This window comes from Flagellimonas meridianipacifica (genome assembly GCF_003001695.1).
Taxonomy (GTDB): Bacteria; Bacteroidota; Bacteroidia; order Flavobacteriales; family Flavobacteriaceae; genus Flagellimonas; species Flagellimonas meridianipacifica.
In genome coordinates this window covers 1,729,536-1,787,206 of sequence record NZ_PVYX01000002.1, presented here as the reverse complement: position 1 = coordinate 1,787,206, position 57,671 = coordinate 1,729,536, and the positions used below count along the sequence as shown (strand labels likewise).

At 35.0% G+C, this 57,671-nt stretch carries 52 protein-coding genes (1 of these 52 only partly in view); 11 read left to right on the top strand and 41 right to left on the bottom strand.

Annotated features, from left to right (window positions below):
- From CLV81_RS18210 to CLV81_RS18200, 3 genes are all read right to left on the bottom strand, one after another.
- On the bottom strand, positions 1 to 473 hold the 5' portion of the coding sequence (locus CLV81_RS18210) for a sugar transferase (RefSeq protein ID WP_106147056.1). The gene continues 133 nt to the left of window position 1, outside the view; 473 of the gene's 606 nt are visible here — the first part of the coding sequence; its start codon is at positions 471 to 473; its stop codon lies off the left edge, out of view.
- Between the two features lie 279 nt (positions 474 to 752).
- Complete coding sequence (locus tag CLV81_RS18205; protein ID WP_106147054.1) at positions 753 to 1,964, bottom strand: glycosyltransferase family 4 protein; 1,212 nt, start codon at positions 1,962 to 1,964, stop codon at positions 753 to 755.
- 81 nt (positions 1,965 to 2,045) lie between these two features.
- A complete protein-coding gene (locus CLV81_RS18200) occupies positions 2,046 to 3,059 on the bottom strand; it encodes a glycosyltransferase family 4 protein (protein ID WP_417935437.1) in 1,014 nt (337 codons plus the stop codon).
- 412 nt (positions 3,060 to 3,471) lie between these two features.
- Here CLV81_RS18200 and CLV81_RS18195 point away from each other — a divergent pair, with 412 nt between their 5' ends.
- The 6 genes from CLV81_RS18195 (at position 3,472) to CLV81_RS18170 (ending at position 10,735) form a co-directional block, all read left to right on the top strand.
- Positions 3,472 to 4,545 carry an O-antigen ligase family protein gene (locus tag CLV81_RS18195; RefSeq protein ID WP_158259156.1) on the top strand — a complete coding sequence of 358 codons (1,074 nt, stop codon included), beginning with the start codon at positions 3,472 to 3,474 and terminating at the stop codon, positions 4,543 to 4,545.
- Positions 4,542 to 5,669, top strand: coding sequence for a glycosyltransferase (locus CLV81_RS18190; RefSeq protein WP_106147048.1), 1,128 nt, complete (start codon positions 4,542 to 4,544; stop codon positions 5,667 to 5,669). The genes CLV81_RS18195 and CLV81_RS18190 overlap by 4 nt, the downstream gene beginning before the upstream one ends.
- Before the next feature lie 122 nt (positions 5,670 to 5,791).
- Positions 5,792 to 6,649, top strand: a complete 858-nt coding sequence (locus tag CLV81_RS18185; protein WP_106147047.1) for a sulfotransferase domain-containing protein — start codon at positions 5,792 to 5,794, stop codon at positions 6,647 to 6,649.
- Positions 6,646 to 8,103 carry a lipopolysaccharide biosynthesis protein gene (locus CLV81_RS18180; RefSeq protein ID WP_106147045.1) on the top strand — a complete coding sequence of 486 codons (1,458 nt, stop codon included), beginning with the start codon at positions 6,646 to 6,648 and terminating at the stop codon, positions 8,101 to 8,103. The genes CLV81_RS18185 and CLV81_RS18180 overlap by 4 nt, the downstream gene beginning before the upstream one ends.
- Positions 8,104 to 8,174: 71 nt before the next feature.
- A complete protein-coding gene (locus CLV81_RS18175) occupies positions 8,175 to 9,131 on the top strand; it encodes a sulfotransferase domain-containing protein (RefSeq protein ID WP_106147043.1) in 957 nt (318 codons plus the stop codon).
- Between the two features lie 638 nt (positions 9,132 to 9,769).
- Positions 9,770 to 10,735 (top strand): heparin lyase I family protein, encoded by a 966-nt coding sequence (locus tag CLV81_RS18170; RefSeq protein ID WP_158259155.1) that lies wholly within the window; start codon positions 9,770 to 9,772, stop codon positions 10,733 to 10,735.
- Positions 10,736 to 10,806: 71 nt separating this feature from the next.
- Here CLV81_RS18170 and CLV81_RS18165 read toward each other — a convergent pair whose 3' ends face one another.
- From CLV81_RS18165 to CLV81_RS18135, 7 genes are all read right to left on the bottom strand, one after another.
- Positions 10,807 to 12,135 (bottom strand): UDP-glucose dehydrogenase family protein, encoded by a 1,329-nt coding sequence (locus tag CLV81_RS18165; protein WP_106147039.1) that lies wholly within the window; start codon positions 12,133 to 12,135, stop codon positions 10,807 to 10,809.
- Positions 12,136 to 12,332: 197 nt separating this feature from the next.
- Entirely contained in the window at positions 12,333 to 13,592 is a 1,260-nt protein-coding gene (locus tag CLV81_RS18160) for a sulfate adenylyltransferase subunit 1 (RefSeq protein ID WP_106147038.1), read from the bottom strand.
- A 9-nt stretch (positions 13,593 to 13,601) separates the two neighbouring features.
- Positions 13,602 to 14,507: a sulfate adenylyltransferase subunit CysD gene (cysD, locus tag CLV81_RS18155; protein WP_106147036.1), complete on the bottom strand. Its 906-nt coding sequence runs from the start codon at positions 14,505 to 14,507 to the stop codon at positions 13,602 to 13,604.
- The gene (gene cysC, locus CLV81_RS18150) at positions 14,504 to 15,100 is read right to left on the bottom strand and encodes an adenylyl-sulfate kinase (RefSeq protein WP_106147034.1); all 597 of its coding nucleotides are present in this window, start codon (positions 15,098 to 15,100) and stop codon (positions 14,504 to 14,506) included. The genes cysD (CLV81_RS18155) and cysC (CLV81_RS18150) overlap by 4 nt, the downstream gene beginning before the upstream one ends.
- The gene (locus CLV81_RS18145; protein ID WP_106147709.1) at positions 15,085 to 15,513 is read right to left on the bottom strand and encodes a DUF2061 domain-containing protein; all 429 of its coding nucleotides are present in this window, start codon (positions 15,511 to 15,513) and stop codon (positions 15,085 to 15,087) included. The genes cysC (CLV81_RS18150) and CLV81_RS18145 overlap by 16 nt, the downstream gene beginning before the upstream one ends.
- Before the next feature lie 24 nt (positions 15,514 to 15,537).
- On the bottom strand, positions 15,538 to 16,344 hold the full coding sequence (cysQ, locus tag CLV81_RS18140; RefSeq protein WP_106147032.1) for a 3'(2'),5'-bisphosphate nucleotidase CysQ: 807 nt from the start codon (positions 16,342 to 16,344) through the stop codon (positions 15,538 to 15,540).
- 356 nt (positions 16,345 to 16,700) lie between these two features.
- Positions 16,701 to 17,729 (bottom strand): NAD-dependent epimerase, encoded by a 1,029-nt coding sequence (locus tag CLV81_RS18135; protein ID WP_106147030.1) that lies wholly within the window; start codon positions 17,727 to 17,729, stop codon positions 16,701 to 16,703.
- Between the two features lie 422 nt (positions 17,730 to 18,151).
- Here CLV81_RS18135 and CLV81_RS18130 point away from each other — a divergent pair, with 422 nt between their 5' ends.
- From CLV81_RS18130 to CLV81_RS18115, 4 genes are read left to right on the top strand one after another with little or no spacing between them, the layout of a single operon-like run.
- Positions 18,152 to 19,240, top strand: coding sequence for a DegT/DnrJ/EryC1/StrS family aminotransferase (locus CLV81_RS18130; RefSeq protein WP_281258021.1), 1,089 nt, complete (start codon positions 18,152 to 18,154; stop codon positions 19,238 to 19,240).
- Positions 19,237 to 21,186 carry a polysaccharide biosynthesis protein gene (locus tag CLV81_RS18125; protein WP_106147028.1) on the top strand — a complete coding sequence of 650 codons (1,950 nt, stop codon included), beginning with the start codon at positions 19,237 to 19,239 and terminating at the stop codon, positions 21,184 to 21,186. The genes CLV81_RS18130 and CLV81_RS18125 overlap by 4 nt, the downstream gene beginning before the upstream one ends.
- A 31-nt stretch (positions 21,187 to 21,217) precedes the next feature.
- The gene (locus CLV81_RS18120) at positions 21,218 to 21,994 is read left to right on the top strand and encodes a polysaccharide biosynthesis/export family protein (protein ID WP_106147026.1); all 777 of its coding nucleotides are present in this window, start codon (positions 21,218 to 21,220) and stop codon (positions 21,992 to 21,994) included.
- Positions 21,995 to 22,024: 30 nt separating this feature from the next.
- Positions 22,025 to 24,403: a GumC family protein gene (locus CLV81_RS18115; protein WP_106147024.1), complete on the top strand. Its 2,379-nt coding sequence runs from the start codon at positions 22,025 to 22,027 to the stop codon at positions 24,401 to 24,403.
- On the opposite strand, the gene CLV81_RS18110 is transcribed toward CLV81_RS18115, so the two are convergent.
- The 31 genes from CLV81_RS18110 to CLV81_RS17950 form a co-directional block, all read right to left on the bottom strand.
- Positions 24,395 to 25,147, bottom strand: a complete 753-nt coding sequence (locus tag CLV81_RS18110; protein ID WP_106147022.1) for a tyrosine-protein phosphatase — start codon at positions 25,145 to 25,147, stop codon at positions 24,395 to 24,397. The two genes, CLV81_RS18115 and CLV81_RS18110, sit on opposite strands and share 9 nt — an antisense overlap.
- Positions 25,148 to 25,268: 121 nt before the next feature.
- Positions 25,269 to 26,459 (bottom strand): GNAT family N-acetyltransferase, encoded by a 1,191-nt coding sequence (locus tag CLV81_RS18105; RefSeq protein ID WP_106147020.1) that lies wholly within the window; start codon positions 26,457 to 26,459, stop codon positions 25,269 to 25,271.
- Entirely contained in the window at positions 26,456 to 27,652 is a 1,197-nt protein-coding gene (locus CLV81_RS18100; RefSeq protein WP_106147018.1) for a GNAT family N-acetyltransferase, read from the bottom strand. The genes CLV81_RS18105 and CLV81_RS18100 overlap by 4 nt, the downstream gene beginning before the upstream one ends.
- Complete coding sequence (locus CLV81_RS18095; protein WP_106147017.1) at positions 27,649 to 28,809, bottom strand: GNAT family N-acetyltransferase; 1,161 nt, start codon at positions 28,807 to 28,809, stop codon at positions 27,649 to 27,651. Before CLV81_RS18095 ends, CLV81_RS18100 begins: the two co-directional genes overlap by 4 nt.
- 12 nt (positions 28,810 to 28,821) lie before the next feature.
- Positions 28,822 to 30,021 (bottom strand): GNAT family N-acetyltransferase, encoded by a 1,200-nt coding sequence (locus CLV81_RS18090; protein WP_106147015.1) that lies wholly within the window; start codon positions 30,019 to 30,021, stop codon positions 28,822 to 28,824.
- 50 nt (positions 30,022 to 30,071) lie between these two features.
- Positions 30,072 to 31,022 (bottom strand): GNAT family N-acetyltransferase, encoded by a 951-nt coding sequence (locus CLV81_RS18085; protein ID WP_106147013.1) that lies wholly within the window; start codon positions 31,020 to 31,022, stop codon positions 30,072 to 30,074.
- Entirely contained in the window at positions 31,023 to 31,889 is an 867-nt protein-coding gene (locus CLV81_RS18080) for a GNAT family N-acetyltransferase (protein ID WP_158259154.1), read from the bottom strand.
- Between the two features lie 204 nt (positions 31,890 to 32,093).
- The gene (locus CLV81_RS18075) at positions 32,094 to 33,026 is read right to left on the bottom strand and encodes a hypothetical protein (RefSeq protein ID WP_106147009.1); all 933 of its coding nucleotides are present in this window, start codon (positions 33,024 to 33,026) and stop codon (positions 32,094 to 32,096) included.
- A 9-nt stretch (positions 33,027 to 33,035) separates the two neighbouring features.
- Positions 33,036 to 34,478: an MBOAT family O-acyltransferase gene (locus tag CLV81_RS18070; RefSeq protein WP_106147007.1), complete on the bottom strand. Its 1,443-nt coding sequence runs from the start codon at positions 34,476 to 34,478 to the stop codon at positions 33,036 to 33,038.
- A 280-nt stretch (positions 34,479 to 34,758) separates the two neighbouring features.
- Entirely contained in the window at positions 34,759 to 35,118 is a 360-nt protein-coding gene (locus CLV81_RS18065; RefSeq protein ID WP_106147005.1) for a helix-turn-helix domain-containing protein, read from the bottom strand.
- Positions 35,119 to 35,123: 5 nt separating this feature from the next.
- A complete protein-coding gene (locus CLV81_RS18060; protein ID WP_106147003.1) occupies positions 35,124 to 35,420 on the bottom strand; it encodes a type II toxin-antitoxin system HigB family toxin in 297 nt (98 codons plus the stop codon).
- A 247-nt stretch (positions 35,421 to 35,667) separates the two neighbouring features.
- Positions 35,668 to 37,968, bottom strand: coding sequence for an antiviral reverse transcriptase Drt3b (drt3b, locus tag CLV81_RS18055; RefSeq protein WP_106147001.1), 2,301 nt, complete (start codon positions 37,966 to 37,968; stop codon positions 35,668 to 35,670).
- Positions 37,965 to 39,449 carry an antiviral reverse transcriptase Drt3a gene (gene drt3a / locus CLV81_RS18050; RefSeq protein ID WP_106146999.1) on the bottom strand — a complete coding sequence of 495 codons (1,485 nt, stop codon included), beginning with the start codon at positions 39,447 to 39,449 and terminating at the stop codon, positions 37,965 to 37,967. The genes drt3b and drt3a overlap by 4 nt, the downstream gene beginning before the upstream one ends.
- A 386-nt stretch (positions 39,450 to 39,835) precedes the next feature.
- On the bottom strand, positions 39,836 to 40,291 hold the full coding sequence (locus tag CLV81_RS18045) for a DUF6730 family protein (protein ID WP_106146997.1): 456 nt from the start codon (positions 40,289 to 40,291) through the stop codon (positions 39,836 to 39,838).
- Positions 40,292 to 40,295: 4 nt separating this feature from the next.
- Entirely contained in the window at positions 40,296 to 41,168 is an 873-nt protein-coding gene (locus CLV81_RS18040) for a relaxase/mobilization nuclease domain-containing protein (RefSeq protein ID WP_245912080.1), read from the bottom strand.
- Positions 41,169 to 41,173: 5 nt separating this feature from the next.
- Complete coding sequence (gene mbpA, locus CLV81_RS18035; RefSeq protein ID WP_106146993.1) at positions 41,174 to 41,470, bottom strand: mobilization protein MbpA; 297 nt, start codon at positions 41,468 to 41,470, stop codon at positions 41,174 to 41,176.
- Positions 41,471 to 41,600: 130 nt separating this feature from the next.
- A complete protein-coding gene (locus CLV81_RS18030) occupies positions 41,601 to 41,888 on the bottom strand; it encodes a helix-turn-helix domain-containing protein (protein WP_106146992.1) in 288 nt (95 codons plus the stop codon).
- A gap of 145 nt (positions 41,889 to 42,033) precedes the next feature.
- Positions 42,034 to 42,750 (bottom strand): hypothetical protein, encoded by a 717-nt coding sequence (locus CLV81_RS18025; RefSeq protein ID WP_146129939.1) that lies wholly within the window; start codon positions 42,748 to 42,750, stop codon positions 42,034 to 42,036.
- A gap of 286 nt (positions 42,751 to 43,036) precedes the next feature.
- Positions 43,037 to 44,602 (bottom strand): vitamin K epoxide reductase family protein, encoded by a 1,566-nt coding sequence (locus tag CLV81_RS18020; protein WP_106146989.1) that lies wholly within the window; start codon positions 44,600 to 44,602, stop codon positions 43,037 to 43,039.
- Between the two features lie 217 nt (positions 44,603 to 44,819).
- Positions 44,820 to 45,389, bottom strand: coding sequence for a DUF6624 domain-containing protein (locus CLV81_RS18015; RefSeq protein ID WP_146129938.1), 570 nt, complete (start codon positions 45,387 to 45,389; stop codon positions 44,820 to 44,822).
- 369 nt (positions 45,390 to 45,758) lie between these two features.
- Positions 45,759 to 46,760, bottom strand: a complete 1,002-nt coding sequence (gene gwsS, locus CLV81_RS18010) for a grasp-with-spasm system SPASM domain peptide maturase (protein ID WP_106146985.1) — start codon at positions 46,758 to 46,760, stop codon at positions 45,759 to 45,761.
- Positions 46,761 to 46,928: 168 nt separating this feature from the next.
- Positions 46,929 to 47,915 carry a grasp-with-spasm system ATP-grasp peptide maturase gene (gene gwsG, locus CLV81_RS18000; RefSeq protein WP_106146981.1) on the bottom strand — a complete coding sequence of 329 codons (987 nt, stop codon included), beginning with the start codon at positions 47,913 to 47,915 and terminating at the stop codon, positions 46,929 to 46,931.
- Between the two features lie 57 nt (positions 47,916 to 47,972).
- On the bottom strand, positions 47,973 to 48,164 hold the full coding sequence (locus CLV81_RS17995) for a hypothetical protein (RefSeq protein ID WP_106146979.1): 192 nt from the start codon (positions 48,162 to 48,164) through the stop codon (positions 47,973 to 47,975).
- Positions 48,165 to 48,188: 24 nt separating this feature from the next.
- Positions 48,189 to 48,383: a hypothetical protein gene (locus CLV81_RS17990; RefSeq protein ID WP_106146977.1), complete on the bottom strand. Its 195-nt coding sequence runs from the start codon at positions 48,381 to 48,383 to the stop codon at positions 48,189 to 48,191.
- A 795-nt stretch (positions 48,384 to 49,178) separates the two neighbouring features.
- Positions 49,179 to 49,865, bottom strand: a complete 687-nt coding sequence (locus tag CLV81_RS17980) for a glycosyltransferase family 2 protein (RefSeq protein ID WP_106146974.1) — start codon at positions 49,863 to 49,865, stop codon at positions 49,179 to 49,181.
- 6 nt (positions 49,866 to 49,871) lie between these two features.
- A complete protein-coding gene (locus CLV81_RS17975) occupies positions 49,872 to 50,732 on the bottom strand; it encodes a hypothetical protein (protein ID WP_106146973.1) in 861 nt (286 codons plus the stop codon).
- Positions 50,733 to 50,747: 15 nt separating this feature from the next.
- Positions 50,748 to 51,824, bottom strand: a complete 1,077-nt coding sequence (locus tag CLV81_RS17970; RefSeq protein WP_106146971.1) for a glycosyltransferase family A protein — start codon at positions 51,822 to 51,824, stop codon at positions 50,748 to 50,750.
- Positions 51,821 to 52,348 (bottom strand): adenylyl-sulfate kinase, encoded by a 528-nt coding sequence (gene cysC, locus CLV81_RS17965; RefSeq protein WP_106146970.1) that lies wholly within the window; start codon positions 52,346 to 52,348, stop codon positions 51,821 to 51,823. The genes CLV81_RS17970 and cysC (CLV81_RS17965) overlap by 4 nt, the downstream gene beginning before the upstream one ends.
- A gap of 11 nt (positions 52,349 to 52,359) precedes the next feature.
- Positions 52,360 to 52,962 (bottom strand): sulfotransferase family 2 domain-containing protein, encoded by a 603-nt coding sequence (locus tag CLV81_RS17960; RefSeq protein WP_106146968.1) that lies wholly within the window; start codon positions 52,960 to 52,962, stop codon positions 52,360 to 52,362.
- Positions 52,955 to 54,265 (bottom strand): HlyD family secretion protein, encoded by a 1,311-nt coding sequence (locus CLV81_RS17955; RefSeq protein ID WP_106146967.1) that lies wholly within the window; start codon positions 54,263 to 54,265, stop codon positions 52,955 to 52,957. Before CLV81_RS17955 ends, CLV81_RS17960 begins: the two co-directional genes overlap by 8 nt.
- Positions 54,249 to 56,459 (bottom strand): peptidase domain-containing ABC transporter, encoded by a 2,211-nt coding sequence (locus CLV81_RS17950; protein ID WP_106146965.1) that lies wholly within the window; start codon positions 56,457 to 56,459, stop codon positions 54,249 to 54,251. Before CLV81_RS17950 ends, CLV81_RS17955 begins: the two co-directional genes overlap by 17 nt.
- Before the next feature lie 301 nt (positions 56,460 to 56,760).
- On the opposite strand from CLV81_RS17950, the gene cysD (CLV81_RS17945) reads away from it, so the two are divergent.
- Positions 56,761 to 57,666 carry a sulfate adenylyltransferase subunit CysD gene (gene cysD / locus CLV81_RS17945; protein ID WP_106146964.1) on the top strand — a complete coding sequence of 302 codons (906 nt, stop codon included), beginning with the start codon at positions 56,761 to 56,763 and terminating at the stop codon, positions 57,664 to 57,666.
- The last annotated feature ends 5 nt before the right edge of the window (positions 57,667 to 57,671 follow it).

The window sequence follows — 57,671 nt, the reverse complement described above, 5'->3', positions numbered from 1 at the left end:
ACGTCTAGTTCAAATCTCTTTTCCCAACTAATTGCATTTCGCCCATTTATCTGGGCCCAACCCGTAATGCCCGGTTTAACTGTATGTCTTTGCCTTTGAAAATCATTGTATAGCTCCAAATAGTGTTCCCATAGCGGTCTTGGTCCAACAATGGACATATCCCCCATAAGAACATTAAAAAGTTGTGGAAGTTCATCGAGGGAAGTGCTTCGTACTATAGCTCCTACCTTGGTAATCCTATGCCCATCAGGAAGGTATAATTCCTCCTCATTTTTTGGGTCTCTCATGGTTTTGAACTTGTAAAGGGTAAATATCTTTTCGTTTTTACCCGGCCTTCTATGCAGAAAAAAAGGCTTACCTCTATTTGCAATTGCCAAGAAAATGGTAGTAGCCAAAATTAAGGGGGATAAAAGTACTATCAGAACTAACGCAAATAAAAAGTCAAAAGTTCTTTTGATAAGGCTTTGATACATTTTTGTGTTCTTTAACGGCTGTAAAATTATGTCAAGCTATGGGTATTCAAAAAAATATAGTTCTACTACCTATATCTTGGATAAGATTGTTAATTGCGATACTGATTAGGTTTTATAATTAAAGGATTTACGTCAACCCAAAGTTATGTTTAAAGTTAAAAAACCATTAGGTATGGATGTGCTACTTTTCTTATACTCTTATCAACAAAGAAGCTAACATATTGACTTATATAATAATAGAAGATTTTTAATGCCATAAGGTTTTCTACTATCTGTTTTCTAGTTTTTAGTTGAAATTTGGTTTGAAATTGAATCAATTACATCTACAAATTCACTACACAAAATCGACTTATCGTATTTGGTCTCTGCCAATTTTCTTGAGTTTAATCCCATTTTTTCCGTAAGCTTCGGATTTGCTTTGAGATGTAAGATTTGGTTTGCCAATTCTTCTGGTTTTTTTGGGTCAACAAATACTCCGCATTCATTTTCCTCAACCATTTCTTTGGTCCATCCAGGTGAATTTACGATTATCGGTTTGCCGGCTGATAGCGAATCAAAAAGCTTATTTGGGGAATTCGTGGCCAAAATGGGCAAATCTGCAAATGTGACAAGCGCCACATCGCATAAGTTTACGATTTCAGAAAGCTGCTCTAAATTAAAACCACCCAAAAAACGTGCATTGTTTATACCGAGCGTTTTGCATTTTTCCTTTAAAACAGCTTCGGTCGCGCCACCTCCCATAAATACGAACTCAATATCTTCATGTTCTTTCAAATGTTTGATGCCCTCGATAATATAATCCATACCGTTGGCTATTCCCATGGCACCAAAATAAACGGTCTTGAATGAATCCAGTTTTAACCCAAGTTTTTTAGTCAGTTCCTCATTTTTTTCACGAGACCAAAAGACATCAATTTTGGACATATTTGGAATCATGGATACTTTGTTTTCAGGAGTTCCAACCTTTATGACCCCCTCTTTCATTCCTGGAGACAAAGCAACTATATGAATTGCGTTTTTATAGATTGTCTTTTCAAACCATAAAGCCAGTTTAATTGCCAGTTTATTATTGAGACCACCCATTTGTATCGGAACCTCGGGCCAGAGATCTCGTACTTCAAAAAGGAAAGGCACTTTTTTAAGTTTTTTGACCACTAAGGCAGGAAAACCTATGGTTAGCGGAGTAGAAGTGGCAAGCACCAAATCTATATTTTTTTCTTTTAGGGCTATCCTTGCCGATTTTAGCATAAAGCTTACAAAAGACTTCAGCCTGTTCAGTATACTCATGGACTGGCTATAGGGTACCTTCACATAAATGACATCAATACCATCTACGTTCATCCTTTTTACTTTGGTGTCTATTTTTGTACTGGTGGTCAACATGGTTACTTGATGACCATTTTTTATCAGTTCTTGGCTAATCCAATAAGACCTTGTTCCCGCCGTGTCTCTTGGCGTCAGGAAATACTGGTGTATGTAAAGTATTCTCATACTAAATATCTAATATTGTTTTTAAAGTGTTTCAAAAGAACGAGCAAATATATTTCTAAGCACGCTTATATAATTCTTTGGTCAACTAAATTCTGTATTTTGAGTAATCTGTTTGTACATCTCATGATACCTATCACTGATAAATGACCATGAAAAAAGGTTGAAATCAATTTTTTCTAAATCAATTGTACTGTAATCTTCAACTAATAACAAGATGCTTTCCATTAAGGTTTTAACTTTGGGATTTGGCGCTCTTTGTCCAACTTTTGATTGGAACATTCCATCTACCGATTCGTTTTTTAAATACATAATAGGAAGACCTTGAGATAGTGCCTCAAGGTAGACCAGGCCAAAAGTTTCTGATTTTGATGGTAGAGAAAAAATATGATTTTCGCGATAAACGTTCATTAACTCATCCTTGTTCGAAATTTTTCCCAGGTATGAAATGAAGTCTCCATTTTTTTTGGATAGTTCCTTAATCTTTTCCTCAAAGGCACCGCCAGAACCTACAATGGTCAGTTTGAAATTATGCCCCATTTTATTCAGGGAAACAACTGCGTTGCACAAGTTCAACGCATTCTTTCTTTGGGTAAGCTTTCCAACATATAAGATTTTATTAGGTGCTAAATCTTTTTTGTTAAGTCTGTCCTTCAGCCAAAAATCTTCTATACCGTTGAAAATGATACTAGATTTTTCTGAAAATTGTTTTTCATATTTATGGATGACCGGGTGCCTAAAAAAGCTCTTTTTTAGAATTGGCGTTATGAATATTATTTTTTTGGATTCCCTCAATATTTCCAATGCCAAACCAATCAAATCCTTACGATACCTTAGAAAACCAGCTATATCGGTGGCCCGGACAGCGATGATGTAAGGTATGCCATACTCTTTTTTGATTTTTAAAGCTACCGCTCCATCACTGAATAAGGTGGTAGCATGGACAATATCGAATTTTGATAAGGAAACCTTTTTGTCCAGATCATTGTATAAATAACTTATTTTTTTTCTAAACAGTACCCTATGATACTTCTTAAGCGGTTTTGATTGAATAACATCAAGATTCGGAATATCAAGTTCTACAAATTTTGTTGGCATCGCATAAGACCTGGTAGGGCAATAAACTGTTTGGTGAAAAGGATATTTAGAAAGGTCTTTATATAGATTTCTATGAACAGCACTTCCATAGAAATCGTTACAGATATGAAGACAATGCATACTGTGGCTAGTTGTGTATTGATTGCCAAATTTAGTTCGCTTATTTGAATAAGAGTAGCAGTCATCTTTTAAATCTTCAATTATTCGATAAAAACAGTATTTTGACCATTAAGTTGACTGCCTTACATATTTTTTAATTTATTTTACCCCCGATTTTTAACTCTGGTATCGATTAATGATAAGGCTCATAAGCACCATAAACGACTACTGTCTATACCTGCTTGTATTTTCTGTAACTTTTGAATATTGGGATCCCTTTAAGTTAGTTGGGTCCTACTCGGTTACATTTTTTATGACAATGTTCTATTTTGCTACTTGGGTGCCATTGATTTCAAAGAATTTCAGTTTTCATCCTCTCAAAAAGTTTGTTATTCCTCTGCTGTTATTGATTGTTGTTGGCTTTGTTTTTTCTGCGCTCAATTCACAATATGTGGATGAAATGAGGTTTGCATTTCATCAGAGGGCACTTCTTTTGATTGTCTTAATGACCTTTATAGCGTCTCATATCTACAATAAACCAAAGATTTTACCTTTTGTCCTGAACTCCTACATTGCAAGTATTTTGTTACTTTTTTTGTTGGTTACTCTAGGTCAGGGTGTAACCTATATACATGGTAGGATTTATCTGTTTGGGGAAAACCCAAATGTATTGGGAGTAAAAGCAGTTTTAGCCTTTCTGATAGCCATGTCCAAACTTATTAGCAACTTTTCTTTTAAAAGGATGGCTATTATTGTCCCAATTTGCCTACCATTTATTAGCTTGACCGTTTTATCAGGCTCTCGTGGTGCTTTTATTTCCATGTTCTTGGGTTTGGGTGTACTGCTTTTTTTTAGGAAAACCGGGGTTGTAAACAAATGGGCAATTTTTATTATTGGAGTTTTCGCCTCTAGTTTTCTAATATCTTACTTATTGGAGACCAACCCTGTAATAGCATCGCGGTTGTTGGAAACGGTTGAAAAAGGTGATACTGGAAGAAATGTTCTATGGGATGCAGCTTTTAATATTATTGCTGACCATACTATAATAGGCACCGGATTTGCTGGAGTTATTCCCATGATGTATGCCTATTCTGGCATCCCTAAAAATCCTCACAATATTTTTCTTTACTTGTTTATTTCATGCGGTCTTCCAGGAATACTCTTGTTTATCACCTTTTTGGTTCGTTTGGCCAAGTCACTTTTAAGGCACTACAGAGTATATGGAAATTCGTTAAACCTTGTACTATTTGTTATTGTCATTTTTAATATGTCCAAACAAGGTGGGAGTATAGGAAAAATATTGTTCTGGTTGTTTTTTGCCATTTTGATAGGATCAACTGCCCACGTATTACCAAACTATAATAAACAAAAAAGACTTACCGAATGAACATACTGGTTATATCAAATAATTATCCCTCTTCAAAATACCCTTCGAGAGGTGTTTTTGTTTATAATCTTATACAGCATTTTTGCGGGCTTGGACATAAGGTAACCGTAATCTCCCCTGAAACCTTTTCAATGACAGGGCTGTTTAAAAAAAAGAAGTCTTACGGGGTTGAAAAATGTACAGTCTATCGTCCAAAATTTCTGTCTTTATCCAGTATTCAATTAGGATCTTTCAATACATACCGAATTGCTGAACTTGGTCAGATAAAGGGGATAAGAAAGATTATTGATAAAAACAACTTGGAATTTGATTTGGTGTACACTCATTTCATGATGAATGGCATTATTGCGGCCAATGCGGTTAACAAATACAAGAAACCTATCTTTTGCGCAATAGGGGAAAGCGACCTATTAAGTTTTGCAAAGAGATATTCAGAAACTTATTTTAAAGAAAGTATAGGCCGATTGAAAGGATTCATAGCGGTTTCCAATAAATTAAAAGGTCAACTAATTGATTTCGGTGTTTCAGAGAACAAAATCTTTATGAAACCCAATGCTGTAGATTTAACCAAGTTCTATAAAAGGAACAAAGAAGAGATGAGGAACAAGTACAACCTTCCTACGAATCTCAAACTTATTGCCTTTGTTGGTAGGTTTATGGAGCATAAAGGACCTTTACGCGTATTGGAAGCAGCTAAAGATTTAAAGGATGTGGGCATTCTGTTTATTGGAAGCGGACCTCAAGAGCCTCAAGGTCCATCCGTGGTATTCAAAGGGAGTGTTCCTTCTTTTCAAATTCCCGAACTGCTTTCTTCGGCAGATCTATTTGTTCTACCAACCCAAAAGGAGGGTTCCTGTAACGCAATTGCAGAAGCTATAGCATGTGGATTACCTATAGTATCATCTGATATTCCTGAAGTAAGAGATCAATGTGACCCTTCATTTTCCATTTTGGTAGACCCCATGGATGTAGAAGCTCTGAAACATGCAATTGGTTCAATCATTGAGGACGAACAAAGAAGTGAAGAAATGTCTAAAAAAGCATTGGAAACATCAAAGGACTTTGAAATAGGGGAGAGGGCCTCCAGTATACTTGGTTTCATCTCAAAAACTATAAAATCATAAGAGGAATGAGTAAAGGCGTCACTTATGGTAACCCTATACAGATGCATTTTCAATTTTCTAACTGTCTAGTTTTTAAGTCTTTGTGACTCAAATGAAACTTCTTAGGGTAAACAATCAAAAAAATGGAAGACAAAAAGACTATCATATATATAATGTCCAATCAAAGGTCTGGATCTACTTTGATTGAAAACATTCTTTCCAAATCTCCCCAAATAGTTTCGATTGGGGAATCTTTTCTTTTGGGAGGTTATATTCATAAAACTGGGCCAGGTAGCAGTTGTAACTGGACTTGCTCTTGTGGTGACAGTTTGGATGATTGTACATTTTGGAACAGTGTATACCAAAGGTTAAATATTTCCAACGCAAGGGAAATCAAAAACACTAAGATTGTCTATCCAAAGGGAAAAGATATCGATTACCAGAAGGAACAAAATGAAGATGTAAGGTCATTGATGAATCTGATTTACAAAGCTTTCTTTGATATAACTGATTGTGATGTTTTGGTGGATTCGTCCAAAGAAGCTTTTTATGGAGTTTCTCTTTATCAGAATTCCCCTTATACGTTTAAGTTCATCTATTTGAAGAGAGATTTAAGGGCGGTCACTCTTTCTAAACACAAGTGGCGAAAAAAATATAATAAGAAAAACATTGGGTTGATAAAGTTGATATTGGCCAACTATAGGCATCGATTACAATGTAAGTTGATGTTAAGAAAAGTAGATAAAGAGGATGTATTTAATCTTTCCTACGAAGAATTTTTCAAGGACCCTCAACTTGTTTTAAATCAAATGTCAGATTTTTTTGGGTTCAAGACTTTTGATATGCCAGAGTTTATGGAGCTGAGCAACGATCATACCATAGCTGGAACACCAAACCGTTTCAAAAAGCGTAGAATACAATATGATGACCAGTGGGAAAATGATTCAAAAAAGCGGCCCTTTTTTAATGCTTTGGGTTTTATGCTTAATAAACTGGGATGAGCTTAAGCGGTAAAATCAAAAATGCCGGAAAATGGCAAGCGCTGTCAGTTGTCTCCATGAACCTTATTCAACTGGTTTACTTCGCTATTATGACCAGGCTTTTATTTAAAGAAGATTATGGATTAATGGCCGTGGTTAATGGTATAATAGGGATTGGTAATATTTTTATACAAGGTGGCATGGGGTCCGCACTAATACAACGCAAGAATATTACACATAAGCACATCAATGGGGCACTTCAAACAAGCCTTTTGATTGGATTTTCCTTGTATGCACTTTTTTACTTTTTTTCACCTTATGTTGCTTCCATCTACAATGATGTTAGACTAGATGCTTTAATAAAAGTGGCATCATTGAATCTTATACTTCTTTCCCTAAACAACATTTCACTCAATCTGCTTTTTAAAAATTATTCCTTTAAAAATGCATCTTTGGTCAATATCGTTTCCAATATATTGGGTTACAGCTTGGGCGTTTATTTGGCCTTGCAAGATTTTGGGGTCTGGTCTCTGGTTATTGCCACCCTGGTGGGTTCGTTTTTCAGTACTATTGCCTTGTTTTATTTTGCACCAATAAAGATCAGTTTGAAGATTCATTTTAAAGAGGCGAGTGAGCTATTTGGTTTTGGTTCTGGTATGATTTTATTGTCCCTAAGTAACTTTTTGTCCAATAGGGGCTTAAATCTTGTTTTTGGAAAAATCTTTACACAAGATGTTCTTGGGATATATGAAAGGACTTCAAGTTTAAGGACCCTGCCCAGCAGGTTCATTTCCAATATTATTAACAAGGTCATGTTTCCCGTGATGTCAGAAATCCAAGACGAAGACAAAAGATTGATAGAGGTTTATAAATTTGGACTTGGCTTGGTCAATTCCATAATGCTGCCTACCACAGTTTTTTTAGTTTTTTTCTCACCGGAAATAGTTCAAATATTGATGGGTCCTAAATGGACTGACGTGGTTGTACCACTGCAAATAATGTTTCTTGTACTGATATTCAATAATTCAGGCTCAATGACAGATTCTGTTATTCGAGCTAAGGGACTTGTTTATAAAAATGTAAGTCGCAAGTATATTTTTACAGTGATTATTATTATTCTATCTGGTGTTTTAGGCTATTTTTTTGGAATCAATGGTGCAGCTGTAGGTATAGTCATAAGCAACTTTATAAACTATCTGATGATGATTTTTTTAGTAAAGAAAATTTTTAAAGGATCAATCAGAGAATACTTTTATCAACCCTTAATGGCAGGGATACAACTTGGGTTTTATCTTGCCATTTTAATATTAGCATACAAATCCATATTCGGACTATGGGGAGAAACCAACATACTATTGTTTATTGTATTTGTTTTGGGATTGCTTGCCATAGCTATGGCCTTGTTAAAGTTTAAACCCTCATTTTTTGGGATTTATTTGGAAAGGGCTATTAAAAATGGGTTAAAAAGAAGTTGAATGAAAAAACATTCTTAAAATATTTTGAACTGTCAAGTAAGATATAATAATCGTAGAACGTTAGTTAAATTATGAAAACTGAAACACCAATCAATTTTTGGGGAATTGGAGCCCAAAAAGCAGGAACTTCATGGTTATATTATAATTTGTCAAAAACACCAGGCTTTGCCATACCTCCCGTAAAAGAATTTCATTATTTTGATAGAGACGTATCATATCCTTCTCCCAATTACCTTTCAATTACAAAAGCTAAAGACAGAATTGGTGATATGTCCTATTTGTTCAAAGGGGTTAAGTCCGTTTCTGCGGCAGTACTTCGTGGACAAATGAAAAAAGCAAGGTTTTACACGAAATGGCATTTTCTTGATTATAATGATGAGTGGTACAAGTCATTATTTGATATATATGAGGGAGTAAAAGGAGAGATAACTCCGGCATATTCCATGCTGTCCAAGGAAGATGTTTCCAGAATGTATGCTGTGGCGCCTGAGGCAAAACTGATTTTTATGCTTAGGAACCCCGTAGATCGGGCTTGGTCAAATTTCAGACATGTTAAAAAACGTATCAAAGGGTTTTCACTGGATGACGTAGAAGAGAAAGAAATAATAGCTTTTATGCAAAGTGAAGGTCAAGAACTACGTTCCAATTACGCTCGTACTATTGAGAATTTCACCAGTGTTTTCCCCAAAGAACAACTATTGATAGGTTTTTATGATGCCATTATCGATAATCCAAAACGGCTTTTGGATGAAGTCATCCAATTTATTGACCCTAGCACGGAGTCGAGCATAAATGAGAAGCAGTCAGAGGATGATAAGGATTCATCAATCAAGAAAGTAGTGAATAAATCTATTGAATTGGATTGTCCTCCTAAGGTTTTGGAGATATTGAAAGAAAAATACCATGATATGATTTTTGACTTAGCAAATCAATATGGAGGGTATTTTAACAAATGGTACATTGAAACCTATGGGAAACCTTCCAATAATCATGAAGATAGATTGTTTCCGACAATTCATATCGATTAATGGCTCTTGTACACGTCATTTATTGATTTTGTTAGGGTATTCCATAAAGACAGTAAATTGCAGACTTCCTTTTAATAGGAATGCCCTAGACTGAATAAGACAGATTTCCAATTTTTTCTAGCTAACTTGATAATTCAGGGGCCTAACTCCACTGAACCAAATAGTTAGCTCTCAGAATACCGTTCGCTTGTCTTTTGCGAACTTTTCATTCCTAAATCCACATAGCTCCTTACCTTAGATAGAGCACTGCCCTTCCACTTCTTTCAAAAGTAGTTTTTCCGGTTGTTATTAATCCACGAGGGTTAAAATATGAAACCTTGAATATGAAATTGGACTAACTCTTTCATTCCAAGCCAATTGTAGTTCGTATTGCATTGACGAATACCCCCCCTGAATTCTTAAAGACTGTTAAAGAAACGAGCATTACATCGAATAAAAAGTCGATGAACATCCAACGGTAGTTTTTAAAACGTATCATCAATGTTTTAAAAATGCCCCGTTAATGCATTTCATCGAAAAAAAATAAATTTTCGTCGAAGTATTTGAGTAAATAAATAATTTTATAAACCAAAATCTAGAGAGATTTAAAATCTTAACCTATATTCACTATGAATTATTGCACCTACACCCCCCTAAAGATGCTAGTAGTATTCATTGTCTTAGCGATGACTTTATCTTGTTCGCAAGAAACCGATGTTTTTGATGAGGTTGTTCTTGCGGATGTGGAGAATGAAGATACAAACGTAGAAGAAAACACCGATGATGGAGATACATCTTCGGAAGAAGAAGATTCTAACCAAGAAGATGACCAAACCGACGATTCATCAGATACCACAAATGATGGACAACAGGATTCTAGTTCTATAATATGGAACACTAATTTTGAGACTGTCCAGTGGTCCTCAAAAGGTAGTGCGGCCAATGGTATGTGGGAAACTGAAGGTGACACACAAGTTAGAAGAGTAGACGATGCTAGATTTAGTAAACAAGCCATTTGGTTAGGTGATTTTAATAATGGTAGCACCAGAAATGAGATCAAGGCAAATAGACTACTTGATTGGGGCGAGCATTGGATTGGTTTTTCCATGAAGGTCACAGAAGCACTTCCTTCGGCAAGAACATACATTCAATTTCGTAATACACGGAAATCAGGCGGAGTTGGTAAAGGCGTGATAAATCCGGTTACCCTAAGACAAAGGAACAGACCTGGTCAAATGTATTTTCAGACATCGACTAATGAGAGCAATGTTGATAAAATATATGAAACAGGCGCTTCTACCGGGACACAAAGTACCGTTTTTGATTATGAACTTGATGAGTATATTGATTTCGTCATCCACTGGGTATTAGATCCTGAGGATGGCTACTTGGAAATTTGGGTTAATGGCGAGAAGATAGTAGATGAAAGAGGTACCACAACCTATCGATATGCCCATGTGGACGGGGAACCCTATGATGGTGATGTCGGTGTACAAATGGGCTTGTATTGGGGTAAGAACAACTCCCCACAAGGAAATGCATTTTATGACGAATTTAAAGTATGGAAAGGTGCCGGAGGAACTTATGAGGATGTTTCCCCTGGTGGACTTAGCCCTAAGAACTAAAAATATTCATATCAAAAAAAAATCCACCAAAACCTTGGTGGATTTTTTATTTGGATTCCTTTGGGGAAAATCTATTTTTTCCCAATCTGAAAGTACTCAAAACCATATTCTTCCATAATCTCATCGTTATATTGGTTTCGGCCGTCAAAAATAATCGGTTGATTGAGTTGTTGTTTTAACTCCTCAAAATCAGGTGATCGAAATTCTTTCCATTCGGTGAGCAAAATCATGGCATCAGAGCCATTGAGTGTCTCATACTTCGAATTACAATACGTAACGTTTGGAACATCTTTTAGGTAAAAATGTTTGGCTTCGTCCATGGCTTTCGGATCATAGGCTTTAATGCTGGCACCTCGTTCAACCAAATCTTTTATAATGTAAATGGCTGGGGCTTCTCGCATATCATCTGTTTGAGGTTTAAAAGCCAATCCCCAAACTGCAAAGGTCTTCCCTTTAAGATCTTCTCCGAACCGACTAACTACTTTATTGGCAATAACAAATTTCTGATCGTTGTTGACATCTTCCACGGAACCTATAATTCGAGCAGCATAACCATGTTCTTGTGCTGTTTTTTTAAGGGCTTTGACATCTTTTGGGAAACATGATCCACCATAACCACTTCCAGGATAAATAAAGCTATATCCGATTCTGCTATCCGAACCAATGCCAATCCGTACTTTATTTACATCAGCGCCAACCAATTCGCAAATATTGGCTATTTCATTCATAAATGAAATTTTGGTCGCTAACATAGCATTCGCTACGTATTTAGTCATTTCCGCTGAACGCACATCCATAGTAATCAATCTGTCTGTGCTACTTCTAAAGAATGGACTGTATAAATTGCGCATTTTTCTGGTTGCTGCTTCATCATCTGCACCCACTACAACGCGATCAGGTTTCATGAAGTCTGAGATGGCATCCCCTTCTTTTAAGAACTCCGGATTGGAAACCACATGAAAATCGATATCCAACTTTCTTTCGTCAAGTTGTTGCTTTATGGTTTCTCTTACCTTGTCTGCAGTACCTACCGGAACCGTCGATTTGTCAACAACGATAAGAGAATGTTGCATGTGCTGTCCAATTTCTTTGGCCACTTGCAGCACGTACTTCAGGTCTGCAGACCCATCTTCTCCCATAGGAGTACCTACAGCAATAAAAGCAATATCACATTTTTCTAGATTTTTGCTGAGTTGTGTGCTAAAGTGCAAAGTTTTGTTGGCGACATTTCTTTTTACCATGGGTTCAAGCCCGGGTTCATATATAGGAATTATGCCGTTTTTTAGGTTATCTATTTTCTTTTCATCTACATCAATGCAGGTTACAGTATTGCCCATTTCGGCAAAGCAGGTGCCGCTCACAAGGCCTACGTATCCAGTGCCAATTATTGTAAGATTCATTTTAAAATTGTTTTCATGGTTAAATAAATCATATAGTAAAACATAAATTCACTATTTGTTTTGTATTAAAAGAGATATTAGTGACACCATTTTTGGGATGAAATGACTGGAGGTTAAAGTAAGAGAATGTTATTCCCTTTAGAGTAGCCATATATATGGCAAAACGACTAGTCAAGTACCCAAACATGACTATGGCATTAGCCATAAATCATGCCTGCTGCAACAGTTTCATTGGTGCTTTCATCAATTAAAATCAAATTACCTGTACTCCTGTTTTCGCGATAGGAATCAATCATTAAAGGTCTTGTAGTCCTTATCCGTACTTTACAAATATCATTCATTGATATTTCCTTATCCTCCATATTTCTGCCAAGAGTTTCGATATCTATTTTATAGATTACTTCTTTTATCATTGCAGTTTGCTCATTGGTTGTATGCCTTATGGTATATCTAGCTCTTGGTTTGGCTGGAGAGTTATTCATCCAACATAGCATTACCTCCAAATCTTGGACGGGTTCTGGCTTGTTATTGGACCGAACAATCATGTCCCCTCGACCAACATCAATGTCGTCTTCTAAGGTCATGGAAATTGACATTGGTGCATACGCTTCCTCCAACTCACCTTTAGGTCCCTCTACGGTCTTAACTTTCGAAGTAAACCCTGATGGCATTACAGTAACGTCATCCCCAGGTCTGAATATTCCACTGGCAATTCTACCAGCATATCCACGATAATCAATGAACCCTTCTCGTTGCGGTCTTAGCACGGTTTGTACAGGAAAACGAGCATCCACACTATTAAAATCACTACTAATATGAATAGTTTCTAAAGTATGCAATAGTGGGGCTCCTCCATACCATGGCATATTTTCCGACCTGTTTACTACATTATCTCCCAAGAGTGCACTTATAGGAATAAAGCGTACATCTTTTACCAACAACTTTGATGAAAAATCTTGGTATTGTTTTACAATAGAATCATATATATCCTCTTGAAAATCAACCAAATCCATTTTGTTGATACAAATAACCAAATGTGGTATTTGCAATAAAGAGGCTATAAATGAGTGTCTTTTGGTCTGTTCGATAACACCGTGTCTCGCATCGATTAGGATAATAGCCGCATTTGCAGTAGAGGCACCGGTTACCATATTTCTGGTATACTGTATATGTCCAGGTGTATCCGCAATGATAAACTTCCTTTTCGGCGTGGTGAAATAACGATAGGCCACATCTATTGTTATGCCCTGTTCCCTCTCATCTCTTAAACCATCGGTAAAAAGTGCCAAATCCACACTTTCATGTCCTTTCTTAAGACTTGTATTTTCTATAGCCTCAAGCTGATCTTCAAAAATAGACTTAGAGTCATAGAGAAGTCTGCCAATAAGCGTGCTTTTACCGTCATCTACGCTTCCCGCAGTGGTAAATCTTAATAGTTGATTATTGTTTATTTCCATTTGATTTTTTTAAAAATAACCTTGCCTTTTTCTATCTTCCATTGCGCTTTCCGAACGTTTGTCGTCTGTTCTGTTTCCTCTTTCGGTCTGTCGCATACCAGAAACTTCTTCAGCGATTTTTTCCAACGTATCGGCATCGGACTCAATACCTCCGGTAATAGTGATATCTCCAAGGGTTCTGAACCTGACTTTCTTTTTTACAATTTCTTCACCATCTTCCAATTTCAAAAATTCAGAATTCGGAATCCAAGAATTACTTCTCCAAACCACCTCCCTTTCATGGGCAAAATAAAGAGAGGGTAACGCTATATTTTCTCGTTTGATATAGTTCCAGACGTCCATTTCCGTCCAGTTGCTTATTGGAAAGGCTCTAAAATGTTCTCCTTCAAAATGCTTGCCGTTAAAGAGATTCCATAACTCTGGGCGTTGATTTTTGGGATCCCATTGTCCAAAATCATCACGATGGGAGAAGAAGCGCTCTTTGGCCCTGGCTTTTTCTTCATCACGTCTACCACCACCTATTGCACAATCTACTTTGTGAGCTTCAATTGCATCCAGTAGCGTAGTAATTTGCAATGAATTGCGGGTGGCACTTTTCCCTTTTTCTTCCGCTACTCTTCCTTGGTCAATGGATTCCTGTACCGAACCCACTATAAGGTTCACTCCAAATTCTTTTATAGTATCATCCCTAAATTGTATAGTCTCTGGGAAATTATGACCAGTATCCACATGCATCAAAGGGAAAGGTATTTTGGCTGGGAAAAATGCTTTTTTAGCTAAATGTGTAACGAGAATGGAATCCTTACCTCCTGAAAAAAGAATGACAGGATTTTGAAATTGTGCCCAAACTTCGCGCAACACAAAGATTGCCTCAGATTCCAGTTCGTCTAGATAATTTAAATAGTATTTGCTCATTTTTTGAGTCTTATTTGATTTTTGATTGTATCGTAAATAATATCAACGGATTCTTGTATGCTGTTTTCATTGGAGACCTCAACATCCGGATTAATTGGGGACTCATAAGGTGCGGAAACACCTGTCATGTTTTTAATCTCTCCACTACGTGCTTTTGCATAAAGCCCTTTAACATCTCTTTGCTCACAAACTTCAAGGCTTGTGTTTACAAACACTTCTATATAATTGGTTTCACCAACTGTTTTTTTTATGAAGTCCCGGTCTTTTTTATAAGGAGCAATAAATGCGGCGAGCACAATAATTCCTGCATCTACAAAAAGTTTTGAAACTTCCCCAATTCGCCTTAAATTTTCCGATCGGTCTTCAGGTTCAAAGGATAGGTTGCTATTAATACCTTGACGTACATTGTCTCCATCCAGAACATAGGTTCTAAGGCCGTTTTTGTGAAGTTTTTCCTCAAGTGCATTGGCTAGGGTTGATTTACCCGATCCTGATAATCCCGTAAAAAAAATCAAAAAGGAATGGTGTCCGTTCATTTTTCTACGATCATCAACACCAATTTTGTACGAATGGGCGATTATATTCTTTTCCATGTTTTTGATCTAACGATTTTATCCAAACCGAAATTAATGCGGTACCAAGCTCTTTCGTGGCAATAATACAACACCATTTTAGTAATTATTTCAAAACTTCCAATTTTTAGACCTATTAAAGGTTCCCCCGATATTATCCAAGAAATAATAATTGTATCCAAAGTTCCAATGAAACGCCATGAGAACGTTTTGTAGAGGTGTCTTTTTTTGCTTTCCGGTATTTTTATGCGTACCCAAACCCGTTCATGTAAGTAATACAAAACCATTTTTGTTAAAACCTCAGAAAAACCAATTTTGAGCCCAGTAGAGGGGTTTCCAGTAATAATCCAAGAGAGAACTACGGTATCGAATGTACCAACTAACCTCCAGGTTATTGTTTTGGCGATATGTCTTTTATGGGATATCTTACCCATAAAATGAGAAATTCTACCCACGATTTATGAACTTACCAAAAAATAGGGATTCAACAGATTTTCTTTATTGTATGGCAATTCTTCGTTTGTCAGCTGTGAAACAACTTTTAATCCCACAGCATTGCAAATGGCATGACCTGCAGCGGTGTCCCATTCCATTGTTGGTGCAAATCGTGGATACACATCTGCTTTGCCCTCTGCGACCAAACAGAATTTAAGCGAACTGCCTTTGGAGACAATCTCGACGCTGTCAAAATCATTTTCAATAGATGAAATATAGTCAAGAGTATCTTGATTCATATGAGAACGACTGCCCACAACGCGAACCAATTCTTTTTTAGTTTCATTTTTCGTTATTCTATCTTCATCAGCATAGAGATCATTGGCTAACAGATGTTCTTCATTCAGTACAGTTTTAAATGCCATCATTCTGCTGACATCTGCATAGTACAACTCCCTGGTTACCGGCACATATATAACTCCAAGAATGGGTCTACCTTTTTGACACAAGGCTATATTCACCGTGAATTCTCCGTTCCTTTTGATAAACTCTTTTGTCCCATCCAAGGGATCAACTATCCAACAGCTATCCCATTTTTTTCTATCAACATAATCAAGGTTTTTATTCTCTTCACTAATAATAGGGATTCTTGTTTTGATTAAGTGTTCGTTGATAATTGTATTGGCAGCCGTGTCCGCTTCGGTCAAAGGAGAATTATTATCCTTTATTTCAAGATTGAAGTTAGGTTTGCTGTAAACCTCCATTATTGCCAAACCTCCTAAAATAGCAGCATTTATGGCTATTTCCAACGATTCTGAAAGTGATTGCATAGGTTTATATTTCAGCGGGTAAAGATTGCAAATAAGTTAAGCAATAACAATTTTTAATTATTATTTACGATGTAAGCCAAAAAAAACCCGATAACGAATAATCATAAGAGAATCAAGGGTATTTATGGGCTATTATTGAAAAGGGGTTTTAAAGATGTTCAGAGACCTATTTTTCTGGTCTAAATAATATCGATAATATGCTCTTAAACGGTTGGTGTCATATTTTATCAAAACCTCGAACCACCCTTTGGTGCAAAAAACAAGGGAAGACTCTAACCTAATTAACCAGCAATGACATTGACCATAAGGTTATGCTAACTCAGCTTTACCTAAGGTCTTTTTCTCTTATTGTAAGATTAGATATTATAATATTTAGTATACCAATCAATAAATTTTTTGACACCTACGTCTATAGAAGTGTTTGGTCTATAGCCATAGTCTTTTATAAGGTCGTCCACATTGGCCCAAGTTTTAGAAACGTCCCCAGGTTGCATGGGCAGCATATCTTTTTTTGCAGTTATCCCCAAAGCCTTTTCAATGGCACTAATAAAGGTCATTAACTTCTCAGATTTGTTATTCCCTATATTGTATACCTTATACAACTCCTTATCGGATTCTCTTTGTTGCGTATCCTTTTCCAGAACTCGAACAACTCCTTCTACAATATCATCAATGTAAGTAAAGTCCCGTTCCATTATTCCATTATTAAAGACCTTAATAGGTTTTCCCTTTACCATAGCATCCGTAAAAAGGAACATCGCCATATCTGGTCTTCCCCATGGCCCGTAGACCGTAAAAAATCGAAGACCGGTTGTAAGAAATCCGTACAAATGACTATAAGTATGGGCCATAAGTTCGTTACTTTTCTTTGTTGCAGCATACAAACTTATGGGATGGTCAACATTATCCGAGGTTTTAAATGGAATGGTTTTGTTGAGTCCATATACACTGGAACTGCTGGCATATGCCAAATGATGTACCGCAAATTGGCGACAGCATTCCAATATGTTTAAAAATCCTACAATGTTGCTGTCGATGTAGGCTTCGGGATTTTGTAGACTATAACGTACGCCTGCTTGGGCCGCCAAATGACAAACACTATCAAATTTTTCGGTTTCAAATAGTTTTGGCAATGCATCTCGGTCTTCCACGTTCATCCTTATGAACTTAAAATTGGATGAATGTGTGGTACTTTCGGAGATGGAATTAAACTTTTCAGCCTGATCTTTCTCAATCCCCAACTCAGTTAAGCGGTCATATTTGAGAGCAACATCATAATAACTATTTATGTTGTCAAGACCTACTACTTGATGTTTTTGATTTATTAGCTTAACCACTGTGTGAAAACCAATAAATCCGGCCGCTCCTGTAACTAATACTTTCATTTATTGTGAATTTGATTTTGGTAGTCGATTCTATTTATAATAAGATATTGGACGCCAATGACTTCCTGTATTGCTAGCCTATTGTTTACGATAATATTCCATTCTAACTGTTAGATTCTTTCTTACCGACAAACTTAGAACGAAATAACGATAATAAGTACGCCTTTGTTTTATTAAATGCGAGTATGATGAAAAAACATTGGCATTCAATCGATTTTTTTTACATGTTTGGCGAAATATCAAGAGTATATTCTCCTAAATGAATGTTTAGTACTAATTTTCGCTTATGTTAAACAAAATTCCCTTGTGTAATATGGGATTTTCGTGCATCAAATTTTGAAACCCTAATTTTACCCTAAAGAACGATAACATTGAGCTTAAAAACTGAAATACCATCCAAAGTTTGGCTTTCATCACCTCATATGGGGGGAGGAGAGATTGCCTTTGTAAACGAAGCGTTTGATACTAATTGGGTGGCACCACTTGGGCCAAACGTTACAGGTTTTGAAGGTGACCTTGAGGGTTACCTAGGAAATGATATGAATGTTGCGGTTTTGAGTTCAGGTACCGCAGCGATTCATTTGGGACTTAAACTTTTAGGCGTAGGCCAAGGCGATGAGGTACTTTGTCAGAGCTTTACTTTTGCAGCTTCAGCTAACCCAATAACTTATTTGGGCGCTTCGCCTATATTTATTGACAGTGAAGCCACTACATGGAATATCTCACCCGAACTTCTCGAGAAAGCAATAAATCAGAGATTATCTGAAGGAAAAAAGCCCAAAGCTATCATCACTGTACACTTGTACGGGATGCCATACAAGGTTAAAGAAATACATGCTATCGCGAGGCATTATGATATTCCTGTTTTGGAAGATAGTGCAGAAGCTTTGGGAAGCACCTTTAACAATAGACCTTGTGGCACCTTCGGTGACATAGCTATATTATCATTTAATGGAAACAAGATAATTACTACTTCAGGTGGAGGGGCTTTGGTATCACCCAGAAAGGAAATTAGGGACAAAGCGATATTCTTGGCCACGCAAGCACGGGATAATGCGCCACATTATCAGCATTCAGAGATTGGACATAACTATCGCATGAGCAATGTATTGGCAGGTATAGGTAGAGGGCAGATGCAGGTCTTGGACGAAAGAATACATGCCAGACGTAGAAATTATGATTACTATGTTAAAAGCCTTCAATCCATCGATGGCATATCATTTCTTGCTGAGCCCGAAGGAATGTTCAGTAACAGATGGTTAAGTTGCATACTTACCCCATCATTTACTATACGTGAAAAAATACGTTTAGCTTTGGATGAAGAGAATATCGAATCCAGACCTTTATGGAAGCCTATGCACATGCAACCCGTTTTTCAGAAAGGAATGCATTTTACTAACGGTACTTCTGAAGACCTATTTAATAGGGGCTTATGTTTGCCCAGTGGTTCGAATCTCTTGCAAGAAGATTTGGAACGAATAGTGGAAATTATCAAAACAGTTCTTTTATGATACAAAATTATCTTACAAATACTGTTGAAAGATATGCATCCAAATGGTTGGTTTTGGCCATTGATGTGTTTATCGTTGCGTTTTCTTTTGTTTTGTCCTATTTCATTCGTTTTAATCTCACCTTCGATTTTGATGTGGACAAGTTTTTTATGCAGTTGCCGTTGGTATCGCTTATCGCGCTGATTTCATTTCTGGTTATTGGGTCTTACAAAGGTGTGGTTAGACATACAGGTATCCGAGATGTTTATAACATTTTCAATGCAGTTTGTTTGGCGAGTATATTGACCATTTTTCTGGTTTTGGCAAATAGAGAGCTTCAGTTCGTGGATAATTTCACAATCCCACTTTCTATTATCATAATCAATAGCCTTATCGCCTTTATTGTTTTGGTAAGCTCAAGATATGTTTTCAAAACACTTTTCCGAAGTTTCCTAAGTGAAGATGGATTTAATACCTATAAAAATGTATTGATATATGGAGCTGGAGATTCGGGAATTTTAGCCTATGGTGCATTGACCAATCATTCAAAAAGCAATGTCAAGGTAGTAGGTTATATAGATAACGATAAAAAGAAAATAGGTAAGTTAATAAATGGTGTTAGGGTTTTTCCTCCAGAGACGTTGAGTTTTGATTTTATCTCTAAAAAGAGAGTCGCAGAAGTGATTTTCTGTATTCAGAGTATAGATCATAAGAAATTGAATGAGCTGGTCGAAGGTTTGGTGGATTTCCCCGTATCTGTGAAAATTGTTCCTCCGGTAGAGGACTGGATTAATGGTGAATTGAAGGCATCTCAAATTAAAAAGGTACAGATTGAAGATTTATTAAACCGGAAACCTATTGCCATTACAAATTCTAGAATAAGCAAGGAGATTAAGGACAAAGTTGTTTTTGTCACTGGTGGTGCGGGATCCATAGGAAGCGAAATCGTAAGGCAAGTCTGTGAATATGACTATCGCTCCCTTATCGTTCTTGACCAGGCCGAATCCGCACTCTATGATTTGCAACAAGAACTAAAACAAAAGGGGCATCATAATTTTATTCCTATTGTAGGTGATGTGAGGGATAAAAACAGGATGAATGTCATTTTTGAAGAGCATAAACCCGACTTAATATTTCATGCGGCTGCATACAAACATGTACCCCTTATGGAGTACAATTCATATGAGGCCATTAAAATAAACATCGCTGGAACCAAGAATATCGTTGATTTAGCCGTACAGCACAATACTGAAAAATTTGTATTGGTATCAACAGATAAAGCAGTAAACCCGACAAACGTTATGGGGGCTAGCAAAAGGATAGCTGAAATCTACGTGAGTTGTATGCAAAAAGAAAACAAGACCAAATTTATAACAACACGATTTGGTAATGTTTTAGGTTCCAACGGTTCTGTTATTCCACTATTCAGAAAACAAATTGAAAATGGTGGACCAATTACCCTTACCCATAAGGAGATTACAAGATATTTTATGACAATTCCAGAAGCATCCCAACTGGTATTGGAAGCAGGTGCCATGGGTAAAGGAGGCGAAATCTTTATTTTTGATATGGGTGAGTCAGTAAAGATTTACGATTTGGCTAAAAATATGATAAAACTTTCAGGACTGAGCTATCCAGAAGATATTGATATTAAAATAACAGGATTACGGCCTGGGGAAAAGCTTTATGAAGAGTTATTGGCCAATGGAGAAAATACCTTGCCAACTTATCATGAGAAGATTAAGATTAGCAAAACAAGGGAGTTGGATTCAGTGGATCTGAGGTCTAAGATAGATGAACTCTGTATCAGCAATATGTTTTTTAGAGCCAACACTGTAGCCCTTATGAAAAGTATTGTTCCTGAATACATTTCAAAGAATTCCAAACTTTGTGAATTGGACAAAGACAAAGACAAAGAAGAAAAGACTAATTTTGATGATTCTCTGACTACAATAGTCCAAAATTGACAAAACTATTAACAATAATCTAACTGAAATTATGTTTAAATTGGAAAGTAACCAAATCCCTATTTATGCCCTTTGTTTTGTGTTTTTAATACTTTCTTCGTGTGCTTCAAGAAAGGATGTGGTTTATTTTCAAGATACCAGTGGTTTTGAAACCTTGGTACGGGATGATGCCTTCACCTCCAGATTTAAGGTAGACGATTTGGTTTCCATCCATATTTCTTCTTTGAATCCTGAAGCTAGTGCTCCATTCAATTTATATAGGGGTGCTTCCGAAAATGGCTTTCAGCCAGAACAAGTGGATTATTTGGTCGATCAATCGGGAGAAATAGACTTTCCTGTAATTGGTAAGCTGAAAATAGAGGGATTGACCCCAGGCGAACTTAGAGAACTTCTTAGAGAACGCTTGTTTGAATACTTGAAAGATCCTATAATAAATATACGTTTAAGCAATTTTACAATTACCGTTTTGGGCGCTGTCAATCGACCTGGAACGTATCCCGTTAACGGTGAACAGGTAACAATATTGGAGGCTTTGGGTCTGGCAGGAGACATGACTATTAGGGGTAGAAGGGATAATGTGTTGGTGATTCGTGATTTTAAAGGAACCAAAGTATACAATCGAATTAATTTAACTACCAAGAACGTAGTTAAGTCACCGGTGTATTATTTGACTCAAAACGACGTCGTATATGTGGAACCAAATAAATCGGGAATCAAAGAAACTTCAATAGACGCTCGTGCGCAATTGTATGTATCCATCATATCTGTTCTTATTACTGCTACCGCAATCTTGATTACAAGAAGTTAGAAAAGACAATTATTTTATTTTCAAAATATTATGGATTCACAAGAATTCTCAAAGAGTGGTTTGGACACTAAGGCCTTGTTAAAACCCTATTTAAAAAACTGGAAGTGGTTTGCCGTTAGTATAATCGCAGCTTTGATTTTAGGTTTTTTACTTATAAGGTATTCAACACCAGAATATGCTATACAATCTAAAATTCAGGTATTGGAAGACCAAGCACCAAGTTCAGAATTGGCAGCCCTACAAGACATAAATATTTTAGGCGGGCGTGGTAATCAAATTACGGATGAAATTGAAACACTTGGGTCCAGGACGAATTTTCTAGAGGTTATCAAGGAGTTAGGACTGAACAAGAAAATAATTGAGCTGGGTAATTTAAAGAATACGGAGCAGTACATAAATCCTTCGCTAAATTTAATTGTACCTGCGGACTCTATAATTTACAATGCGGATATTGATTTTCTAATAACGCCGAAAAACTCTACCACTTTTGAATTTGCACTGGAGGAGGATAATTTTGTTAAAGTGTATACTTACGGTACAACGTTTGAAACTCCGGTAGGAGATGTAGTTATAACACCCAATGTTGCAAAACCAGAAAATTTGGTAGGTCGCAAGTATCTGATGAGCATAAGGCCATTGGCTGCGGTTGCCGAAAACTACCAAAAGAAAGTTCTTATAACTGCTACTAATGAACTAACTTCTAGAATTATAGGTATTTCATTGAACGATGCCATAATACAAAGAGGAAAAGACGTTTTAAACGGATTGGTTTCTCGTTACAACGAGAATGCAATCAGGGATAAAAAGACAATTGCCGACCGTACTTCTAGCTTTATTAATGACAGAATAGCGGATATCTACGGCGACTTGTCCAGCGTGGATCAAAGTGCTGAAGATTTTAAGGCGGGTAGAGGTATTGCTGATATAGGTACACAAACCAGCGTTAATCTCAATATTGGTGCCGCTAGCCAACAAGAGCTTCAAAATGCTTCTGTGCAACTGGATATCGCATCATCCATGAAAGATCTTATGGATAGCCAAGAAGGTTATGAAGTACTCCCTGCGAATGTTGGTTTAGCAGATCCAACCATCGCAAGCACTACAGCTAGATATAATGAATTAGCATTGGAACGAAAGCGCCTATTGGAAAGTTCTAATGAGAAAAACCCAATCATTGTGAACTTGGACCAACAGTTGGATGGTTTGAAGAGAAGTATGAAATCGAGCTTGAATACCGTAACGAACAACCTTTCACTTCAAGTAAATAGCTTAAGTAGTCAATTATCAAAAATAAATTCAAGAATCTACTCGGCACCAAAAAATGAACGTGCTTTGAGGGATATTACCCGACAACAACAGACAACCGAATCTCTGTATTTATATTTGTTGCAAAAACGCGAGGAATCACAGATTGCTTTTGCCTCTGCCACACCAAAATCAAATGTAATTGACAGGGCTTATTTGGCAAGTAAGGACCCAGTTTCTCCCAAGAAAATATTGGTTTTCTTGGCTTCTTTCATCCTTGGTTCATTAATTCCATTTGGAATCATATACGTAAAGGACTTGATGGACAATAAGATTCATAGCAAAGCCGATTTAGAAGCCCTTATCAATAGTGAAGTTCCTATTTTGGGAGACTTGCCTAGGTTATCCAAAAAAGACCGCCAATTAGTGCACAATGATGATCGCTCCGTTTTGAGCGAATCTTTGCGTATTCTGAGGACCAATCTTGATTATTTAATAAAGTCCGACAAGAATTCGAACAAAGTCATATACATAACCTCCAGTACCTCCGGGGAAGGAAAGACCTTTTTATCTTCAAATTTAGCTATGATTTTCGCCAATACAGGTAAAAAAGTATTGTTGGTGGGTGCTGACATTAGAAATCCTAAACTGTACGATTTCTTTACGGACACTAGCGACAACATTGATAACATGGAAAGAAAGAAAGATATCAAGGAATTGGGGTTAACCGAATACTTATACGATGATTCCTTATCTTTTTCAGATGTTGTCAACTCCATGCTGGTGTATTCCAATACCATTGATGTAGTGTATTCAGGAAAAATCCCTCCCAACCCAGCAGAGCTTTTAATGAGTGAACGGTTAAAGGAATTATTAAAAACAGCTTCGGAGAAATATGACTATGTTATAGTTGATACTGCCCCATTGATGGTTGTTACCGATACACTTTTAATCAGTGAATACGCCAATCAAATAGTTTACGTGACAAGAGCGGGAGCAACCGAAAAAAATGTAATTGAGTATCCATTGAAACTTAAAAAGGAAGGAAAGCTGAAAGGTCTTTCATTTGTTGTGAACGATGTTAAGGAATCTGATTTGGGATATGGTGGAAAGTATGGCTACGGCTATGGCAAAACTCAAAAAAAATGGTGGAAACTAGTCTAATACAGAAGAAAAATGAGTTTTGGTATTCTCCAGTAGTCCACGTATAGTATTCATCATTTTTACAGGGACTTTTAGCTCTTTTATCTGTTTTATTTGATTCACATTGTGCGCATCTGAAGCTACAAAATCAATCATACCCTCTTCCAAAAGTTTATAAGCAGTTTTTTGGACCTGGTCACCGTAATACGGACTTAGTGATAAAAGATTTAATTGAAAGAGAATACCGTTATTCTTATATGCCTTATAATCTTGCAATCGCTGATGAAGGTATATATACCTTTCTGGGTGGGCCAGTATGGGGAAGAATCTACTGGAAGTAATCTTTTTGATGGACGTATCAAAATTTATGGATGCTTGCAGGTAAGACATCTCCACAAGTAGATAATCCTTAGCAAGTGGCACCACCATTCCATTCTTAAGGAGGGTTTCAAAATTATCATCTATCATGTGTTCGGCTGCATAATCTATAGACACACGAGAAAATTCTTGGTTAACCAAACCAGTCTTTAATTTATTAAAAGCATCTTTTACGGTACTGGGCGTATTTTCATAATAATTGTTCATAATATGTGGGGTACAGATAAAATCATTAACCCCAAATTCTGAAAACTCTCTAATCAGACGTATAGATTCTTCAACAGTTTTCGCGCCATCGTCAATACCTGGTAAAATATGGTTATGAATGTCCACAAAACCATCTAAATGGTCAACTAAGAATTCTTTTTTAATGAAAATTTGAAACATATTTCAATTGTTTACAAAATGATATCAAAACCTCTGACAGTATCATGTAGTTTTAAAATGGACCTTCTTTGCATTAGTCAAAGATAGGAAGACTGTATGAGCCGATTTTTAGGTAGGAGGATTATTTGGCCATATTATAAAAGCTTACCTGTTGCATTTGCTTTCTTCCTAAGAATAGATAGGAGTTTCCATCCGTTTTAGATTGCATAACACCTATCTGGCTATAATGCTCTACCGAAGTGTATAAAAAATCGTTAATAGGCTTTCGAAGAAACCAATATGTATCGTTTTGCCAATCGACTTCAATATAGTCTTGAATTGATTCAACAGGAGAAATTGGGCCAACCTCTAGCTCTAATGGGGAGGTATTGTTTTCTTTACTAAGTCTTTTGGTAATTTTCAGTTTTAGAATTTCAAGCTTATCATTGATTCCTTTTGATTTCAGATACTCTTTTAATTTGATTTTATACCATTCAAAAAGTGTTAAAACAGAATTCTTTTTTTCAGCTGGAAAAACAATATGGTGCTGAAATTGATAAATCTGATTACTCCACCGCCTTTTATAATCCATTCCGCCAACACCCATCTCAAATATCTTATACCCGTTTTGAAGACACCACTCCAACTGCTTATAAATCTCAATATGACCAAGACCAAACTTTGCATAATCAATGTCATAGGAAGAGACGGAACTAAAAAGGATTTTATCAAAATGATAATTCAATGATATTTCAATGGGTTCTTCATTGGCATATATTACAAACAATGAGGCTTCTTGATTATGTATAAGTCTTAAAGACTCTTCCTTAATGCTTTGCCAGTAAACGTTTTCCTTGTGAACCTCATTTCTTTGCTGAAACCTTTTTTCTATCATTTTTTGAAGTGAATCCATTATGGATTCATACACATCCCTTTCCAATGTGCCATAATGGAATGCATAGCGTATGTCAAAACAGGCTTCCAAACGCTTTACGTAACGGCGCACAATACTTCTGTACTTTGATTTAAATTGTTGCTCCAGATAATCATCAACAGTATTACAATTGCTAAGGTTTAAAGAATAGCCCCAGTTATGTTGTGGTATGATTTTGCTTCCAAAATCAGGGTGTAACTTCAGATTTAGGTATTCCGGTACCAAACGGTAGGAACCTACGTCTCTTTTTAGATAGGAAACCAATTTAAAATCTTGATTAAACTCTATGGGCTTTTCCTCCAAATAACGCAATTCCTGATATGCACTTGGCACCTCACGCTTTCTGAAAAGCATCAATAAAAAACCAAGATGAATATTATGGGCCATTGTATCTTTCATGAATTGGTTTGGAGCTTATAGGTTTGAATATGGTTTGTAATGTAATAGCACGAATTGTTTTTTTCGTTAAGCTGATAAACCATCACTGTTTCTTTGGGCACTTTTACCTTATGTAAAAATGAATTGAAGGATTTTCGTAAAAAAGTCGGACAGTCTTCATCCATTCTTATCGGGCTGAGATTTGCCTCTTTGGGCATTATATTGGAATTCTCATCAACTACCCAGGTATTTTTATCCTTATCTGCAACTTTTGAATGCCCCAAACGATATTTGAATTTTGCATACATACCATAAAGATGTTGGGCCTTCAAACTTTTTAAAAGAAGAATCAACCGATACCTCATTACTGGAACTATTGCTTTTAGATGTGCTACTACATATGATATAAACGAAGACTTAGCATAATAAATGTGCTCCATGTACATATAATCATGGTTGACCCATCGTTGCTTGTGCCAAAAGTTACCCCGGCCCATATCAAACAGTTTTTTGTTATTGTCATAGCACCACCGTATATGCTCCATGACGTTGATATGCCCTAGGTTGAACATTGAATAGTCAATATCGTAACAACTGTTCCAATGGAAAACGACATCTTGAATCACATAGTTTAGGGTTATGGCTATTGGTCTTTTTTCGTCGTAGATGACAAAAAGAAACGCTCTTTTTGCCATAATCATTTCATATGCAGTACGCTCATAGAGGTTTAAAAAGGGAATCTCAAAATTATCCTCCCTTTTTTCCTTGAACCTGCGTTCTGTGAATTCTCTTAGCTTTTTAAAAAGATAATGATATTCATCTTTGGGTACGTCTCCAAAAAATATCTTGTAACTGGGCGAGATACAAAGATCAAGGCGTTTTTTGTAGCGCCTTAGCTGAGAATGGCGCGCTCTACCTACCCAATTGTTCAAATAGTCCTCTATATTCCCATATTCTGATAGGTTGACCAAAAACCCTTTATATAGGGGAAATTTTATGCTGAGGTATTTTTGATTTAAAACAGAAGAATTCAATAGTAGGTAATCCGGGATATCGTATATCCCAAACGTACCTTTTTTTTGGGAAGCTTCATTTTCAGGATTGTCAAAAAATGTATTGTTTATCAAAACATTTTGGATAGAGGAAAAAGTCTCTTTCAAACGATTTGAATCAAAAAGAATGTCAATGAAAAAATGAAGTTTTTTGAAGCTCATTTTACAACTACGGTTTGGCTGTGTTTTTTACCCTTGATAAAGTATTTATTCGACGATGATTGAACCTTGAAAAGGGTTGTATCTACCAGAGATTCTCTTTTAAGGAACAAAAAATTGTAAACAGCTTCCCTAAGCACGAGAGGATTTTTTTCATTGTTTATGTCCACATCAATTAGTTTCTCCTCTGGTGCTTTGTCATGGTACAGTATTTCCACAGTATATGCTTTTGGCTTTTTTACAAAAACCCCTCTGAACCTTTTTCTAATATGCTTGTATAAAATTTCCAATCCTGTAGATTTTAAAATAGAAATGGAACTGTACACAAATTTGTGTCTTAAAAAGCTAAAAACGCCTCTTATAACACTTTTAATATTGGACCTACAATAAATAAAATGATTTTCATTTTGATAAGTATCGGTATACCATTTCTTCTTATAGTCAGCGTATCCCTTAAGTAAATCGTACTGTTTGAAACCATGCAAGAACAACCATTTTATGTTTTCTGACATATCTATCCAACCGATATGAAATTTTGAATACGCTATATTGTAGCCGCTCAGAATATAGAAGGCCCACTTTTCTTTGAACATGTTCAACCGAATACTGATGGGGGTATTACCACTGTAAATGACGAATAGACTTGCAGTTTTGGCCAATATCATTCCATATACAATATGCTCAAAGCCTTCGAGGTGTGGCAGTTCATAATTCTTTTCATTTTTTTGTTCAAAACGCTTCTCGAGCATTTGCCTAAGGGCATTAAAAAGCTTCGTATACTCTTCAGCCTCTATGGCACCATAGTAGGCGCGATACGTTATTTGAAAACAACTTTCCAGTCGATTTTTGTACCGCCTTAGATTGCTTCTACTTTTAGATGACATCTGTTGGTTAAAGTATTCTTCCGGATTCTCAAACTCATCTAGTTTTATCAGATAGCCTTCGTTTGTCTTAACCGACTTTATCTTAAACTCTGGGTTTAAAGGGTTGGAAGCACTAAAATAACCCGGTATGTCCTTCACCACAATATTTCCAGAAGGTTTTGACCAAATATCAGCGTTATATTTAAAAGAAGCCTTCTCAGATGAATCATCTAAGAGAACGGTCCCTTCTTCCTCCAATAAATCCTTCAAAAAAATGATTGTATTCGTTTTGATCATTCTTAATGAAGGTTAGGTTATCGTTATTGACTGAACCAATTCCTTTCCCTGGATTACAAAAGAATTATTTTCCTCTACATTCTTATAAACTTTTAAATCATCCAATTTCTCATTGTTGGTATAAAGAAAACTGTAGACCGCTCTACGTAATTCCGAAAACGGTTCTTGCTCTATATCGATGATTGTTAGTTTCTTTTTTGAAATGGAGTCCGTATTCTCATCTCTTACTTTGTAAGTGGGAATGATTGTTTTGTAATCGCCGCTTGTCTTTCGTCCATTGATAATCGATAATATTTTATGTATTAAAACGTCTAACTTCAATTGTTTTAGTACTCTTACCGTACTATAAAATGCACGAATTTTCAATGCGGTTATATGTGAAAAAAAACGAGATGAAATCGATTCTTTGTTGTATACGACCTCTTTCATGAAAGGGTACTCGGCATCAATCAATTTCATTTTGTATTCATAACGTCCCTTTAAAAGGTCGAACATTTTTATATCATTCATAAATGCCCATCTCAACAGAAGATTCAACTCAACAAAGCCTAAAGAAAACTTAGAATAATCCGTGTCGTAGGATTTTAAATACCCATACATAGCATTTGCATAGATAATGTTTACACTAAAACTAATGGGCTTTTCCCCGTGGTATATTACCGAAATGCATGCTTGTTTTTTCAATAGCAAAGGATAGATTGTACTTCGATATCGTTCCCAGTTTTTTAAATCATCATGTTGCATTTGCTTTTCGTTAAAGCGTCGTTCTATCAATTTTCTAAAATGATTGAACAAGGAGTCAAAGTAGGTCCTGCCCATATGCCCACAATATACTTTGGTAGAGATTTCCAAGGAATACCTCAATCTTTTTTCATAGTTTTTTAAAAGTGACCTACGCTTTGCACTCCACTTTTTTTTTGCAAAATCTTCAAAGTCGATATAATTGGATAGGTAGATAACTGAGCCCTCGTATGATTTTATCGGGATAGTACCCATATGCCTTGCGTACGAGAGTTTTATATAACTTGGAACGTCATAGATTAAAAAATGACTTTTCTCGGATAACTTCAAAGCATTGGCTTCGGGTACATAGTTTGAAATGTTGGACCAAGTATTCTCCACATTGAGGACATGTGGGATTTCAGACCTTTTTTCCAAAAAATCATCGAGAAAATCTACCTTAATTGGGTATGTGTACTGATTTGGGTTCATTTGCGGTTCATCAACGCTTAGAGTACAAATCTATAGTTGGAATATTGGTGTTATTTGTGTTTAGTTTTCTTAAATGTAATAATATGCTTAATTCTATCTAAAGAAAATGCTCCTCCGATAATATTTTTTGACCTTAGAAACTGTTTTAAAGTATGGAACAGAACCAGTATCGGTGCTAAAATACGTGCTAGAGGACTGCTCCTTTTGATAAACAGGGCATATTGATATGTGTACCTATGATTTGCCCATTTTTGTTTGTAATAAGAGGGCCCAATAACAAAATCGTAGTGCAAGACTTGGTTTTCAATGCACCATTCTATTTGCTTTAGCATGCTTATATCTCCAAGACTAAATTTTTTGTAGGCTTCTTTAAAACTCTGCATATGACTATAAATGGAACTGCCAACATGAAAATTTAAAGTGAGATTGATAGGTACTTGGTTATCGTAAATGACAAAAAGTGACGCCTTTTTGTCCAAAATACTGGTGTAGCTTAAATTCTTTAAATAATCCCATTCCTGTAAATTCCGATTCTGCATCTTTTTTGTATCGAACCTTGAGGTAAGTAAATCCTTAAAATTTTCGAATAAGGTCTCGAAAAGATCTTTGTCAATAGCCCCGTGGTAGACCTCATAATGGATATTAAACTTTTTTTCAAGTGCTCTTTTTTTTGACAAAATGTTCTTTCGATTTCTTTTGCTGAGATGATTCAAAAGATAACTATCAAGTGTATCATATGATTTTAAATTCAGAGCAAAACCTGGATATTGTTTAATCCTTTTACAAGTGTACCCCTGGACGTTTGGGTCGGTTTCCAATTTCAGGTAATCCGGGATGTCCTTGACAAGGAACAATCTTGATTTTTTTGATGTAACTTCTTCTTTTTTGAGGGTAGTACTTTCTTCTGTCAGTGAATTATACAGTTTGGACTTAAAAAAAAACGGAATGGATTGTTCCAAATACATAGTAAAAACCATTTTTCTTATAGCCAAACCGAACATCTAAGCCAAATTAGTGTTGGATGAATACTTGTTTTTATGTAGGCCCAATTTGAATTTTAACCCTTGGTGTACCTCATTGATTTTGAAATCCCGTAGTAATTGTTTCAAAGCAAATATTGAAGAAAGGTAATATGCGAGTATTTTAGATTTCAATACACTTTTATTATAAATGATATGGTATTCGAAGTGGTAGGCAACATTGGACCACTGTTCTTTATATGGGTAGTATCCTTTTGAAAAGTCCAAGAATGAAAACCCTCTTTCAATGCATTCTTCGATTTGAGCCATAATGCTTACCGTTCCCAAACGATGTTGCGAGTAATCGGTATCGAACACCCTAATCGTGTCGTATACCCTATTCTTGGATAAAAAAAGCAGCGTAATGGCAATCGGCTTTTCTTTGTCATATGTTACAAAAAAGGCTGCCTTTTTTTCTTGAATCATGGAAAACGAAACATCTTCATAAAAGTCCCACTCCCATTTGTACAAGTTGTTATTGACCGTTTTTTTCTCTTTAAAGCGTTTCTTCAATAATTCATTAAAGGTTGAGAAAAGTTGATTGTGCAGATCTTTTTCAATAGCACCAGTGTAAAACTTATATCGAATCTCGAAGGTATCCTCCAGTTTACGGCGATATCTTTTGAATTTGTTTCTGGTTTTGGCACTTAGTACCTCCAAAAGGTAGGCGTTTAAATCATTGTAGTTTCTTAAATCACAATAAAATCCAGCATACTGTTTTGGTTTTAAAATCCCTATGTTTTTTTCGTTTTCTTGTTCTGAAAGGTGCAGGTGGCTAGGAACGTCAAAAATCAGAAAAACCTTTTTCTTATCAATCTCATTGCACTCCTTCACCAAATTGTATTCCATGGTCTTGGAATTTAGGCCGCAAATGTTACTATATATTGGTAGCCTTCCTTTCTTGATAAAAGTAGGACCATTTATACAGTCAAAATCCCAAACTTTTCCAGTAGGGTGGAAATGTTCTAGCCATGTTGATACAAATGTTTTTGAAAGAAAGGGATTGTCAATCATAGCTTTTAGTATCAATTATTACCCTATCCGTATATCTATCTACAATTTGTTTGCAATACGTTCTGCCAACATCTTTGTGAATTTCTTCGCACTATTGGATTCCATGTGTGAACCGTCATAGGTTTTCACAGCAGAAGTTTGTTTTGAATAATTAAGATAAGGGATATTGTAGGTGTTTGCTACTCTTTCCATCCGAGAATCAAAATCAGACCAACGACTATTTTCAAATGCTAAAACATCAGGGTCTGCTGGAATTCTGACCAAAAAGACCTTGCCTTTTTTCTTTAGAAAAGAAATGGTTTTCAAAAATTGTTCAAATCGAGAATCCTTAAAGGATTCGGTTTGAGACTTTTTATTGTAGAAGATAAGGTTCTCAGACTTCCAATTGGCAATATCTCTTTCCTTTATAGTATCCTTGCCGGCAATCAACTTTACTTGGTTCCATCCATTGTCGTGAGATACCAGATGTCCCCATGTATTTGTGTTGTAAATCGAATTATACAGAGATTGTCCGTAGCAATTTATGATGTAATTGTAATTTGGAGAAGTAGTAAAGTTATCGGTTTTACCAATTACCATTCTTTCATCAAAAGCCCTTATTTTTTTTGGCCCCATATTCTTTGGCCCTGTGAAACTGCCAGGGGAAACCGAAAGAATGAAAATGCCATTAGTGGTATTCTTGGCAAGTTTCTTTTGAATAGCTTCTAGATAAACCTCCCCATAAAATGATTGGTTTGTTGCAAAATTGATTATTGGTTTGTTGATTTGGAAAGGCTCCAATGTTTCTTCCAAAACTACTGGGTCTATACCTTGATCAGCTCTGGACAACCCCAAAACTAGGCTGCCTGCCTCTTGAGTAAACTTGGGGTAGTACATGTCCACAAAACCATCGGATAGTTTAACCACGGTCAACAGATACAATCCCCAAAAGAAGGATGCAAAAACAATGATTTTAATTAAAAACTGTTTCATACTTAGACACTAAAATTGGAAATAGATAAAAGTATTTTGCCTATTCAGTGCAAAGAACACAATTAAGAAGACATAAGAACCGTAGAGCGTCCATCTCCAATATGTGGGTTTACCTTCCACTAGCTCATAGACCTTAACATTCCCTTTAAAGTAATGGATTGTTTGTGCAATTGCGATAAACAGAAAACATAGGAACAATTCCAAATAATTACCCAATATGTTAATATGCATGTTTGTAATGGACAACATTTGCTTAAAATACAAAAAGGCATCCGTTAGGGTAGGGGATCTAAAAAATACAGTAGTCAACATTATAAATGGAAAGCCCACGGTTGTACCCAATATATTGATTGATTTCTTTGAGAAACCCATTCTATCCAACAATTTCAATCTCCATTTTTTGGTACCACCTTCTATTACCAATAGCAAAGCATTGGATAATCCCCAAAATACAAAAGTCCAGTTGGCACCGTGCCATAAACCTATGATAAAAAAAACAGCAAAGATGGCAGCAACTTTTCCCATCTTTAAATTGTTGATCATAGGTAGATATAAATAATCGCGAATCCACTCCACAAGAGAAATATGCCAACGTCTCCAGAGTTGGGCAAAAGAAGGGGAGAAAAAAGGACGATCAAAGTTTGACATAAGGTCAACACCAATAGTTTTTGCAGCTCCGATGGCAATAGCTGTATATGCCGCAAAGTCATAATAGACCTGAAGTGTAAAAAAACCTGCTGAAATCCAAAGAGGTAAGCCTTTATGATTTTGGGGATCACTAAAGGCTTCGTCAACATATATTCCCAGACGGTCTGCTACAACTACTTTAAGAAAAAAGCCCCATGCCATAATGATAAGCCCTCTTCTTAAATTATCAACGTTTAAGCGGACGTAATTTTTTAGCTGGGGTAAAAGTCTATGTGCTCTTTCAATCGGGCCAGCCACTAGCTGTGGAAAAAAAGAAACGTACAAGGCAAATTTGCCCAAATGGCGCTCCGCTTTCAATTCACCACGATACACATCTATGGTGTAACTAAGGGTTTGAAATGTATAAAAAGATATACCTACCGGGAGTAATATTTGACTAAAGGTAGAAAAACCATAGTTGTTTTCTTCCGCGTCGGTCTGTTGCACTAAACCGATTATATCTCTGACAATAGTGGCAAAAAAATCTAGGTATTTGAATGAAATCAAAATACCAATATTGGTAAATACACTTAGGGCAAGCAACCATTTTTTACGTGATTTAGTTGAACTTTCCATCCAAATCCCACAGCAATAATCTACCAAGGTAGATGTCATTAGCAACAAAACCAGTTCTGGTTCGTGGACCATGTAGAAATAATAGCTTCCCCCGAGAAGCCAAAGCCATCGGTATTTATGGGGAATCAGGTAAAAACCTAATATCATTATGGGCAAGAAAAGCAAAAATTCAAAAGAATTGAATAGCATGACCTATCTTAAAACTTGAATATTTGGTAAACTTAAACTTAAATAAAATTTAACAGGTAATTATTGGTTGAAAAGTAAAAAAAGCTAGCTAGAATTATTGTTTATGCTCTTGTTTTGAGAAGATTTACGAAACCCTAGATAGGTAAAATTGGTTTTATGGATTTATTTCCCGATGCAATATGTTACAATCCCCATAAACATTGGGGTAGGGGCGTTTGAGGTGGAAAATAGGTGAAAACCTTTGTTTTCTTTTAATACTAATTTGTTTTCCATAAAGCCATTATTGTAATATGATATCGCTGTCTATATTCAGTTTTTGGTGCAAAGCTTTGGCTACTTTTAAAGTGATTTCACGCTTACCATTCAAATAATCACTGATTCTGGAAGCACTGGTATTTAAAAGTGCTGCTAAATCTTTTCTTTTTAAACCCATTTCAAACATACGAAGTTCAATCATTTCCTGTAAAGTAGGTAATCCCATAGGGAAATGGATTTCTTCATATTGTTCGATAATATCACTGACTTCGATGAGTTCTTTGGATAAAGGAGAATCTTCAGGAGTGTTGTTATCAACCTCCTTTAGAAGTTCTTCCAAACGAAGATTAGCTTCTACATATTGTTTGTGAGAAATTGTGCTCATGGCTTTTACAATTTATCGATGTTTTTTAATCTACTATAATCTTTGTGGTTACCTACCCACCGTATGTACACTCTTTTAATTTTGAACAGCACGATGGCGACTATCCTGTAATGGTTTCCCTTTATGTTGAATACATATCTGTTGTTCCCAACATTGTCAGCAGAGTTAAAGGTGTTTTTTAAATCTGCAAAACTTTCCCATTCTGCTTTTTTCGTTCTTTTATACCAATCTTGTAAAGCAACCTTTGCATTTGTTTCCTTTGAGAAATAGTCTCTTAGCTTTTTAAATGAAATAACATGCACCCTACAAAGATAACAAAATTACATATTTGGTAATTTATTTACACTTAAGGAATTTGAGTGGTAGTATAATTTATTGGTTGAAATAGAAAAGAAAGATTCCTAAAAAAAATAGGGTGAAGACTCTACCTTCACCCCTAAAAACTCTAAAAGTTTTATTGGGGCTTGTGTGTGATAGTTACCAAAATAAACTTCAAATTATGGCTTTTAAGAGTGTATCCAATTTCTTGAATACGTTGCCCCAAATATTTTAATAAACGCTATGACCTCTTTTGGTATTTAGCTCTTTACCTAAATCATTTTCCTTCCAGCTGTAAAACCAATCAGAAGTATAGCTTGCAATTTTTCCGATTATTAAGTCTTTATCTGCAATACTTGTACCTGCATCAAAAAACTTTATTTTATCTAAAATTTGTCGCCTAAATTCCTTTGTTTCTGCATCCGTAGATCCAACATATGGGCAAGTAAGCACGTCTATCAATAAGAATATATCCTCTGCATTATTCTTTTCAAACTTATTAAACTTTTCAATGATTATACTTCGTAGGTCTGTTCTTAGAGTATCGTATTTTTTATTAATATCGACATTTATATAATTCAAAAGAGAAATGATTGTGAAGTAATTTAGACTTGCGTTAAGGGTTTTGACATTTTGATTATCTATATGAAAAACTCGAAAGTGTTTGTTAATTGAATCTTCTTCAAAACGATAATTTTCCCCTAATTCATTTATTATTTGTATTAAATATAAAGTTTCCACTTCTGCATATTCCGAAGAAAGACTTTTTTGAAATACCAATGAAATACCATCATATATTTTTTTGTAAAGATTATGTTTCTTATCAAAATCAAATGCAATGTACTTTATTTCATCGATGCTTGCATCAGGGACTTTCATTAGATGTCTCTGTTTTGTGCGCTCTTGATTCTTAACAAAGTCAATAATTCTATATAAAATGTGGCAAACTTTTATTGAATAGGTTACCCTTGGAAGAACGGAATAAATAAAAAATGTTAATTCAATTATCTCATTAATATTTTTGAATAATTGATTATGATATGATTTTAATTTCTTCTCTTGTTCCTTTATTTCCTCAAGAATTTCATCTAATTTTTCTTGATACTTTGGCACTTCATTTTGTACTTCATCATTTAACCTTGTCTCTGTATCACGTTTTTGCGCATATAAGCGAAGTAGATTTTCCTGTTCATCTTGTATCTTTTTTATTAGACTCTTAAGCTTATTGAAAATAATTGCTAAAAAGTAATTTTGAAGGTCTTTGTAACTAGTTTCGGTTTTGGCCAAAATAGCTTTGTAGTTTGTAATGATGTCTTTAGCTGTATAGTATTTTAAACCTATTTGCTTTTTTATCTCCGAATCGTAAAATTGAAAGAGCATTGAATGTTCAACTAGTCCGCGAATTTCTTCTTTAGCAATAGTAATGTTCGTAATGATTGGTTTAGGAATAATTTTCGTTTTCGAGTCGTTAAAAAACAGATTATATTCTTGTAGTTTGATTTTGTATAAGCCTATAATCTCCGATTTGATTTTATCATCATTGTAAAAAACGAAAAAATCATCTACATACCTATAAACATCATAATCCTTCTTGTACTTATGACCTTTTCTGTATAGTTCTTTTTCAACATTCTTATCTATTCTTTGCAAAATTAGTTCAGCGAATATCCTTGAAAATTCTGGACCAATTACAATACCATTTGTTTCGTTATAGTTCATTTGTTGCATCACTCTATCAAACTTCCCACCAAACGAATTCTTATTGGTATGTAAATTATCCTTTACAATTTTCTTATTGGATAATGCCCATGATAGCGTATGGGTGTAAATACTATCGAAACATCTTGAAATATCGAATTTCACCAAATTATCAAATCGTTTTTCTGCTCTTTGATACTCATATGATTCATAAAACTCGTAAATATTGCTGTACTTCTGGTAAGAAAAGAATGTTTTCAAACTTGTATATTCCTTATCCGTCGTTTCAATTATTTCAATATCCTGATTTTTAGATTTTTTCTTTTTGTTGGTATTGTCTTTGTAGAATTTTAACGATGAAACTTTGCTTGGTCTTCTCAACGAAAATCTGCTCAGCTTTGTATTGTATAGAATTGTATTCTTATACTTATCATAAAACCCCACTAAATAAAGTTGATTTACAGGGTGAATTACAGTCAATTCTCTATAATCATTGTTTTTATGTGTTATTTTGAATTTAAACGGTATCGTTAGAAAAAGTTTCTCATTAAAAGTTTTTTCATTGAAATTAAAAGAATCGAACTCTGTGTTACTTATAAAGTTTACGTTCTTATCAATCCCAAAAAGTATTTCAATTAGTCTTTTTAGTATTCCTGAATGGTCTTTTTTAAACTGAATTGTCCTATTTTGTTCGTTAAGGACGACGTTGTTTTTGACCAAAAAATTATAAAAATGTCTGTTTGAAAAGAAAGGAGGGACCTCATACGGTAATATATCTGAAAGAACAATTCTTTCTTTTTTATATCCTATATTATTTCCAGTTTTTCTCCTCATCTTTTCCAAATTGAATTGATTTCAGCAATGCCAAATTGTAATATCCCTTTATTATTCTGATTGTTTACATCATTCCGTTTTCTATTATGGCTTTTATATTTTTTGTTTTTTAGGGGTAACATTTGAAAAGCTTTCTTTGTAAATCCCTCGGTAAACGAATATTTAAGCATAGTATGCTTTTCATCAGTTGTCAATCCAGCCCTATTGATATGCCATTTAAGCCTTGTCTGAAGTTTTTCGAGAGATGCATAATTATTTAAAAATGGATTGGAGTAGTAGATTCCAACAAAGACTTTATCCTTGTTATTCCTCAATTTTGTGTTAGAGGTGAGATAATTGATTCGAGCGGATAACAATTTAAATGCATTCTTTCTATTGTGTTTCTTTTTCTTTTCAAAATGCTGAAATGATAATTTGATTTTTTTGAAATACTTATCGACTTTCTTTTTCGACAGTCTTACGCTTAAATCTTTACTTTTTATGTTACCATTAGGTTTATAAGTAATTATACTTCCTATTTCATAACCTAAATATTGGATTGTCTTGGGAGAGTAATTGGGTTGATTATCGTTAAACCTTAAATTATAAATTCCTTCTAATAGATCGTACTCACTTGTTTTTCTAATATTCAAAACGAGCCCTTCGCTTATTATTAAATTTGTGAGTTTTGTTTTATAATTTGTTAATTCAATAGGTTCAATTTTTTTCGATTTAGGAACGAAAATTGCGACAATATCATCAACATATCTTGCATAGTAAACCAAATCATCAAGCTCCCTAATTTTATTATCGACGCTTCTCATAAAAAGTTCTGATAAATAAGCACTAATGCCAACTCCTCTTGGAACTCCTTTGGCCGTTTCGGGATCGGTTTGCCCCGTAAGATTATTATAGCTTGTAAAAATCTGACTAATAAACTTTTTCGTTTTTATACTTAACAAATAATCGTGATTGATTTTGTCCAGTAATTTCTTTTGAGGAATTGATTCATAAAAACTTTTAATATCGGTACGTATAACATATTTAGGAAAGTTATCTTCCAAGAGGTTTAACAATTCGCTTAATATTGCATATCGTGACGATTGCTTTACATTATAAGTCTCCTTTATGTTGTCTTGAATTTTTTTCGAGATGAAGAAATTTTGAACATTTCGTTCAAACATATAACTCTGTCCACCGTGATAACCACCTAGTTCCAAATTAATAGTATGTGTATTAATCCCATCAGCTATTTTGTCCAAAACATCGGAGACAAGGTTATCTCTTTCCTTTTTGAGTTTTTTCTTTTCAACATAAAGTAGTTTTCTTGTTTCAAAATTCTTCTCCAACTGTATTTGTTTTCTAAGAATTTTTAGATCTCCAACTTTTGCTATAGAATCTGCAAAATCATCTTTGTATTTATCTTCGACATTAATTCCTTTTCGATTTTCTTTATCGAAAATTTCTTGAAATGATTTTGATGAAAAAGATTGGTCTAACATAACAGAGTTAAGGAGAATTTGAGAATTGATTTTGGTTTTATAGAACCGAGATTATTCATAGAATGGGGGAGGTATTAAAACTCTAACAACTTTCATACTGTGATAAAATGACTCTATATAGTGCTGTGGAGTGGATTCTGGATTCCGCGCATTAAACATATTTATTTTGATTGTTTGGTCTAATACCAAAATAGAAATAACACCCCACTTTAACAATTAATGAAGACCCGAATAAGGAATTTTCTTATTTCTTTCCAGAGACGCTAGTTCATCCAATATTTTGAAAGTCCCCAAATCCTTACCCCGAAACTTTGCGCGTGGTTCCTGTGGAATTTCTTCCGCGTTCGGGAAGATAAGCGAGAGGGAGAAATTCCATAGGGCGCAAACTACTTTTTGCCTTTGGGATTGCGCCATTCTTCGTAAAGGGCACCAGCCTTTGGAGTTTCCTCGATAAATCGTTCAAAGTGTCTGACGGCGTTACTTTCGCCCGATGAAAACGCAGCCTGTTCCTTTTTGGGGATGTTTGAAATCTGGAATATAGCATATCCCAAGACTAACAAAACGATGACCAAAAATCCCCAGAACAGCTTTACTACCCATTTTGGAAAGGCAATAGATTTTTTCACGTGATATATGACATTGGCCAATAGCTTGTTCTGTTCTTCAACCGCTTTCTTTTGGGAATCATTGTACCCTTTTAAAAGGTAGTCAATATCATCGGTGTCCGCTGATACCTTATAACCAATAAGAAACTCTTTCAGTTTTTCCATTCGATTGACCGAGTGTTCAAAGCTCTTCAGTTCCTCTGTCAATAATTCTGCTATTTCGTCCAGTTTTGCCATAATGTTACATTCCTATTTCGATTCCAATTCCTTTATCAATGGTTCTTTTGATGGTTTTTGAGATTGCTTTCGTTGCAATCTTGACAACCAGGTTAGGGGAGAGGCTTACCGTTTTGCCCATCAGTTTCATGGCATTTTCGGTTTTGGCTTTCTCCACAACATTTCTGTTGAAACCAATCTGTTCGGCTATCTTGTTCATGGACATGGAACGATGTACCTCGCTCCCTTTTAAATTCTGCCCCGCAAACTCAAACCGAAAGCCCTGCAGTTGGTTCTGTTTGTTGATGGATGGAATAACCTTTACAGGATAGACTTCCATAGCCTTGATGTATTGGTCAAAGTCCTTTGGCCTAACCTCGCTGATGACCTTTTCGTGGATTCTTTTGAGGATCATCCGCATATCCTTGGCCTTGTCCAGTTTTTGTTGCTGTACTTCCCGTACTGTGGTCAATCCCATTTCCTTTGCCACCCGTTCAGCTGCTTGTTGGCTCCGCTTCCCGATAAAATTGTCTTTGTAAGCTTGCCCTTGAAAATTGATTCGGTTCACATACAAGTGGATATGGACGTGTTTCCGGTTTCTGTGTACAAAGGCAATGGCCTGGTTCTCCCGTAACTTCATTTGCTTTAAAAAGCGTTTCGTGATTTCTTGCAGTTCTTTGTTCTTCATTTCTTTGCCATCTTTGATGGTCGGACTCAGCACGAAACTCAAGGTGTTCTTTTTACATTGATGGTTCTGCTGTTGAATGGTCCTGAACTCCTGGGCAATCTCTTTAGGAGTATCCCCGGCCAAATATTGGCTATGAACAATCTCAGGTTTCTTTTCTTCCCGAAGTCCGTAAGCCATAGATGCCGAAGTGTGCGATATGGACTTTCCCATTCCAATCATACCTTAAAACTTAAAAGGTGTTCCCTGATTTCTTTTGCCAGTTGTGTGACTTCATCCGCCAATTTTGGATTTCGCTTTCGGAACATATTACCGATCCGTTTGAAATTGTTCTGGTACTGTACCAATAACTTATAGGCCTCGATTTGATCTTCTGATAAACGTTCAATGATTCTGTCATCAAATGCGGCACGACGACAATACTCACTAATGGAAAGACCTGATTTTTTGGCCTTTACTTTTAGTAATTTCTTCTCATAAACCGAGCACCTGAATTGAACGAATTCCCGCTTCATAATCCTTTTTTTCTTTTGCGACCTTCGGGAGCAAAAGCAAGATTTGTCATGACAATGACACATCTTGAATTCTCACTCAATCATCATTTTCATGCTGAATTCGTTCGCTCGCTTCTCTCCCTATCCATCATCAATTCTTCTTATTTTTAAGCGCATATTTAAGTGCTTCCGCTTCCAATTCAGCTTTCGATTTTCTCTTGTTCTGCAATAGCCAAAGATTGAGTTTCTTCTTTTCGAAGAATATCATTTTGCCATTGGGTTTTGAGTGGGGTATCTGTCTTCTTGAAGTAAGCTTGTAAAGAAAACTTCGTGATACGCCCATATAGTCACAGGCCTCCTCAAATGTCAATACCTCCTTGTTGCTGGACAGTAATCGCTCTATACGTTCAAGACGTTCCTCTAGTTTTAAATAATCCATTATTCTAGATTTTTTGGAGTGAAACAATGGACAAAAGCTTTTGTACTTTTTAATAGAATTCTTTCAGCAAACTAGCATAGGAAAATATAGGAAAGGCTTGCATTGCATGTGGGGCAAGCAAAATAGAGGAGAATGCAAGCAAGTTTTACGAAAATGGGGCAAATACGGCCTCCAATTCTTCGCTTCTTTTGGAGACTCGGGGCCTGGTCAGGGCGTTTCTCACGGTATCGTAGTTATATCTTCGCCCATCCTCACGTCTTAACACATCCGAATTTTTGATGAAATCAATAAGCTGTAAGTCATTCTTGGGAAAACTCATTTTCAGGAGTTCGTAAAACTCCTTACATGCAGGGTTTTTTAATTTCAGATGTATCTTAGAATCATGTTCATCCCAATCCTCTAAAAAGCATTGGATAAAATCAACTTTTGAGGTTTTATCGATGATGACCATATCATAGCGGACCAAATTATCGTAGAGTTTCCCCAATTGGGACTTGCTGATTGAAATATTGAAATTTCTGGAGGTCTTTAATTTCTCCTTTATTTTGGGAATGAAGATTCTCTCAAACCATTTACTCCACGTCAGTTGGGTCGTGAACATACCTATCAAAAAGAGAAAGCCCCCAGTGGCATAGGAAAATATAGAGAATCTTTCCAATGGCTCCACTATGCCATTATATCCCAAGTTCATAGAGAAAAGCCCCAATGCATAGAATACCAACCTTGGCTTTTCTACGTATTTATCCCATTTAAAAGCTTCGTTGAACATAAATCGCAGAAATAGCACGAGATAGGGTACCGCAATCCTGATAATCACATAAGCGAAACAGGTAATCATGAAATACTTTAGAATCAGAAGCATCTCATCAAATTAACGCTTTCTCTTGGCAAATCCGCAGGATAAGGTTGTAATGCTGCTTTTCACGACCATGCTCTTATAAAATGTGCTTGTGGGAAGGGAGAAGAAAGGTCGAGCGGCATTAGCCGCTCGTGCTTTCGCGTGGCTCTGAGGGTGTCGCAAAACCCAAAGGTTTTGTGACTTCCGAAGGAGCTGAGGAATTCTTTGCGAGAGTTTATTGGTCGGGTTCAACTTCCAAATTAAAGTCTTTTATCTTTAATTCTTTTGTACGTGTAATTGACCAAAATGACTATTCGTTATTTAAATGCTTCTCAAAATGAAGAAGATGATACATTATATCGTCAAGATTATATTTTTCTGGAACCAACTTTCCATTCATAAAATAGCGCGGCGTGTATTCCAGTCCCGATTTCTCAAACCAATTTTGATGTGTTTCCATAAAATCGTGACTTTGTTCCATATTCGATTCACCGGATTTATATTTCTCACCGGTCATTACCGCCTTTAAAATTGAAAATCTATTTTCAATCTCTTCACTAAATATCAATTTAAAAATTTCATCTTCCTCTTTAGAGTTCCATTTTTTTACCATTATAACATTTATAAAGATAGAGGGCCTTACCAAATGCAGTCTCAATAATTTTTCAAATGCCTTTTTGCATGCTTCACAGAGAGGGTTTAATACTATGGTTATCTCAACGTCTTTAGGTGAAGAAATCATATTAATTGAAGCTTTCCCTAAGTTAGTCGCAATAGTAGGTTTGCCCTTCAAATAATGTTCTAAGATTTCCTCGTCCAGGGAGAATAGATTTCTTGAAAGTGATAACTCCTTTGCTCTGGAATTCTTCTCTAAATAAATTTTCAACAATAAGGTCAATGCAAAACATAAGAGTATTATGGGTAAAGAAAGTACATCTGCTTTAATGTTCATTTCGGATAATGAATTTATAGGAACATGTAATAAAGAGTAAAGGAAATGCACCAATATCAAAAACTGAATCGACAAACATAACATACACCATTTCCTGATCACTAATGATTGATAAATTATGGAATATGGTAAATACAGTATCGAAAGATAGCCTAACAGATTTAGAAGGTGATACTGACTTTCTTTTAAAGTAGATAACAGAGTAAAAATAAAAATAAATAGATACCAAAATAAACTCAAATCACTAGCTTTTACTGTCCCGAAAATGTATGAGCCTTTAGAGTTTAAAACTGTGTTGCAATCAATATTACTCCCGATTTTACAGAAGGAATTCAATACAATATTGGATTCGACCAACTTAATTGTAAGGGAAAGAACAAAACCAGACAGTCCAATAAAAAAGTAAAATAAATTAGCTTTGGACGGATTAAGTAGGACTAAGCTAAATAGGGACAATACTAAAAAAGAGGTCAAATACTTTATCTTCTTCCCATTATTTTCTTCTAAACTAGATATACTTAATGTTGGTTTATTTTCTTTTTCAAGTAATAGGAAAACTCCATTTGAATCCTGAAAAAAATCCACTTTAGACAAAGTTTGGTAGCCATTAACAGAGTCATGAATAATTACCTTGTCATCAGTTATTGTTGTAATTATCACAAACCGTCCGACCCCATCACTTAGATGAGTTATCGCTGGAAGCGGAATTTGATTTAATTTTTCAATTTTTATTTGAACTACCAGAGAGGAGAATCCCATCTGCTTGAATGCTCTTTCTAATAAATTTAATGTTGGATATAAAGGATTGTAGGCAAACCAATCCAAATACTCTTTTGAAATCTTAATATCAAAAAGTTTCAGTGCATTTGATAATGTGTTTTCAAAATTCTTTTCATAATCATTTGTTGTATTAAGAGTATTCATGAATCTAAGAAAGTTGGCTTATAAAAAATAAAAACAACTACGATTTTCACTTAAGTTAATTCATTTTAAATCAAAGAATTGTTGCCCTCATTAAAATTTAAGCATGTATTTTTTATGTTTTGCATTTTGAGACTTAATTCCATGTGGAATTCAGTTACCAAAGGGGTATTTAAATAAGTATGCCTGTGTTAAATATTGATTTCAGTCTGACACCGACTCAATCACAATATGTTAAATTGACTATTCCAAAATTACCGAGGTAATCTTTTAAGGGTATCAATCCATTCCATAGTCGCAAAGAATCAATATTGGTAGTGTCAGCAATTGGCCAAATACAATTTACTTTTTCTTTGTTACCCGTTTCCGGATTTTTAACATCAAAAGATCTAATTTGAGTCCCATAGATTTGGGGCTTACCATTATACATTAAATATCTATCGTGATACATGGCGGCCAAACCTTTGTCTAACTCATTTTTTTTCGCTGCTTCTAATATTATATCTAAATATTTTCCTTGTTTGGCTATGGGAGCATGTTGGAGAACTAAAAATGCAGCCTTACTTGCAGAAGAACCTACTAGTGATTTTCCAGGAAATCCGTTTATTTGATTGATGATTTGCTCTACCCGAACCAGGTTAGATGAATCCAATTTCCTCTGTTTTTCCCAAATCCGTTGTAGTTCTACCGAATCAGATTTCTGATTTTGCAACGCAACTATTTCAGATCTAAACTTTTGATCTTCGATTAAAATGCTATCAAGTTCGATACTTAGTCTTTCTAAATTCATATTGGATTTATTGTAATCGTTTTTACAACTCCAAGTTAGAGTATACATAAAAAATATAAACAGACAGCCATTTCTCATAAACCATTAAATATAAAGTAGAAATTAAGCTCCTTTGAGGAGATATGAAAAACTGATGATACAGGAAATATCTTTACAACTCAATTCCTCTACTAAGATTAATGTTGACCTATTGAATCTTGAATATTTCATTATCAAATAGTTAATCAGGTTATCGCCAAATTATCCTTATTTTTCATGCTATACTGCTTCAATCATAATGAGAGAAACATTTAATCTCTATGCAAATGATACTTTCTTTTAATGTAAAAGAAATTAGTTAAAAATTTCGAGTTGTTTTTTCGGCTTATTTCATTCCCAGACAGCTGTGTATGGATTATAATTACATTTCTTAGGTTTGGAAAAAGGATTTTCTGCATCTTTCAAAAATGCTCTACAATCAGGACATAAATATCTAAACTCACAATCTCTGCAAATATCAATTTGGTCCTTATTAATCTTCCAATATTTTCTGAAGTTATCAGAAATAGAATTTTTAATGGCTACTTTTTTAACATTGCCATAAGTTTCTGGTAATGATGGACAATTTTTAATGTTGCCTGTTGCAGAAATAGTCATTTTTCCATTGAGACAGCTATTGTATTCTTGTGCTTCACTAAAGGATTGGAAGTTAATCGAAAAATAGTTTTCTTTTATTGTCCCACAACAACTGTTGTCGTGAATCAATCCTTTATGAAAAGAAATTCTTTGAATAGCTTCCTCATTTTCATTAAGTTTTAAATCTTGAGTTCCAAAAACATGTAAATGCGCAATTCTTGGAAATAATATTAGTAACCTTAATAGGTTTTTTCTATTCCATTTAGCACTGTATTTTAGATAGATGATTAAACTGTTAACATCGGTGGAATCTAGTTGTTTCAATATAGCTTCTAAAGATTCAAGAGAATAGCCATCGTAAAATCTAATCTCAATAAATTTACATCCTTGTTGATTTAGCTGTTGGATTACATCTAAGATATTATAATCTGAACTGTTATTGTGTTCGATGATTGCGTTTGAAATGACAGCGGGATAGGCCCAATCTAGTTTTAGTCTAGGAAACTTTTTTGGATTAGAGGTAAAAAAGCCCACCTCTTTTTCTACTAGAAAATCTACTTCTGATTTTATTTTATCTCGAACCTCTTCGTCTTGGAAATCAAGAATTTCATGATATGGAACGTTTTCAAACTCCGTTAAAAATTCGTACAATCCAAGACTTATGAAATATATGTCCTTCTTTGCTAAATCACATATCGTACAGCGCTTTGCTCCTTTTACAGGGATACATGATTGAAACAATAAAAAATACTTCATTCATCGAATTTTAATGTGGAAATCACCCTGTAGAAACTCTTACAATTCAAAAAGCCAGTATTTTTAGTTTTGAAATTTGTAATTCGATTCAGTTTAACCGTAGTACCAAAATCATCTTCAGTAAGTCTACTAAAAATTATTGGGACCTTAGATTCGTCGTTTTCTCTGTTATTCATTTGTCTTGTCTAATTGAATTAGATATTCGGCAATTTTTTTTTCAAGCTTATAATTGCAAGGAAAGGACGTCATACCAAATTGCCCCACAGGATTAACTTCTAAAAAGTAGTATTTCCCATCAATAGATTTAATTAAATCTATTGACCCCGTTTTTAAGTTTAAATCAGCCATTAGTTTTTTTAATGAAAATTTTATCTTTTCATCTAATTCATAAGGTACACAACGATTTGGATTGTCATTATTATAATTGCGAAAATCTATCTTTGTTTTTTTATCTAATTGGGAGAATATGGCCATTGGATAAAACTCGTCATCAAGAAAAAAAACTCTTAGTTCATATTCTTTCTCTATCAATGACTGAAAAAAAGAAGGAAAAAAGTTTTCGCTGATATTTTCAATAAAGTCATTATCTACTTCTATTGTTTTAGAAGAATGATATTTAGATTTTAAATCAGTAAATACTTGGACCTCGTTGAGATTCTTAGATATAACTCTTCCGTGTTGATTTTTAAACCTTATTAATTCAAGTTTGGAGGTAGTAACAAGTGAATATGGCGTTAGCAAACCGTTAGTTTTTGCTAATTGCAACACACGGAGTTTACTTAAGCGAATTTTTCTTGGATCTGACAACCAAACTTTTTCTTTAAATAAATCAAAAAAAAAGTTGTTGACTACTCTTGTCTCATTTTTAACGTACTCGGAGAGCCTCAACAAATTGTTTTCGCTAGCTAAAACTCCTTCAGGCAAATCTTCGTAAGTAATCTTAAATCTTGATTCAAATTCAAGCCATCTACGGAACCAAACAACATTTACTTCTTCTATTAACTGATCAAAATTTGAATTGCCCAAATCAGTTGTAAAATCCTTGAATATATCCGCGCCGTTAATGCGTTTGTATTTTGCGCCATAGTAATCTAGCCAATTTTGAACATCCGAAGTCGAAGGGTCATAATTTTCTTGACTAAGAATTAGTATCATCTACTTAACCCGTTACTTCCGAGGATTCGATTAGAAGATATTGTAAGAGTATTAATCTCAACAAGATGAATACCAATCACCATCTGAATGGTAGTCTGGCATGGTTGGTCCATACAAACTTATTGTATTATTCGCATGGCAGGTGTCAGTGGCGGTGCCTTCGTTACCATAATAACCACCAGTAATTTTCTTGGAAATATCAGATTTCAAAACATCCTCCTCAAAGGAACTTAAACTTAATTTTTTCATAATCAGAATTAGATTAACAATTAATCAACATGAACTATAATAATCTCCATCAGAAGTATTATCGCCATCATAACCCTCAAAAAACCCATAAGTTGAATGCCATGTACATTGACTAGTGTCACTTGAATACCCCTCATTATAATACCCACCGGTTATTTTCTTGGAAATATCAGATTTCAAAACATCCTCCTCAAAGGAACTTAAACTTAACTTTTTCATGATAGCTTGTCTTTAATGGTTAACATCAGTGAAAATTTTTAAAAACAAATATAAATTTGTAAGGCTTTCTTGCTTCTAATTTAGTAAATATTTTATCAGTATAAGCGATTTATTATATTATTTTTTCGTTTTTTCTTCTTTGTATATAACGATAATACATATAATTAAGAAAGAAAAAGACTAATAATTAACAAATGAATTATTTTTCAAGAATATCTTTTTCCATGAAATGTTTCAATAAAATAGATTGGAATACTATTAACAAAATCCTGGGAGGAATTAATCTAGTTATAGGTATTTTGCTTTTAATTAAAACGTACTATTTGACAGATAGAAGAATATATTATTTGTCTACCTTGCCAAAAAAAGGGTTTATTCCAAATACTACCCCTTCATTTGCTGAATTATTACTTAAAGACAGCATTCAATTAACCATAGGAATTTTATTAGTATCATCTGGTCTTTTAATCTTTCTCAAAAGAAAGTTAGGTTGGATTTTAGGATATTGTGGCTGGTTAATTTCAATTGTAAGTTTAATTACTTTCGTACTTTTTCGATTAAAAAACGATTCAATTGTAAAGCTTGAATTTAACAGTTGGATTCAAATTATGAATACCCTCATACCATTTTTAAGCTTGATCTCTATCTTACTTCTTTCTCTTAAACCTGTAAGGGAAGTCAATAGGATTAGTTTCAAATCTTGGTTTTTAAGTTTGATATTCTTTTCAATTCTTATGTTAGTACTTAGCGTGTCCTGAAGATTTAAGTTTACTTTTGGAATCAAAATGTTTTGATTCAATAATTATTAAAGGGCATAATTAAACGATAGTCTCCGTAACGTTTATTGTATATTTCAATAACCTCCTCTAATTTTTTGTTCCAAACAGTTGTTGACTTCTTCTCGTCAAGATGCTTGACTCTGTAATAATCGCACACGACTATTTTTTTTCTTTGCAACTTAGCTTGATAACTAATTTCCCAGTCATATCCCCAACCACTTCGTGATTTAGGAAATCCTCCAAAACTATCAATAAAATCAATCCTCAAAAGAGAGCAAAGTAAGTCGGCATGTCTAACAATTCTATTGTCTTTATTGCCTCTATTGTACATCCAGGGATAATACTTTTTATCAGAGTTTTTGGTTAGAGATGTACTGATTTGTATAACATCAGAATTACATTCTATGATTTCTAGTAAATGTTGGAAATCTATTCTAGTAACAGGTAAAATATCGTTAGCAATAAATAATATGTACTTAGAATTGTTAAGTTTTGCCAATGATATACAGTCAACAATTCCTCCACCAACACCAGAATTAAATTTATTCTGATGGGTTATATAATTACTTTTATTTGAAGGACTGTCATTATCCAAAATATGGATTTTAAAATTAGGGTTCCACTTAGAAAGTTTTAGAAAAAGCTTATCAGTTCTACTTCCCCCACAATAATCCAAGATTACACAAAAAACTTTATCCATCATTTTGTTCTACATAAATTTTAGTGTTTTAAGAAAAAGATTATATGCCATAACCTTTTGTTTGAAATCAAACATATTTAAGAATGCTTTTACTATATATGGGTAAAGCTCATTTAAATCTGTAGTATGGTTAATTTTTTTTATCTCGGAAAGAAATGAATTTATACATAAAGCCGACAGATTTAACCAATCTCCATCAAACTTTCCAATTTGGACATTGTAGTTTTTTAGAATGAAATCCTTCAATTCTTCTTTATTTTTTTCGAAATTACTTTGAGCAACTTCTGAAATTTGGTTTAGAACATCATGAGAAAAACTTAAGTTTTCCTCTTGAAGCAAGTGATAAAAAAAATTGTAACTCATTTCTTTGGTGAAGGAGACAACATTTGAGAATACGGTGAATATTTGAAGAATTATTTCTACCGAATAGTCAGTGTGATTTTCACCGTACATTTCAAATGTAGAAAAAAGGACCTTGCTTATATCGCGATGAAAGCTTTCAGAAATCCTAATGAAACCAACTGAGAAATTAAAATCAAATACTCCGTAGTGGATAGAGTTGTTCTTGAAATCTGTAAACAAACTACCCATTGGCACTGACTTTTTAGTCTTATTAGATGGATTTTTCAATAAGTAATCTGAAAAATAGCCATCAATCTTTTTTGCCAATATTATGGCCTTATTTTTATTTGTTTTTAAAGAAAGTCTGATGTGCTCACCTCTATCACTATTTAGAGCTACATAATAGCTTTCTAAATCTGATTCCTCATCAACAAATGGAACTATTCCCTCTAAAATAATTTTATACCACGCTTCGCGTGCATAAAAAATAGAAACTGCCAGGAATACTGTATCAGGTTTTTTAAACATTTATCAGTTAATATCTTAACAGAAAACGGTTTCACCAAAACCATTTGGGTTTACGGCAATCTTCTTTTCCTTCCGATTTTTTTCCATTATAATTCGATTATTGATTTGGGAAAAGAACATCATCATATCCATAATCTGAATATCATCAATAATTTCATGGAAAACATTTTTGTTTAATTTATCAAATAACTCCAGAGGATTTTTTTGTACGATTCCCAACTTTAGGCGCATTTCACACTCTTTATTTTCTAATGAGTATTCATTAGGTGATTTTAGCCAATTTCCTTGGTTCCATTTATCATTCACTAGAAAATTGGCATATTCATAATTCCTCTTTTCCGGAAAGAGATTGTAAATAGATTCAGAGTTAATCAATCGACTGATTGCTATTTTTCCCCTGAAATACTTATTGTTATCAAACAGGTATAGAAGCTCAGATTTTGCATGGTCAATGAATCTTACAAAGATTTTGAATATTGATGTAGCATTTGACTCGTTTATCAATCTTTCCTTATCATCATGCACCAAAGCTTGAAGGAAAGATTTTTCAGAAATAAAAAGCGCTTTTCTTCCCAACAGTTCCAAACGATTTCTAAGGTCGAAATCTTCAAAACCATACCCAATCATGGACTCATCGTAACCCCGTATTTTTAGAAAATCCTTTTTTCTCATGCAGATTCGTCCGAAACAATCCCTTTTCGTGGTACGTTTATCTACGGTCAAATATGCATTTCGCTCTGTTCTGAAGCTATCATCTATGTACTCCGCAAATCCTTTCCCCAAAAAGTTATCTGCATCAACGTTGCATATAATATCTCCATCGGCTTGTTTGGAAACAACGTTCTTTGAATGGCTCATAAAAAATTTTTCTGGCTTTTCGGTTTTTAGATATACCAATATTCCTTGACTTAAGTAATACCCCATTTCAGAAAAAATCCAATTTTCCAAATCATCTTGAGAGTTGTAGTCCAGTACGACAAATTCCAAGTTTCCGTAAGAAATATTATCTTTTATATTTTTTGGAAGGGTTTCTTTTAAATGATGTACTCTGTTCATACAAACCGTACAAAATGAAATTTTAGACTTTTTCATAGCTTATTGAACAACTCGGCCAATTCAATTTCGCTCTGTTGAATCGATTTGTTTTCCGTTTTTATTCTAAAATTGTATTCACTTGCACTTGGAGTTTCAAAACCATCACTTATGCCTGTAAAATTCTTGATTTCACCCATCCTTGCCTTCTGATAAAGATTTTTTGGATCTCTTTTCTCACATTCTTCTAAAGAACAATCCACGTATATCAAAGTCAGATTATCCCGACCAAGAATCTCGATTATTTTATCCCGATTTGATTTATAAGGCGTAATTGCTGCCACAATTGGAATTATTTCAACGGTTATCAATATCTTGCATATTTCAGCTATTCTTCTAACATTTTCCGCTCTGTCGTTTTTGTTAAATCCCAGGTTATTGCTAACACCTTTTCTAATGACATCCCCATCAAGAAGGAATGATTTGCGACCATCTTTATCAATCATGTCGGAAAACACTGTTGAAAGAGTAGTCTTTCCAGAACCTGAAAGACCAAAAAACCAAATCGTTTTAATTTTCTGCATTGAATATAAAACTAAGGGGTGGGGAATTCATAATTGAACATTGCAATATCCTTTTCGTATATTTTCTCGATAATTTTTATTGACGTTTCATCATAATATTTAGTGTAATGCTCATGAATAGTTTTGTTCACATGAGGAAGTTCCAAACTATTTTTACCGTTCCTTTTAAAAAATGAATCTAGTCCCGCCTGAAGATTTTCAAACTTCAATACTTCATCGACTAAAAGATTGTCCCCTTTATCACAAATCCATTTATATTGGGGCATGAAGTGAAGTTGTTTTAAAATAGCATCCGTTTGAAAAGCTTCTTTGACAAACGCATTGAAATTACCATCGAACCTTTGTACGAATTTCTTTCCATCCCTATTGTCTGCATCATTTCTACCACCTTTGTTAAGATATAAAAAAGAGGAAAGTGTTCGATCCCATGGATTCCTGACTATGGTGAAGAACGAGTAATTATTTCCTATATCCTTGACTAAATTTTCGAGAGACACAAACTCTGAATTTCGTATATCGTGTCCTTTGACCAAGATGTCAAGTCTATGAGCAACTGTTGCTATTGAAGTTCCTGCTGTTTTAGGAATATGAACATAAACTAAAACCTTATTCATATCGAAATATATCTTTAAACTTATAAAAAATTCGCTCTGCTATGGTCAAATCCTCAGTGATGATTTCTGCACTGCCCAAAAGTTCTTGATCAAAGGTTAGTCTTCTATTGTAGGAGGTTTTCATTCCTTTTGGTAAAGAAATATAGACAAAATAATTACCCTCATTATCCGGGGAAACAGATATGTTATCTACTATTCCAATAAGCATACCGTATTGTTGATATGGAAAATTGTCTAGTTTCACCAACACTCTTTGTTGAGAAGTAACTTTTCCAGCATTTTGAGAAGGCAATACAAGTTTACCTACTAATTTTCGTGTATCCGTTGGGAGAATGGAAAATACCACTTCTCCAGATTCTATATACTGATTCTCACCCCAAAATTCTTGAAAACCTACAACTCCATCAATGGAAGATGACAACATGTAATTCTGCTCCCAATCCCTAATCGCTTTTTTTAACGCATTTAGCGCTTGCGAAAGATTTGCTACAAGACGGGTACCATCTTCTTGTTTTCTAACTTTTGTTTCATTTAGGGTCTGGGATGCAGAAAATATGGCTTCTCGCATTTGGGAAATGGAAATAGCCAAAGAAGTAAGATTTTTTTCAATTTGAAGTTTTTCTAGTTCTTTTAGCTCAAATTCTTGCTGGGAGATAACACCCTTTTCAAACAAACGTTTATGGCGTTCGTAATCCTTTTTTTCTAAATCATACTCTACTCCTAATGACGTTTTCTGCGCAATCTGGTTTTTCAATTGAAGCTTAATTTCTTCTAATGACTGCTGATTACTGTATAATTTAGAAGTATAAGGGTCTAAATTCCTTAAGATATCATAATCCACATAACTTTTTTCAAAGTTGATATATGCAGTTTCTATGTCTCCCAAAGCAAAATGGGAAACTTTTTGAATTGGAAAAACGGTGTTCCAGGAATTATTAAATATTGTATCCACGATAGATTTTAGCCTTAGAACATCCTCTGTATTCGCGGTATTTTTGAAGACAGCTAGGCGTTGGTCAACTACTACAGTGTCTCCGTTCTCAATATAAATCTTCTCTAAAGCACCCGAATAACGTGCAACAACTTTTTCCGTTGGTCTTTCAGTAGTTACAATTACTCTAGCCGTCACTAGGTCAGGATATTTAATCAAAAAACATAGTGTCAATATAATTAGGGTAAACATAAATATTAAAGTTATGCCCCAGCGCACTATCCAAGAGGGAGGATTGCTAAGTATCTCCTGAACTTCCTCAGACCTTAAGTTCAGTTTTTCTGTTTGGCTGTCTTCAGAAATGCTCTCCATCTTTTAGTTTTTCGAGCTCCAATTGGTTGCTTACCAAATTATAATAAGCTCCTTTTAAATGTAACAACTGTCTATGCGTACCTGATTCTATCATTCTACCTTCGTCCATAACAACAATTTTATCTGCATTTTTGACTGTGCTCAGTCTATGAGCAATGATTATCACTGTCCTGTCTTTAAAAAAAGTGTTTAAATTTTCCATAATCACTCGTTCATTTTTCGCATCTAATGCAGATGTCGCTTCGTCAAAACAAAGTAAATGAGGGTTTTTATATACTGCTCTGGCTATAAACAACCGCTGTTTTTGACCTGTGCTAATCCCAATACCTTCATTTCCTATTTTAGTATTGTAGCCAAGAGGTAAAGATTGTATGAAATGATGTATGTTTGCTATTGTGGTAGCTTGAATTAAACGCCCCTCATCAATTGTATCTGTGCCTACTGCGATGTTATTTGCTATAGTATCATTGAAGACATAGCCTTCTTGCATAACTACTCCACAGTTATTTCTCCATGCACTAGGGGACACTGTTTCAAGAAATTGATTACCATACAAGATATTCCCTCTATTAGGGGTGTAAAACTTTAATAAAAGCTTCATCAATGTGGTTTTACCGCTTCCACTCGCTCCAACAATTGCAGTAACTTTATTAGCAGGTATCTCCATGTTCAACTCTTGGATAACATCCTCATCACTACCTAAATAACGGAAGCAGACATTATTTAGCTTTAAATCTTGATTCGATTTTATTTTTTGAATTAATTGCCTGTCTCCTTTTTCTTCATCATCCTTATTGTGTATTTCTGCTAAGCGCTCCATACTGATTTTAGCATCTTGATAGGAGCGTATGAAGCCTACCATTTCACCTATTGGTGTATTTAGCTGACCTATTATATACTGTATTGAAAGCATCATCCCCAGAGTTATATCGCCCTCTATTACCAAAACTGCAGATGTAAATGTGATGATTATGTTCTTAAACTCATTAATTACTGAGGATCCCACGCCTTGGGTCTGCTCTAAAGCTAAGCTTTGTATGGAAACTTTAAACAGCCTTGCCTGCAAATACTCCCACTTCCAGCGTTTTTGTTTCTCGGCGTTGTGCATTTTTATTTCTTGCATACCATTGATAAGTTCGATTACCGTGCTCTGCTCTTGACTCAGCTGTGAAAAACGCTTGTAATCCAGTTCCTTTCTTTTTTTGAGGAAATAAGATATCCAGAGGATATATAAAAGGCTACCTATTAAAAATATTCCAAAAATAGATATGCTATAATAGAAGAGTACTGCGCCGAATATCAACAGATTAAACAAAGAAAACATCGTGCTAAGTGTAGAGCTTGTCAATAGTTTTTCAATACGTGCATGGTCACTAATTCGCTGCATAATGTCACCTGTCATGCGAGTATCAAAATAAGCTATTGGCAAAGCCATAAGTTTGATAAAAAAATCCGATACCAAGGAAATGTTGATTCGAGTGCTGAGGTGTAACAATATCCAGCCTCTAAAAATCTCTACACTTGTACTTCCCAAAAAGAGCATTATCTGTGCCGCCAAAACCAAATAGATAAAATTGATATCCTGATTTTGTATACCCACATCAACAATACTCTGTGTGAGAAAAGGAAAAATAAGTTGCAAAAGACTGCCAACGAGTAGCCCTATGCACAATTGTACCAGTAAACTTTTATATTTAAATAAATAGTTTTTAAGAAAAAAAAATGATTTCTTACTTGTATTCTCCCATTGTATTTCTTTAAATTTTGGAGTTACCTCCAACAACAAAGCAATACCTTCTTTGGAATATTCAGTTGCTTTGCTTCCAATCCAACCTGTTATAAATTCTTTCGATGAATATGAAATCAGACCATAAGACGGATCGGACACATAAACAACATCTTTTTTAATTTTATAAACAACGACAAAGTGACTGTCTTGCCAGTGAACGACACAAGGCAAAGGAGCTTCCTTGAATTGAGAGTAACTTATTTTCACTCCCAATGCTTTAAATCCAATAGTTTCGGCTGCTCCAGCTAACTTAAGCAAATTACTACCTGAACGTGTAGCTTCAGAGAGATTTCGAATTTCTTGTAATGAAATAAGTCTTCCATAATGCTTAGCTATAATTCGCAAACAAGTAGGTCCACAATCTTTAAAGCCAGGCTGTTTATAAAATGGGAATTTTTTTTTCAAAAAATGAGTAATTTATTACATAAATATAATATAATTGGTTACGCATTTTATTCCAGTAGAAAAATTTAGTCACTAAATTTTTATCATTATGCTTGTAGAAGTAAGCTCAATGGTCACTTTTTTTAAAATGACATGATTATATAAAAAGCCTGGTAAGGAAAAATTAAGGACATAACCTGTGTTACGGCACCTAAGGGAATCCCTGAAAATCAAAATGTGGTCATAAACGAAGGGCAATCCAATGAAGATGTCGTAGAATCTATATACAGCAAGATTAAAGACTAATTAATTCTCAAACCAAGTGAGTAAGTTTTTTCTAAATTACTTAGATGAGCTTGAGGCAGAAGCCATTTACGTTCTTCGGGAGGTATGGGCCCAATTTCAAAACCCAGTTATTCTTTTTTCCGGAGGGAAAGACTCCATTGTTGTCACACATCTTGCCAAAAAGGCCTTTTACCCTAGTAAGATTCCCTTTTCCTTAATGCATATTGACACCGGACATAATTTTCCTGAAACCATTGAATTCCGTGATAACCTCATAAAGTCATTCGGAGTACAATTGATTGTAGGGTCGGTTCAGAATTCCATTGACGAGGGCCGCGTTGCCGAGGAAAGTGGAAAAAATGCCACACGAAACTCCCTTCAGATTACAACCTTGCTCGATTCAATAGAAGAACATCAAATTGACTGTGCCATTGGTGGTGGAAGACGTGACGAAGAAAAGGCAAGAGCTAAGGAGCGCTTCTTTTCCCATCGTGATGATTTTGGTCAATGGGATCCCAAAAATCAGCGCCCTGAACTATGGTATCTATTTAATGGCAAGCATTTTCAAGGGGAACATTTTAGGGTATTCCCAATTAGCAACTGGACCGAGATGGATGTATGGAACTACATTAAAAGAGAAAACATTCAAATCCCATCCCTTTATTTTGCCCATAAAAGGGAAGTGATTTGGAGAAATGACAGTTGGATTCCGGTTTCAGAGCATATTACCTTACACGAAAAGGAAAAAGTTGAGACCCATAAAGTAAGATTTCGTACGCTTGGCGATATAACCATTACCGGTGGTATTGAATCTGAAGCCGATACTTTGGAAAAAATTGTTTACGAAGTGGCCGCCATACGCCAAACGGAAAGGGGAAATCGAAGTGACGACAAAAGATCCGAAACAGCCATGGAGGACCGAAAGAAACATGGATATTTTTAAACCCT

Excerpts from the sequence above, each read along its gene's own strand:
- mbpA (WP_106146993.1), bottom strand. The coding sequence starts at position 41,470 with ATGAAGCGGGAATTCGTTCAATTCAGGTGCTCGGTTTATGAGAAGAAA.
- CLV81_RS18070 (WP_106147007.1), bottom strand. The coding sequence starts at position 34,478 with ATGCTATTCAATTCTTTTGAATTTTTGCTTTTCTTGCCCATAATGATA.
- CLV81_RS18130 (WP_281258021.1), top strand. The coding sequence starts at position 18,152 with ATGGGGGGAGGAGAGATTGCCTTTGTAAACGAAGCGTTTGATACTAAT.
- CLV81_RS18100 (WP_106147018.1), bottom strand. The coding sequence starts at position 27,652 with ATGAGCTTCAAAAAACTTCATTTTTTCATTGACATTCTTTTTGATTCA.
- drt3a (WP_106146999.1), bottom strand. The coding sequence starts at position 39,449 with ATGTTAGACCAATCTTTTTCATCAAAATCATTTCAAGAAATTTTCGAT.
- CLV81_RS18085 (WP_106147013.1), bottom strand. The coding sequence starts at position 31,022 with ATGTTCGGTTTGGCTATAAGAAAAATGGTTTTTACTATGTATTTGGAA.
- CLV81_RS18185 (WP_106147047.1), top strand. The coding sequence starts at position 5,792 with ATGGAAGACAAAAAGACTATCATATATATAATGTCCAATCAAAGGTCT.
- CLV81_RS17975 (WP_106146973.1), bottom strand. The coding sequence starts at position 50,732 with ATGTTTAAAAAACCTGATACAGTATTCCTGGCAGTTTCTATTTTTTAT.
- CLV81_RS18195 (WP_158259156.1), top strand. The coding sequence starts at position 3,472 with ATGACAATGTTCTATTTTGCTACTTGGGTGCCATTGATTTCAAAGAAT.
- CLV81_RS18040 (WP_245912080.1), bottom strand. The coding sequence starts at position 41,168 with ATGGGAAAGTCCATATCGCACACTTCGGCATCTATGGCTTACGGACTT.
- CLV81_RS18045 (WP_106146997.1), bottom strand. The coding sequence starts at position 40,291 with ATGGCAAAACTGGACGAAATAGCAGAATTATTGACAGAGGAACTGAAG.
- CLV81_RS18090 (WP_106147015.1), bottom strand. The coding sequence starts at position 30,021 with ATGAACCCAAATCAGTACACATACCCAATTAAGGTAGATTTTCTCGAT.
- CLV81_RS18135 (WP_106147030.1), bottom strand. The coding sequence starts at position 17,729 with ATGAAAGTATTAGTTACAGGAGCGGCCGGATTTATTGGTTTTCACACA.
- CLV81_RS18015 (WP_146129938.1), bottom strand. The coding sequence starts at position 45,389 with ATGAATTTAGAAAGACTAAGTATCGAACTTGATAGCATTTTAATCGAA.
- CLV81_RS18170 (WP_158259155.1), top strand. The coding sequence starts at position 9,770 with ATGCTAGTAGTATTCATTGTCTTAGCGATGACTTTATCTTGTTCGCAA.
- drt3b (WP_106147001.1), bottom strand. The coding sequence starts at position 37,968 with ATGAGGAGAAAAACTGGAAATAATATAGGATATAAAAAAGAAAGAATT.
- CLV81_RS18025 (WP_146129939.1), bottom strand. The coding sequence starts at position 42,750 with ATGCTTCTGATTCTAAAGTATTTCATGATTACCTGTTTCGCTTATGTG.
- CLV81_RS18205 (WP_106147054.1), bottom strand. The coding sequence starts at position 1,964 with ATGAGAATACTTTACATACACCAGTATTTCCTGACGCCAAGAGACACG.
- CLV81_RS18080 (WP_158259154.1), bottom strand. The coding sequence starts at position 31,889 with ATGGAATACAATTTGGTGAAGGAGTGCAATGAGATTGATAAGAAAAAG.
- CLV81_RS18030 (WP_106146992.1), bottom strand. The coding sequence starts at position 41,888 with ATGGATTATTTAAAACTAGAGGAACGTCTTGAACGTATAGAGCGATTA.
- cysC (WP_106146970.1), bottom strand. The coding sequence starts at position 52,348 with ATGCAGAAAATTAAAACGATTTGGTTTTTTGGTCTTTCAGGTTCTGGA.
- CLV81_RS18075 (WP_106147009.1), bottom strand. The coding sequence starts at position 33,026 with ATGAAACAGTTTTTAATTAAAATCATTGTTTTTGCATCCTTCTTTTGG.
- CLV81_RS18190 (WP_106147048.1), top strand. The coding sequence starts at position 4,542 with ATGAACATACTGGTTATATCAAATAATTATCCCTCTTCAAAATACCCT.
- CLV81_RS18145 (WP_106147709.1), bottom strand. The coding sequence starts at position 15,513 with ATGGGTAAGATATCCCATAAAAGACATATCGCCAAAACAATAACCTGG.
- CLV81_RS18095 (WP_106147017.1), bottom strand. The coding sequence starts at position 28,809 with ATGATCAAAACGAATACAATCATTTTTTTGAAGGATTTATTGGAGGAA.
- CLV81_RS18180 (WP_106147045.1), top strand. The coding sequence starts at position 6,646 with ATGAGCTTAAGCGGTAAAATCAAAAATGCCGGAAAATGGCAAGCGCTG.
- CLV81_RS18165 (WP_106147039.1), bottom strand. The coding sequence starts at position 12,135 with ATGAATCTTACAATAATTGGCACTGGATACGTAGGCCTTGTGAGCGGC.
- gwsG (WP_106146981.1), bottom strand. The coding sequence starts at position 47,915 with ATGATACTAATTCTTAGTCAAGAAAATTATGACCCTTCGACTTCGGAT.
- CLV81_RS18105 (WP_106147020.1), bottom strand. The coding sequence starts at position 26,459 with ATGAAAGATACAATGGCCCATAATATTCATCTTGGTTTTTTATTGATG.
- CLV81_RS17970 (WP_106146971.1), bottom strand. The coding sequence starts at position 51,824 with ATGAAAAAGTCTAAAATTTCATTTTGTACGGTTTGTATGAACAGAGTA.
- CLV81_RS17960 (WP_106146968.1), bottom strand. The coding sequence starts at position 52,962 with ATGAATAAGGTTTTAGTTTATGTTCATATTCCTAAAACAGCAGGAACT.
- cysQ (WP_106147032.1), bottom strand. The coding sequence starts at position 16,344 with ATGCAATCACTTTCAGAATCGTTGGAAATAGCCATAAATGCTGCTATT.
- CLV81_RS18125 (WP_106147028.1), top strand. The coding sequence starts at position 19,237 with ATGATACAAAATTATCTTACAAATACTGTTGAAAGATATGCATCCAAA.
- CLV81_RS18110 (WP_106147022.1), bottom strand. The coding sequence starts at position 25,147 with ATGTTTCAAATTTTCATTAAAAAAGAATTCTTAGTTGACCATTTAGAT.
- CLV81_RS18160 (WP_106147038.1), bottom strand. The coding sequence starts at position 13,592 with ATGGAAATAAACAATAATCAACTATTAAGATTTACCACTGCGGGAAGC.
- CLV81_RS17955 (WP_106146967.1), bottom strand. The coding sequence starts at position 54,265 with ATGGAGAGCATTTCTGAAGACAGCCAAACAGAAAAACTGAACTTAAGG.
- cysD (WP_106147036.1), bottom strand. The coding sequence starts at position 14,507 with ATGAGCAAATACTATTTAAATTATCTAGACGAACTGGAATCTGAGGCA.
- CLV81_RS18200 (WP_417935437.1), bottom strand. The coding sequence starts at position 3,059 with ATGCCAACAAAATTTGTAGAACTTGATATTCCGAATCTTGATGTTATT.
- CLV81_RS18115 (WP_106147024.1), top strand. The coding sequence starts at position 22,025 with ATGGATTCACAAGAATTCTCAAAGAGTGGTTTGGACACTAAGGCCTTG.
- CLV81_RS17980 (WP_106146974.1), bottom strand. The coding sequence starts at position 49,865 with ATGATGGATAAAGTTTTTTGTGTAATCTTGGATTATTGTGGGGGAAGT.
- CLV81_RS18020 (WP_106146989.1), bottom strand. The coding sequence starts at position 44,602 with ATGAATACTCTTAATACAACAAATGATTATGAAAAGAATTTTGAAAAC.
- cysC (WP_106147034.1), bottom strand. The coding sequence starts at position 15,100 with ATGGAAAAGAATATAATCGCCCATTCGTACAAAATTGGTGTTGATGAT.
- CLV81_RS17995 (WP_106146979.1), bottom strand. The coding sequence starts at position 48,164 with ATGAAAAAATTAAGTTTAAGTTCCTTTGAGGAGGATGTTTTGAAATCT.
- CLV81_RS18175 (WP_106147043.1), top strand. The coding sequence starts at position 8,175 with ATGAAAACTGAAACACCAATCAATTTTTGGGGAATTGGAGCCCAAAAA.
- CLV81_RS17990 (WP_106146977.1), bottom strand. The coding sequence starts at position 48,383 with ATGAAAAAGTTAAGTTTAAGTTCCTTTGAGGAGGATGTTTTGAAATCT.
- CLV81_RS18065 (WP_106147005.1), bottom strand. The coding sequence starts at position 35,118 with ATGAGCACAATTTCTCACAAACAATATGTAGAAGCTAATCTTCGTTTG.
- CLV81_RS18120 (WP_106147026.1), top strand. The coding sequence starts at position 21,218 with ATGTTTAAATTGGAAAGTAACCAAATCCCTATTTATGCCCTTTGTTTT.
- gwsS (WP_106146985.1), bottom strand. The coding sequence starts at position 46,760 with ATGAAGTATTTTTTATTGTTTCAATCATGTATCCCTGTAAAAGGAGCA.